The 55,096-nt window shown below is 68.9% G+C and carries 55 protein-coding genes (2 of these 55 only partly in view); 31 read left to right on the forward strand and 24 right to left on the reverse strand.

The window, feature by feature from the left end:
- Nucleotides 1–1,295: the start of a heavy metal translocating P-type ATPase gene (locus ACV22V_RS19975; protein ID WP_448015241.1), read on the reverse strand. 1,519 nt of this gene lie to the left of the window's left edge; 1,295 of the gene's 2,814 nt are visible here — the first part of the coding sequence; the start codon lies at nt 1,293–1,295; its stop codon lies off the left edge, out of view.
- A 379-nt stretch (nt 1,296–1,674) separates the two neighbouring features.
- On the opposite strand from ACV22V_RS19975, the gene ACV22V_RS19980 reads away from it, so the two are divergent.
- Entirely contained in the window at nt 1,675–3,114 is a 1,440-nt protein-coding gene (locus tag ACV22V_RS19980; RefSeq protein ID WP_448015242.1) for a DUF1254 domain-containing protein, read from the forward strand.
- A 152-nt stretch (nt 3,115–3,266) separates the two neighbouring features.
- Nucleotides 3,267–7,076, forward strand: a complete 3,810-nt coding sequence (locus ACV22V_RS19985; protein WP_448015244.1) for a DUF748 domain-containing protein — start codon at nt 3,267–3,269, stop codon at nt 7,074–7,076.
- 69 nt (nt 7,077–7,145) lie between these two features.
- Here the strand turns inward: ACV22V_RS19985 and ACV22V_RS19990 are convergent, their stop codons facing one another.
- The gene (locus ACV22V_RS19990; RefSeq protein WP_059448952.1) at nt 7,146–7,367 is read right to left on the reverse strand and encodes a hypothetical protein; all 222 of its coding nucleotides are present in this window, start codon (nt 7,365–7,367) and stop codon (nt 7,146–7,148) included.
- Between the two features lie 291 nt (nt 7,368–7,658).
- Here ACV22V_RS19990 and ACV22V_RS19995 point away from each other — a divergent pair, with 291 nt between their 5' ends.
- Entirely contained in the window at nt 7,659–9,335 is a 1,677-nt protein-coding gene (locus ACV22V_RS19995) for an alkaline phosphatase family protein (RefSeq protein WP_059689294.1), read from the forward strand.
- A gap of 62 nt (nt 9,336–9,397) precedes the next feature.
- Here ACV22V_RS19995 and ACV22V_RS20000 read toward each other — a convergent pair whose 3' ends face one another.
- Entirely contained in the window at nt 9,398–10,294 is an 897-nt protein-coding gene (locus tag ACV22V_RS20000) for a LysR substrate-binding domain-containing protein (protein ID WP_059528731.1), read from the reverse strand.
- Between the two features lie 162 nt (nt 10,295–10,456).
- On the opposite strand from ACV22V_RS20000, the gene ACV22V_RS20005 reads away from it, so the two are divergent.
- The 8 genes from ACV22V_RS20005 to ACV22V_RS20040 all read left to right on the forward strand — a co-directional run bounded on the left by ACV22V_RS20005 (nt 10,457) and on the right by ACV22V_RS20040 (nt 16,849).
- Nucleotides 10,457–11,308, forward strand: coding sequence for an ABC transporter permease (locus ACV22V_RS20005; RefSeq protein ID WP_059698068.1), 852 nt, complete (start codon nt 10,457–10,459; stop codon nt 11,306–11,308).
- A 7-nt stretch (nt 11,309–11,315) separates the two neighbouring features.
- Nucleotides 11,316–12,347, forward strand: coding sequence for an ABC transporter ATP-binding protein (locus tag ACV22V_RS20010; protein ID WP_059698066.1), 1,032 nt, complete (start codon nt 11,316–11,318; stop codon nt 12,345–12,347).
- Between the two features lie 35 nt (nt 12,348–12,382).
- Entirely contained in the window at nt 12,383–13,471 is a 1,089-nt protein-coding gene (locus ACV22V_RS20015) for an extracellular solute-binding protein (RefSeq protein ID WP_448015247.1), read from the forward strand.
- A gap of 25 nt (nt 13,472–13,496) precedes the next feature.
- Nucleotides 13,497–14,312 (forward strand): ABC transporter permease, encoded by an 816-nt coding sequence (locus ACV22V_RS20020; protein WP_448015249.1) that lies wholly within the window; start codon nt 13,497–13,499, stop codon nt 14,310–14,312.
- Nucleotides 14,313–14,382: 70 nt separating this feature from the next.
- Nucleotides 14,383–14,838, forward strand: coding sequence for a TIGR00725 family protein (locus tag ACV22V_RS20025; RefSeq protein WP_448015322.1), 456 nt, complete (start codon nt 14,383–14,385; stop codon nt 14,836–14,838).
- 77 nt (nt 14,839–14,915) lie between these two features.
- Nucleotides 14,916–15,110: a YqaE/Pmp3 family membrane protein gene (locus ACV22V_RS20030; RefSeq protein ID WP_059528716.1), complete on the forward strand. Its 195-nt coding sequence runs from the start codon at nt 14,916–14,918 to the stop codon at nt 15,108–15,110.
- A gap of 120 nt (nt 15,111–15,230) precedes the next feature.
- Nucleotides 15,231–16,547 (forward strand): type II toxin-antitoxin system HipA family toxin, encoded by a 1,317-nt coding sequence (locus ACV22V_RS20035; RefSeq protein ID WP_448015251.1) that lies wholly within the window; start codon nt 15,231–15,233, stop codon nt 16,545–16,547.
- 14 nt (nt 16,548–16,561) lie between these two features.
- Nucleotides 16,562–16,849, forward strand: a complete 288-nt coding sequence (locus ACV22V_RS20040; protein ID WP_044848495.1) for a helix-turn-helix domain-containing protein — start codon at nt 16,562–16,564, stop codon at nt 16,847–16,849.
- 40 nt (nt 16,850–16,889) lie between these two features.
- On the opposite strand, the gene ACV22V_RS20045 is transcribed toward ACV22V_RS20040, so the two are convergent.
- Genes ACV22V_RS20045 through ACV22V_RS20055 form a run of 3 tightly spaced genes read right to left on the reverse strand, consistent with a single transcriptional unit; the run spans nt 16,890 to nt 19,506 of the window.
- On the reverse strand, nt 16,890–17,075 hold the full coding sequence (locus ACV22V_RS20045) for a hypothetical protein (RefSeq protein ID WP_448015253.1): 186 nt from the start codon (nt 17,073–17,075) through the stop codon (nt 16,890–16,892).
- On the reverse strand, nt 17,047–18,054 hold the full coding sequence (cydB, locus tag ACV22V_RS20050) for a cytochrome d ubiquinol oxidase subunit II (protein ID WP_059528706.1): 1,008 nt from the start codon (nt 18,052–18,054) through the stop codon (nt 17,047–17,049). The genes ACV22V_RS20045 and cydB overlap by 29 nt, the downstream gene beginning before the upstream one ends.
- A 30-nt stretch (nt 18,055–18,084) precedes the next feature.
- On the reverse strand, nt 18,085–19,506 hold the full coding sequence (locus tag ACV22V_RS20055; protein WP_059689301.1) for a cytochrome ubiquinol oxidase subunit I: 1,422 nt from the start codon (nt 19,504–19,506) through the stop codon (nt 18,085–18,087).
- 413 nt (nt 19,507–19,919) lie between these two features.
- On the opposite strand from ACV22V_RS20055, the gene ltaE reads away from it, so the two are divergent.
- A complete protein-coding gene (gene ltaE, locus ACV22V_RS20060; RefSeq protein ID WP_059528702.1) occupies nt 19,920–20,933 on the forward strand; it encodes a low-specificity L-threonine aldolase in 1,014 nt (337 codons plus the stop codon).
- A 107-nt stretch (nt 20,934–21,040) separates the two neighbouring features.
- Here the strand turns inward: ltaE and ACV22V_RS20065 are convergent, their stop codons facing one another.
- Both ACV22V_RS20065 and ACV22V_RS20070 read right to left on the reverse strand, forming a co-directional pair.
- On the reverse strand, nt 21,041–21,253 hold the full coding sequence (locus ACV22V_RS20065) for a DUF1059 domain-containing protein (RefSeq protein WP_059528699.1): 213 nt from the start codon (nt 21,251–21,253) through the stop codon (nt 21,041–21,043).
- Between the two features lie 158 nt (nt 21,254–21,411).
- The gene (locus ACV22V_RS20070; RefSeq protein ID WP_448015255.1) at nt 21,412–22,317 is read right to left on the reverse strand and encodes an HTH-type transcriptional regulator ArgP; all 906 of its coding nucleotides are present in this window, start codon (nt 22,315–22,317) and stop codon (nt 21,412–21,414) included.
- Between the two features lie 222 nt (nt 22,318–22,539).
- On the opposite strand from ACV22V_RS20070, the gene ACV22V_RS20075 reads away from it, so the two are divergent.
- Together ACV22V_RS20075 and ACV22V_RS20080 are read left to right on the forward strand one after the other, a co-directional pair.
- Nucleotides 22,540–23,610: an MBL fold metallo-hydrolase gene (locus ACV22V_RS20075; protein ID WP_059528695.1), complete on the forward strand. Its 1,071-nt coding sequence runs from the start codon at nt 22,540–22,542 to the stop codon at nt 23,608–23,610.
- Nucleotides 23,611–23,740: 130 nt separating this feature from the next.
- Nucleotides 23,741–24,400: a glutathione S-transferase family protein gene (locus ACV22V_RS20080; protein WP_223965370.1), complete on the forward strand. Its 660-nt coding sequence runs from the start codon at nt 23,741–23,743 to the stop codon at nt 24,398–24,400.
- A 136-nt stretch (nt 24,401–24,536) separates the two neighbouring features.
- Here the strand turns inward: ACV22V_RS20080 and ACV22V_RS20085 are convergent, their stop codons facing one another.
- The 4 genes from ACV22V_RS20085 to ACV22V_RS20100 form a co-directional block, all read right to left on the reverse strand.
- Complete coding sequence (locus ACV22V_RS20085; protein WP_448015256.1) at nt 24,537–25,232, reverse strand: phosphatase PAP2 family protein; 696 nt, start codon at nt 25,230–25,232, stop codon at nt 24,537–24,539.
- Between the two features lie 94 nt (nt 25,233–25,326).
- Nucleotides 25,327–25,740: a hypothetical protein gene (locus tag ACV22V_RS20090; protein ID WP_448015257.1), complete on the reverse strand. Its 414-nt coding sequence runs from the start codon at nt 25,738–25,740 to the stop codon at nt 25,327–25,329.
- 22 nt (nt 25,741–25,762) lie between these two features.
- The gene (locus ACV22V_RS20095) at nt 25,763–26,401 is read right to left on the reverse strand and encodes a 2-hydroxychromene-2-carboxylate isomerase (RefSeq protein ID WP_448015259.1); all 639 of its coding nucleotides are present in this window, start codon (nt 26,399–26,401) and stop codon (nt 25,763–25,765) included.
- A gap of 133 nt (nt 26,402–26,534) precedes the next feature.
- A complete protein-coding gene (locus tag ACV22V_RS20100) occupies nt 26,535–27,314 on the reverse strand; it encodes an IclR family transcriptional regulator domain-containing protein (protein ID WP_448015324.1) in 780 nt (259 codons plus the stop codon).
- A 213-nt stretch (nt 27,315–27,527) separates the two neighbouring features.
- Here ACV22V_RS20100 and ACV22V_RS20105 point away from each other — a divergent pair, with 213 nt between their 5' ends.
- The 4 genes from ACV22V_RS20105 (at nt 27,528) to ACV22V_RS20120 (ending at nt 32,317) form a co-directional block, all read left to right on the forward strand.
- A complete protein-coding gene (locus ACV22V_RS20105) occupies nt 27,528–28,514 on the forward strand; it encodes a hydroxymethylglutaryl-CoA lyase (RefSeq protein ID WP_448015260.1) in 987 nt (328 codons plus the stop codon).
- Complete coding sequence (locus tag ACV22V_RS20110) at nt 28,511–29,806, forward strand: CaiB/BaiF CoA transferase family protein (RefSeq protein WP_448015261.1); 1,296 nt, start codon at nt 28,511–28,513, stop codon at nt 29,804–29,806. Before ACV22V_RS20105 ends, ACV22V_RS20110 begins: the two co-directional genes overlap by 4 nt.
- A gap of 77 nt (nt 29,807–29,883) precedes the next feature.
- Nucleotides 29,884–31,191, forward strand: coding sequence for an MFS transporter (locus ACV22V_RS20115; protein ID WP_448015262.1), 1,308 nt, complete (start codon nt 29,884–29,886; stop codon nt 31,189–31,191).
- A 1-nt stretch (nt 31,192) separates the two neighbouring features.
- Entirely contained in the window at nt 31,193–32,317 is a 1,125-nt protein-coding gene (locus ACV22V_RS20120) for an amidohydrolase family protein (protein WP_059698044.1), read from the forward strand.
- A gap of 12 nt (nt 32,318–32,329) precedes the next feature.
- On the opposite strand, the gene ACV22V_RS20125 is transcribed toward ACV22V_RS20120, so the two are convergent.
- From ACV22V_RS20125 to ACV22V_RS20135, 3 genes are all read right to left on the reverse strand, one after another.
- Nucleotides 32,330–32,806, reverse strand: coding sequence for an SRPBCC family protein (locus ACV22V_RS20125; RefSeq protein WP_059689312.1), 477 nt, complete (start codon nt 32,804–32,806; stop codon nt 32,330–32,332).
- Nucleotides 32,807–32,926: 120 nt separating this feature from the next.
- Nucleotides 32,927–33,412: an SRPBCC family protein gene (locus ACV22V_RS20130; protein ID WP_448015263.1), complete on the reverse strand. Its 486-nt coding sequence runs from the start codon at nt 33,410–33,412 to the stop codon at nt 32,927–32,929.
- Nucleotides 33,375–33,752, reverse strand: coding sequence for an ArsR/SmtB family transcription factor (locus tag ACV22V_RS20135; RefSeq protein WP_448015326.1), 378 nt, complete (start codon nt 33,750–33,752; stop codon nt 33,375–33,377). The genes ACV22V_RS20130 and ACV22V_RS20135 overlap by 38 nt, the downstream gene beginning before the upstream one ends.
- 196 nt (nt 33,753–33,948) lie before the next feature.
- On the opposite strand from ACV22V_RS20135, the gene ACV22V_RS20140 reads away from it, so the two are divergent.
- Both ACV22V_RS20140 and ACV22V_RS20145 read left to right on the forward strand, forming a co-directional pair.
- The gene (locus tag ACV22V_RS20140) at nt 33,949–34,479 is read left to right on the forward strand and encodes an N-acetyltransferase family protein (protein WP_448015264.1); all 531 of its coding nucleotides are present in this window, start codon (nt 33,949–33,951) and stop codon (nt 34,477–34,479) included.
- Nucleotides 34,480–34,650: 171 nt separating this feature from the next.
- Nucleotides 34,651–35,229, forward strand: a complete 579-nt coding sequence (locus tag ACV22V_RS20145; RefSeq protein WP_059698037.1) for a hypothetical protein — start codon at nt 34,651–34,653, stop codon at nt 35,227–35,229.
- Nucleotides 35,230–35,363: 134 nt separating this feature from the next.
- Here the strand turns inward: ACV22V_RS20145 and fabV are convergent, their stop codons facing one another.
- Nucleotides 35,364–36,566 carry an enoyl-ACP reductase FabV gene (fabV, locus tag ACV22V_RS20150; RefSeq protein ID WP_059689316.1) on the reverse strand — a complete coding sequence of 401 codons (1,203 nt, stop codon included), beginning with the start codon at nt 36,564–36,566 and terminating at the stop codon, nt 35,364–35,366.
- Nucleotides 36,567–36,771: 205 nt separating this feature from the next.
- Here fabV and ACV22V_RS20155 point away from each other — a divergent pair, with 205 nt between their 5' ends.
- From ACV22V_RS20155 to ACV22V_RS20170, 4 genes are all read left to right on the forward strand, one after another.
- Complete coding sequence (locus tag ACV22V_RS20155; RefSeq protein WP_047902276.1) at nt 36,772–37,305, forward strand: GbsR/MarR family transcriptional regulator; 534 nt, start codon at nt 36,772–36,774, stop codon at nt 37,303–37,305.
- Between the two features lie 143 nt (nt 37,306–37,448).
- Nucleotides 37,449–38,708, forward strand: a complete 1,260-nt coding sequence (locus ACV22V_RS20160) for an SDR family oxidoreductase (RefSeq protein WP_448015266.1) — start codon at nt 37,449–37,451, stop codon at nt 38,706–38,708.
- Nucleotides 38,705–39,175, forward strand: coding sequence for a DUF2269 family protein (locus tag ACV22V_RS20165; RefSeq protein WP_059528664.1), 471 nt, complete (start codon nt 38,705–38,707; stop codon nt 39,173–39,175). Before ACV22V_RS20160 ends, ACV22V_RS20165 begins: the two co-directional genes overlap by 4 nt.
- Before the next feature lie 123 nt (nt 39,176–39,298).
- Nucleotides 39,299–39,922, forward strand: a complete 624-nt coding sequence (locus ACV22V_RS20170) for a glutathione S-transferase family protein (RefSeq protein ID WP_448015267.1) — start codon at nt 39,299–39,301, stop codon at nt 39,920–39,922.
- A 66-nt stretch (nt 39,923–39,988) separates the two neighbouring features.
- Here ACV22V_RS20170 and ACV22V_RS20175 read toward each other — a convergent pair whose 3' ends face one another.
- A complete protein-coding gene (locus tag ACV22V_RS20175; RefSeq protein ID WP_448015269.1) occupies nt 39,989–41,392 on the reverse strand; it encodes a serine hydrolase domain-containing protein in 1,404 nt (467 codons plus the stop codon).
- Between the two features lie 193 nt (nt 41,393–41,585).
- A complete protein-coding gene (locus ACV22V_RS20180) occupies nt 41,586–42,752 on the reverse strand; it encodes a hypothetical protein (protein WP_448015270.1) in 1,167 nt (388 codons plus the stop codon).
- A 288-nt stretch (nt 42,753–43,040) separates the two neighbouring features.
- Here ACV22V_RS20180 and ACV22V_RS20185 point away from each other — a divergent pair, with 288 nt between their 5' ends.
- The 5 genes from ACV22V_RS20185 to ACV22V_RS20205 all read left to right on the forward strand — a co-directional run bounded on the left by ACV22V_RS20185 (nt 43,041) and on the right by ACV22V_RS20205 (nt 47,071).
- The gene (locus ACV22V_RS20185) at nt 43,041–43,460 is read left to right on the forward strand and encodes an HIT family protein (protein ID WP_448015272.1); all 420 of its coding nucleotides are present in this window, start codon (nt 43,041–43,043) and stop codon (nt 43,458–43,460) included.
- Between the two features lie 262 nt (nt 43,461–43,722).
- Nucleotides 43,723–43,887 (forward strand): hypothetical protein, encoded by a 165-nt coding sequence (locus ACV22V_RS20190; protein ID WP_175908542.1) that lies wholly within the window; start codon nt 43,723–43,725, stop codon nt 43,885–43,887.
- A gap of 167 nt (nt 43,888–44,054) precedes the next feature.
- Entirely contained in the window at nt 44,055–44,714 is a 660-nt protein-coding gene (locus ACV22V_RS20195) for a methyltransferase family protein (RefSeq protein ID WP_448015274.1), read from the forward strand.
- A 375-nt stretch (nt 44,715–45,089) separates the two neighbouring features.
- A complete protein-coding gene (locus ACV22V_RS20200; RefSeq protein WP_059528642.1) occupies nt 45,090–45,533 on the forward strand; it encodes a hypothetical protein in 444 nt (147 codons plus the stop codon).
- Between the two features lie 701 nt (nt 45,534–46,234).
- Nucleotides 46,235–47,071: a bifunctional allantoicase/(S)-ureidoglycine aminohydrolase gene (locus ACV22V_RS20205; protein ID WP_059689322.1), complete on the forward strand. Its 837-nt coding sequence runs from the start codon at nt 46,235–46,237 to the stop codon at nt 47,069–47,071.
- Between the two features lie 107 nt (nt 47,072–47,178).
- On the opposite strand, the gene ACV22V_RS20210 is transcribed toward ACV22V_RS20205, so the two are convergent.
- The gene (locus ACV22V_RS20210) at nt 47,179–47,976 is read right to left on the reverse strand and encodes an aminoglycoside phosphotransferase family protein (protein WP_448015275.1); all 798 of its coding nucleotides are present in this window, start codon (nt 47,974–47,976) and stop codon (nt 47,179–47,181) included.
- 209 nt (nt 47,977–48,185) lie between these two features.
- Between ACV22V_RS20210 and ACV22V_RS20215 the strand changes: the two genes are divergently transcribed.
- Both ACV22V_RS20215 and ACV22V_RS20220 read left to right on the forward strand, forming a co-directional pair.
- Nucleotides 48,186–50,324, forward strand: a complete 2,139-nt coding sequence (locus ACV22V_RS20215; RefSeq protein ID WP_448015277.1) for a penicillin-binding protein 1A — start codon at nt 48,186–48,188, stop codon at nt 50,322–50,324.
- A gap of 8 nt (nt 50,325–50,332) precedes the next feature.
- Nucleotides 50,333–50,944 (forward strand): trimeric intracellular cation channel family protein, encoded by a 612-nt coding sequence (locus ACV22V_RS20220; RefSeq protein ID WP_448015278.1) that lies wholly within the window; start codon nt 50,333–50,335, stop codon nt 50,942–50,944.
- 36 nt (nt 50,945–50,980) lie between these two features.
- Here the strand turns inward: ACV22V_RS20220 and ACV22V_RS20225 are convergent, their stop codons facing one another.
- The 5 genes in view from ACV22V_RS20225 to ACV22V_RS20245 are tightly spaced (at most 49 nt apart) and all read right to left on the reverse strand, a layout consistent with a single transcriptional unit that may run on beyond the window.
- Nucleotides 50,981–51,859: a heme ABC transporter ATP-binding protein gene (locus ACV22V_RS20225; protein WP_448015280.1), complete on the reverse strand. Its 879-nt coding sequence runs from the start codon at nt 51,857–51,859 to the stop codon at nt 50,981–50,983.
- On the reverse strand, nt 51,829–52,917 hold the full coding sequence (locus ACV22V_RS20230; protein WP_448015281.1) for a FecCD family ABC transporter permease: 1,089 nt from the start codon (nt 52,915–52,917) through the stop codon (nt 51,829–51,831). Before ACV22V_RS20230 ends, ACV22V_RS20225 begins: the two co-directional genes overlap by 31 nt.
- A gap of 15 nt (nt 52,918–52,932) precedes the next feature.
- Nucleotides 52,933–53,841, reverse strand: a complete 909-nt coding sequence (locus tag ACV22V_RS20235) for a heme/hemin ABC transporter substrate-binding protein (protein ID WP_059689327.1) — start codon at nt 53,839–53,841, stop codon at nt 52,933–52,935.
- A complete protein-coding gene (locus ACV22V_RS20240) occupies nt 53,838–54,929 on the reverse strand; it encodes a hemin-degrading factor (RefSeq protein ID WP_448015284.1) in 1,092 nt (363 codons plus the stop codon). The genes ACV22V_RS20235 and ACV22V_RS20240 overlap by 4 nt, the downstream gene beginning before the upstream one ends.
- 49 nt (nt 54,930–54,978) lie before the next feature.
- Nucleotides 54,979–55,096, reverse strand: the final stretch of a protein-coding gene (locus ACV22V_RS20245; RefSeq protein ID WP_448015286.1) for a TonB-dependent hemoglobin/transferrin/lactoferrin family receptor. The gene runs 2,153 nt beyond the window's last position; the window shows 118 of its 2,271 coding nt (coding positions 2,154–2,271); its start codon lies beyond the right edge, outside the window; the stop codon is at nt 54,979–54,981.

The raw sequence follows: 55,096 nt of genomic DNA on the forward strand, positions 1-55,096 counted from the left end.
CGTTCGACGCCGTGCTCGACGACGCGCGCGCGGTCGGGGCGCAGCGCATTCAGCGCGCGGATCGCCTCGGTCGTCTGGCGTTTCGCGCGCGCTTCGAGCCATTTGCCGAAGCGCACCAGCGTGATGATGACGGCCGATGCCTCGAAATACAGATGGCCGGGGTGCGCGGGGTCGCGCAGCAGCATCCACAGGCTCAGCCCGTACGCGGCCGATGTGCCGAGCGCGACGAGCAGGTCCATGTTGCCGGTGCGTGCCTTCACCGCATGCCAGGCGGCGCGGTAGAAGCGTGCGCCGAAGCCGAACTGGACGACCGACGCGAGCGCGAGCTGCAGCCAGCCGGGCAGCATCGCGTCGATGCCGAACGGCGCGACGAGCATCGGCACGATGAGCGGCACGCTCAGCACGGCCGAGCCGATCACGAGATTGCGTTCGCGGATCGCTTCGCGGCGCTTGCGGGCGTCGGGGGCTTGCGCGGGTTCGGCGGCGCGGGCTTCGGCGTCGGCCGAGGCGTCCGCGTCCGGCGCAACGGCGAGCGACGCCCGATAACCGGCCGTCGTGACCGCCGCGATCAGCGTGGCGGCGTCGAGCGTGCCGGCGCCATGCACCGACGCGCGTTCGGTCGCGAGATTGACCGACGCGCGCGTGACGCCAGGCACGGCGGCCAGCGCCTTTTCGACGCGGCCGACGCAGGATGCGCACGTCATGCCGCCGATGTCGAATTCGAGATCGCGGGAAGCGCCCGGAGGCGGCGGCGCGGCGACCGGTGTCGCGCCGTAGCCGGCTTGCCGCACGGCTTCGGCCAGTTGCGACGCGGAAACGTCCGGGGCCGCGTCGACGGTCGCGCGCTCGGTGGCGAGGTTGACGGACGCGCGCGCGACGCCGGGCACCTTCGCCAGCGCCTTTTCGACGCGCGACACGCACGACGCGCAGGTCATGCCGTCGATGTCGAGTTCGATGCCGGCGGCGGGCGCGGGCAGTGCGCTCGCCGGCGCTGCGGGCCGGGCGGTCGCGTGCATCGCGTGCTCGACGTGCGCGGACGCAACGGCTGCGACCGCCGCTTCGCGCACGGCGGCGCGATAGCCGGCGGCGTCGACCGCGGCAACGAGCTGCGCGGGCTCGACCGTGTCCTGCACGGTCACCGTCGCCGCATGCGCGTCGAGATCGACCGCTGCCTCGACGACGCCCGGCACGGCGGCCAGCGCACGCTGCACGCGGCCCGTGCAGCCGCCGCAATGCATGCCGTCGATGGACAGTTCGATCGTTTGCATGTCGGCGGAGGCGAGTGGTTCAGTCATGTCGGATTCCCCAAAAGCGCGGTTCGTGCCGCGAATGACGCCAGTATCAACATTCCCATGATGGGAAGGTCAAGGGGGGCGATGCAATACGGCATCGTGCCGACGGCCGGCCCATTCTCGCCCGACATGCCGCCCCGCGCAGGCGGCGGCCGGTTCCGGACAAGGGCCGGATCAATGGAACTCCGGGCCGACGACAGCCCGGCTACCGCTGCGCCCGATATTCGGCATATTGGGGGATGCCCTTAGGCGCTATGATACCGGCCTGACATCAGCGCCCGCCGAGCGAAGCGGCGATCGGGCATGCTGGGGTGCCTTGCTTTCGCCGATCGTGAGTCGAACAAGGCGTTGACTGACAAGAACGATATTCGGCCAGTACTCAATGATTGAAAACCTACGAGAATCAATTTCTCTGCGGCGCGCGGCAGGCGCGTCGCTGGCTCTGGCGGCGCTGCTGGAAGGATGCGCGTCGCAGCCGGACGCGATCCAGCGAAAAACCGGCTGGATGCGTGCCGAAGTGGCCGACTCCTATGTATACGCGTATCCGCTCGTGCTGATGGACGTCGCGAAGGAAGCCGCGACGGGCGGCGACAGCGCGCAGCCGGGCCAGGCGCCGCTCAACACGCTGCGCCACGCGCAGGCGCTGCCGCCCGTCGGCGCGCTCAACCCGCCGCTGCCGGGCGTCGACACGCTCGACTCGACCGGCTGGCTCGACGTCGGTGCCGAGCCGGTGATTGTGACGCTGCCGGATACCCGCGGCCGCTACTGGGATGCCCGCGCGCTCGACATGTGGACGAACGTGCTGTGGTCGTCGTCGAGCGTGGCGGCGCGTGGCGCTCGCGGCGCCGCGCGATCGCAAACGATTGCCTTCGCCGCGAAGGACTGGCAGGGCACGCTGCCGAAGGGCGCATTGCGTATCGACGTGCCGTCGGCCAACGCGTGGCTCGAGGTGCGGCTGCAGACGAGCGGCGGGCGCGACCTCACGAACGTGAAGAAACTGCAGCGGGCGATCCGCGTGGTGCCGCTGTCCGTCTATACGGGCAGCACGCGCGGCGCGTCGGTCGCGGTCCATGCGGGCAGCGCGCCGTTGGAAGCGGCGAGCGGCGGCACGCCGGCCGAGCAGGTGGCCGCGCTCGATCCGAAGGCGTTCTTCACGCGCTTCGCGCGGGCGCTGCAGGACAATCCGGCACCGGCCGACGACGCGCACGCGAACGAATTGCTCGGCGACATCGGCGTGACGGCCGGCTACCCGGTGCTGTGGACGGGCGATCGCCTCAACGCCGCGACGGCCGGCGTCGCCGAGGCGCGCGCGCGGCTCGCGACACCGCCGTCGAACCTGCTGAACGCGAACGGCTGGAGCTGGATCGGCGACACGGCCGGCAAGTACGGCCAGGACTATGCGCTGCGCGCATACGCGGCCTACACGCAGTTCGGCACCGCGACGCGCGACGACGAGACGCTCGCGCTCGTGCGCGTCGATAGCGACGGCCACACGCTGAACGGCGCGAACCGCTACGTGCTGCACTTCGCGCCGGGTGCGCTGCCGCCGGTGCGCGGGTTCTGGACGCTCACGCCGTACACGACGAACGGCGCGCTGCCCGACGTCGGCTCGGCGCGCCGCTCGCTGGGCGACCGCGACCGCTTGCGCCGCAATCACGACGGCTCGATCGACGTGGTCGTGTCGGCGTCGCCGGGCGGCACGCACGCGGCCAACTGGCTGCCGGCGCCGCGCGCCGACTTCGCGCTCGCGCTGCGACTCTACGCACCGAAGCCGCAGGCGAGCGACGGCTCGTGGATGCCGCCCGTCGTCGTCCGAAAGTGAACCGACGGGCGCCGCCGCTGTCCGATTCGCGGGCGCGGCGGCCTCGCCCGAGCGTCGTTCCGTCACCACCTGAGCCTATACTTTCGGGATAGCGTGCGCGGCCGTGCCGGTTTTCCGGCGCGGCCCGGCATCCATTCCCGAGGCATCCAAGCATGTCAAGCGCAGACAAAGAAACCGTACCCTCGACCTTCCAAGCCCTCGGCAGCGTTGCACGCTCGCGCCGGACCCGACGTATCGGCCTCGGCGTGCTGATCTTTCTCGTTTTATTCGGACTGCTCGGATTCTTCGCGGCGCCGCCGCTGATCCGCCACATCGCCGAACAGCAACTGAGCCAGCAACTCGGCCGGCCGTCCACCGTCCAGCGCATCGCGCTGAACCCGTACACGCTGAACCTCGAAGCCGACGGCGTGCACGTCGGCGAGCGCGGCGGCCAGGGCGACTTCATCGACATCGGCAAGCTCGTCGTGCGGCCGTCGTGGTCGTCGCTGTTCCGCGGCGCGCCGATCGTCAACGAAGTGCGCGTCGACTCGCCGCGCTTCCACATCGTCCGCTACGACGCGCAACGCTTCAACTTCACCGACCTGATCGAGAAGTTCTCGACGCCGTCCAAACCCGAAAGCAAGCCGACCCATTTCTCGGTGTCGAACATTCAGGTCAACGACGGGCGGATCGACTTCGACGACCGCCTGCTGAACGAAAAGCACGTGGTCGACAACTGGACGCTCGGCATTCCGTTCATCGCGACGCTGCCGTCGAAGACCGACATCTTCGTGCAGCCGAAGCTGCGCGCGCGAATCGACGGCAGCCCGATCGCGATCGACGGCAAAACGAAACCGTTCGCGCTGTCGCGCGAGTCGGAAGTCGCGCTGAAGTTCGACCGGCTCGACGTGCCGAAGCTGATTTCCTACGCGCCGGCGAAGCTGCCGGTGATCGTCGCGAGCGGCCTGCTCAGCAGCGACCTCACGCTGAACTTCGTGATGAGCGGCGCCACGCCGTCGCTGCGCGTGTCGGGCACCGTGGATCTCAACGACGCGAAGGTGACCGACCGCGCGTCCGCGCCGCTGTTCGCCGCGCGCGGCGTGCACGTCGCGGCCGCCGGCCTCGAGCCGCTGCGCAACGTGCTGCATTTCGACGAGATCCGGCTCGACCAGCCGGTCGTCGACCTGGCGCGCGACAAGCAGGGCGTGCTGAACGTCGAGAAGCTCGCCGGCACGCCGGCCGCCGCGCCAAAGGCAGACACGGGCAAGCCTGCCGCGTCGGGCGCCGCCGCATCGACCGCCGCCGCCGCCAACGCCAACGCCGCGAGCGGCGCGAAGGCCGAAGCCGCCGCGAAGGAAGCGCCGCCGCTCGACCTGACGATCCGTCATTTCGCGATCGACGGCGGCACGATCAACGTCGACGACCGCGTGCCCGCGACGCCGACCGCGCTGTCGCTGACGAAGCTCGCCGCGACGCTCGACGGCTTCACGCTGCAGGGCAAGACGCCCGCGAAATACACGCTGTCGACGTCGCTGTCGCGCGGCGGTGACGTGAAGGCCGAAGGCGCGTTCAGCCTGGCCGCGAAGCAGGCCGACACGAAGCTGACGGTCGACGCGCTCGCGTTGCCGGCGCTGCAGCCGTATCTCGGCGAGGCGACCCGCGCGCGCGTGCTCGACGGCACGCTCGGCGCGAGCGTCAACGCGAAGGCCGACTGGGGCAAGACGCCGCTCGACGCGCAGGTCGCCGACAGCACGGTGAGCCTGAAGTCGCTGAAGCTCGCGACGCCGGACGCGAAGGCGCCCGCGATCGTGCTGCCCGACGCGAGCGCGAAGATCGCGAAGGTCGACGTCGCCGCGCGCACCGCGGAAATCGCGAGCGTCGATGCGACCGGGCTCGCGCTCGACGTGAAGCGCCTGAAGGACGGCAAGATCGACCTGGCTGCGCTGGCCGAACCCGCGCAGGCGGCGGTGCCCAGGCGCACGGTCGCGCGCAAGGCCGAGGCGGCCGCGCCGTCGTGGCATTACCGGATCGACGCGCTGAACGTGAAGGAGTCGTCCGCGAACTTCACGGACCTGTCGACGCCGCGTCCGGTGAAGCTCGCGATCAAGCCGCTCGACCTGTCGGTGCAGAAGATCAGCGACGACATGACGAAGCCGCTGCCGGTGCAACTGAAGGCGACGCTGAACCGCAAGGGCTCGGTGAACGTGTCGGGCGACGTGACCGCGCAGCCGCTGAAGCTCGGCCTGAAGATCAACGGCAACCGCCTCGACGCAGCCGCGTTCGAGCCGTACTTCGGCAGCGCGCTGAACGCGACCATCGCGAGCGCACTCCTCAACGCGCAGGGCAACCTGACGTTCGCGCAGGTGAAGGACACGCCGCGCGCGACCTATCGCGGCGATGTCGCGCTGGTCGACGTGCGGATGCTCGACAAGGCGACGTCCGACCCGTTCGCGGGCTGGCGCTCGCTCGCGCTGTCGAACCTGAAGGTGAACTACGACGAGAAGGGCACCGACGTCGACGCCGCGCGCGTGACGTTCTCGAACTTCTACGGCCGCGTGCTGCTCGATGCGCAGGGGCGGCTGAACCTGAAGGACGTCGTCGCGAAGGAGACGGGCCCCGCGCAATCGCTCACGCGTGACGCGAGCAAGGGCGAACCCGTGCCGCTGTCGCCGGGCGTGACGCCGCCGGCCGCCGCGCAGGCCGCATCGGCCGCGGCCGTGCAGCAGGCGTCCGCGCCGGCCGCCGCATCGGCGACGGTCGTCGTGAAGGCCGCGCCGCCGCCGCAGAATCCGGTGCGCATGCATTTCGGCCAGCTCCTGCTGCAGAACGGCCGCGTGACCTACACCGACAACTTCATCAAGCCGAACTACACGGCGAACCTGGTCGCGATCAAGGGGACGGTCGGCGCGTTCGGCACGGACTCGACGACGTCCGCGCCGGTCGACGTCGCCGCGAACCTCGCGGGCAACGGGCCGATCTCGATCAAGGGCTCGGTGAACCCGCTGATCGACAAGCCGGCGCTGGACCTCACGGCGACCGCGCACGACATCGAGCTGACCAACCTGACGCCGTATTCGGCGAAGTACGCCGGCTATCCGATCACGAAGGGCAAGCTCAACGTCGACCTGCACTACCAGCTCGCGAACGATCAGCTGCAGGCGAACAACCACATCTTCATCGACCAGCTCACGTTCGGCGATCACGTCGAGAACGACACGGCGACGAAGCTGCCCGTGAAGCTCGCGATCTCGCTCCTGAAGAACACGCGCGGCGAGATCGACGTGAACCTGCCGGTGTCGGGCTCGCTGTCGAATCCGGAGTTCAGCGTCGGCGGGCTGATCTGGCGTGCGGTGCTGAACCTGATCGCGAAGGCCGTCACGTCGCCGTTCACGCTGCTCGCGAACGCGTTCGGCGGCAGCGGCGGCGAGGATCTCGGCTACGTCGAGTTCGCGCCGGGCACGTATGCGCTGACCGACGCGCAGCAGAAGAAGCTCGACACCGTCGTGAAGATGCTGACCGAAAAGCCGTCGATCCGGCTGGACCTGATCGGCCGCGTCGATCCGGCGAAGGACACGCCGGGGCTGCGCGACGCGTACGTCGAGCGCCTGGTGCGTCAGCAAAAGCTGAAGGACGTGGTCGGCCAGGGCGAGAGCATCGATCCGATGTCGGTGAAGGTCGAACCGGCCGAGTACAGCAAGTACCTGACGCGTGCGTACAAGGCCGCCGACTTCAAGAAGCCGCGCAACCTGATCGGCTTGCAGAAGACGCTGCCCGATGCGGACATGAAGCAGGCGCTCGCCGATCACGCGCCGGCCGACGACAATGCGCTGCGCGCGCTCGCGCAGCGGCGCGCGGAGGCCGTGCGCCAATACCTCGACGGCAAGATCGATTCGAGCCGCATGTTCGTCGTGGCGCCGAAGCTCGATGCGAAGGGCATCGAGGACAAGGGCGCGACGACGCGCGTCGACTTCGGCCTGCAGTAAGCCGCGTCACGCCATCATCCGCCGCCGCCGCGCCCGACCGGCAATCGGGCGCGGCGGCGCGCCTTCCTGTCAGCGCTCGGCGATCGCCGGTTCGCGCTTGTCCAGTTCCTTCCTCGCGGCCAGCGGCAGGCGGGCGTCGTCCCACTGCGTCAGCCACTCGACTTCCTTCGCGGTGAACACCTGTCCGTAGTTGCGCAGCGCGTACTGCAGCGCGTCGACGACGTGATGGCGAATGATTTCGGGGGTACGTGCATCGTCCAGCACGAACCGGAGAGCTTCCAGGGTCGACATAGTCGTGCTCCGGGTCAGGGAAAACCCTTTATCACACGCCAATAGTCATGCGCCAAGCAGGAAAAAAAATCGCGCGGCGGGCGATGGCGCGCGCCATGCACCGGCCCGGTGCGCACGTCGCGGCGTGCGCCTGGGGCACCCTGCATTGCGACGGCGTCGTGTCATTTGCGATTGGTTACGTTTGACAGAAAACAGAAAGCCCCGCTTCATCGGACCGCCGCACGATCCCGCCATATTTTGCGCGCCTGTTGGCAGGTCACGCAGTTCAACGTCAATCGATGAGGTGGGGTGATGATGTCTTTCCTTGGTAAGCAGCGGAAGGTGGCGGCGATGGTGGCGGGCGCGCTGGCGCTCGCAAGCGCGGGTGTCCACGCCGCGCAGCAGGACGGCAACGGTCAGGGCGACGCCGCCGGCCACGGCCGGCGCGTCGTGAAGCACGTGCTGCTGATCAGCGTCGACGGCCTGCACGAGCAGGACCTCGCGCGCTGCATCGGCGCGAACACGTGTCCGAACATCGCGGTGCTCGCGCAAACCGGCGTCACGTACACGAACGCCTATACGCCGGGCCTGTCGGATTCGTTCCCGGGCCTCGCGGCGCTCGTGACGGGCGGCTCGCCGAAGACGGCCGGCCTGTTCTACGACGTGTCGTACGACCGCAATCTGTATGCGCCGAGCGACACGACCTGCTCGGGCAAGCAGGGCTGGAACGTCGTGTTCGACGAGACGACCGGCATCGACGCCATCAACGGCGGCGCGCTCGTGCACCTCGACGGCGGCGGCGCGTTCAATCCGCAGGCGATCCCGCATGCGAAGGTCAATGGCCAGTGCGTGCCGGTCTATCCGCACAACTACGTGAAGACCAACACGGTGTTCGAGGCCGTCAAGGCCGGCGTGCCGAACGCATACACCGCATGGGCCGACAAGCACGCGTGGGGCTACGACTGGCTGAACGGCCCGTCGGGCACCGGCGTCGACGATCTGATGCGCACCGAGATCAATTCGATCGACCCGGCGACGAACACCGCCTACACCGACGTCTATTCGCACACCGCGCGCTTCGACAACCTGCACGTGCAGGCGCTGGTCAACCAGATCGACGGCCGCGACTCGACCGGCACGAAGAACGCGCCGGTGCCGACGCTGTTCGGCGCCAACTTCCAGACGCTCAGCGTCGCGCAGAAGGCGCCGGTCGCGAAGGGCGGCGGCTATCTCGACGCGAACTTCACGCCGAACGGCCAGGTCGCGAACGCGATCACGTACGTCGACAATTCGATCGGCCGCATCGTCAACGAGTTGAAGCAGCGCAACCTGTACACGTCGACGGCGGTGATCGTCACGGCGAAGCACGGCCAGTCGCCGACCGATCACACGAAGCTCGTGAAGAACGGCGACACGCTGACGAAACTGCTCGAAGCGAACAACTATCTCGACCCGAACGGCAACTTCGGCCAGAACAACACGACGACGGGCAACCTGAACGACGGTTCGGGCCTGGTCGGCACGGGCTTCGTGCAGACCGACGACGTCGGCCTGATCTGGCTGCGCGACCGCAGCCAGCGCACGGCCGTGGTGCAGACGCTGAAGGCGAACCTCGGCTGCAACGCGCCGGGAATCTGCGCCGACGGCTCGCAGGCATACATCCTGTACGGCGCGGCGCTGGCCGACCGGTTCGGCGATCCGGCGAACGGCCGCACGCCGGACATCGTCGTCCAGCCGAATCCGGGCGTGATCTACACGTCGAGCACGAAGAAGGACGAGGAGCACGGCGGCAACGCGCCGGACGACAGCCACCTCGGCCTGCTCGTGTCGTATCCGGGCCTCCACCGCGCGCGCACCGTGAGCGATCTCGTCGGCACGAAGCAGGTCGCGCCGACCATCCTCGGGCTGCTCGGCGCCGAACCGAAGCTGCTGCACGCGGTCGTGGCCGAGAACACGCACGTGCTGCCGGGGCTCGGTATCGACCACTGACGCAACGTGACGGGCGGCACGGCGACGTGCCGTCCACGCGTGCCCGGCCCTGTCGGGCACGCTCATCGATCCGCGCATTCGTCGAGCATCCATTCCCTGAAGCGCCGCAACGCGGCGCTCGTCTCGAGGCGCTCCGGCGCGTAGCACAGGTAGTGCCCCTGCGCGTCGACGTCGACGGGCGCGTCGAACGGTTCGACGAGCGCGCCGCTCGCGAGCGTGTCGACGATCAGGAAGCGCGGCACGAGCGCGAGCCCGAGCCCGGCTTGCGCGGCCTGGATCAGCACTGAATACTGTTCGAAGCGCGGCCCCGCGAGCGCGTTCATCCGGGCGACGCGATGGCGCTCCGCCCAGAGCGACCACGCGATTTCCGCCTGCTCGTGCACGAGCCGCGGCGCGGCGGCCGTGTCGGCGGGCGTGCGCAGCGCATGCCGCGCCGCGAATTCGCCGGAACAGACCGGCACGAACGTGCGGCCGTCCAGGTAATCGCACCGGACGCCTTCCCATGCGCCGTCGCCATAGCGGATCGCCGCGTCGAGCCCGAACGGAAACACGTCGCCGTGCGCGAGATGGCGGCGAAAACTCAGCGTGACCGCTGGCGCGACGGCCAGAAAGCGCGCGAGACGCGGCACCAGCCACTTCGTCGTGAAGGTCGGCACGCTGGCGATCGTCAGCAGGTCGCTGTCCTCGCGCGCGCTCAGCAATTCGATCGATGCGTTGCCGATCTCGCGCAGCGGGCCGATCACGCGCGCGTGATAAACCTGCCCGGCCCGCGTGAGCGCGAGATTGCGCCCCTCGCGCACGAACAGCTTCACGCCGAACAGCGCCTCGAGATTCGCGATCTGCCGGCTGACCGCGCTCGGCGTCAGGCCGAGCTCGCGCGCCGCATACGAGAAGTTCAGGTACTTCACGGAACTCGCGAACGCGTGCAGTTCCGCGACGTTGGGAAACAGGTGCTTCACGGCGAACTATTCCTTGCGCGCACAGATCGATGCGGGCGTTGTACGTTTTTTTCATGACGATGCCATGTCGGATCCGCACACTGCGTCCGTCACGACAACGCGTGCCGGCCCGGCCCGGCGGGCGTTGCGTGACCCGTTCCGTGTCCGTCAGCGAGATTCGCCATGCATTCGCCATCCGCTCCGGCCCTTGCCGAAGCTATTCCGATTCGTCGTAACAAACGGCCGCGCGCGATGGCGGGACGCCTGCTGCTGCGGGCGTTCGTCGCGGCGTTCGGGCTGTATCTCGCGCTGCCGATCGTGCTGCTGCTGATCGGCTCGGTCGGCCAGTCGTGGACGAACACGCTGCTGCCGACCGGCATCACGTCGCACTGGTTCGTCGATCTGGCCGCGAATCGCAGCTTCACCCGCGCATTCGGCACGAGCCTCGCGGTCGCGCTCGCCTGCTGCGCGATCAATGCCGTGCTGGCGCTGCCGCTCGCGTATGCGCTGCATCACCGCGCACTGGCCGGCCGCGGCTTCGCGGCGCGCATCGTGATGCTGATGCCGATCGCGGTGCCGGCGCTGACGCTCGGGTTCGGCTACATCGCGATCTTCAGCGGCGATGCGCTGCCGTGGCTCGGCACGCTGCCGCTGATGATCGCCGCGCACGCCGTGCTGACGCTGCCGTACCTGTTGCAGACGCTGCTGAGCGACCTGCGGCACCTGGGCCTCGCGCATCTCGAGGCATGTGCGGCGACGCTCGGCGCGACGCCGCTGCGCCAGTTCGTCACGATCGTGCTGCCGAACCTGCGGCACAGCCTGTTCTCCGGCCTCGTGATGGTCGCCGCGCTGTCGATCGGCGAATTCCAGATCTCGAACCTCATCGCCGGCTTCCGTTACCGCAACTATCCGATCGTGCTGCTGCAGGCGTTCTACGGCGCGTCCGGGATGGCCTGCGCGGCGACCGTCGTGCTGCTCGTCCTCGCCGTGCTCGCGACGCTCGCCTCCGTCTTCACCGTGCAACGCCTGAAGTGAAACCGTCATGAGTCTCGATTTCGAAAACGTCAGCTTCCAGTATCCGGGCGCCCGTCACGGCGTCGACGCGGTCACGCTGTCCGCGGCCCAGGGCGAACTGCTCGCCGTGATGGGCCGCAGCGGCTCCGGCAAATCGACGCTGCTGCGCCTCGCCGCCGGCCTGCTCGACGGCTACCGCGGCCGTATCGCGATCGGCGGTCGCGACATGGCCGGCGTGCCGGTGTGGCAGCGCGAGGTCGGGATGGTGTTTCAGCACTACGCGCTGTTTCCGAACCTGTCGGTCGTCGACAACGTCGCCTATGGCCTGAAGATGCGCGGCATGGCCGCGGCGCCGCGCCGCCGCCGCGCGCTCGAGATGCTCGAACGTGTCGGTCTCGCCGCGCAGGCCGGGCGCGGCACGGCGCTGCTGTCCGGGGGGCAGCAGCAGCGCGTCGCGCTGGCCCGCGCGCTCGTGATCGAACCGAAGCTGCTGCTGCTCGACGAGCCGCTCGCGGCGCTCGACGCCGGCATTCGCCACCAGTTGCGCGACGAGATCCGCGCGCTGCAGCGCGCATGCGGCGCGACGACGCTGCTCGTCACGCACGACCAGGACGAAGCGCTCAGCATGGCCGACCGCGTGGCGATCGTCGACGGCGGACGCATGCTCCAGGCCGGCACCCCGCGCGACTTGTACGAGCGTCCGGCGACCGCGCAGGTCGCGCGTTTCGTCGGCCATTCGACGCTGCTGCGCGGCCGTGTGCTCGCACATGGCGCGGTCGACGTGCGGTTCACGACGCTGTGCGCGGATACGGGCGCGCACCGGCCGGGCGACCCGGTCGAGGTGCTGATCCGTCCGGAACACCTGCAGCCCGATCCCCCCGCGTACGTCGCGAACCGCATCGATGGCCGGGTCGGCGAGGTGCGCTACTTCGGCGCGACACAGCGCTTCGATTTCGTGCCGGCCGGCGCGACCGACGCACTGCTCGGCGAAGGACGCGAACTGCCCGCGCGCTGCGTGTCGATCGAGCCGCGCCATTTGCTCGTGCTGCCCGCCGCGTGAGCGCGGGCGACCTATTCATTCAACGGAGAATCACGATGTCCGCACGCCGCCACTTTCTTCATGCGATGCGCCGCCGCCTGCTGGCGCTCTGCGCGTTCGCGACCCTCGCGCCGGCGCTGGCCCATGCCGCGCCGCTGTATCCGGGCGAGGATGCGCTGTACGAGAAGGCCGCCGACGAAGGGCTCGTCGTGTCGTTCGACACGGGCCCGGAGTGGGCGAACTGGAAGTCGCTGTTCGCCGAATTCCGCAAGCGTTACCCGAAGGTCGAGATCACGTACAACGACATCGGATCGGCGGCCACGGTCGTCGCGCTCGACAAGTCGCGACGTCGCCCGCAGGCCGACACGGCCTACTACTTCGCGGCGTCGGCGCTCGATGCGACGGCCAAGGACGTCGTCGCGCCGTTCAAGCCGGTCAATTTCGACAAGCTGCCCACGGTGTTCCGCGCGGCCGACGGCCGCTGGTTCGCGGTGCACTCGCTGAACATCGCGTTGCTCGTCAACAAGAAGCTCGTGAAGAACGTGCCGCAGCGCTGGTCCGACCTGCTGAAACCCGAATATCGCAATGCGGTCGTCTATCTCGACCCGCGCTCGACCGGGCAGGGGCAGGTCGCCGTGTTCGCCGCTGCGTATGCGAACGGCGGCAGCGTCGACAACCCGAAGCCGGGCGCGGAGTTCTTCGGCAAGCTGAAGCAGGCGGGCAACGTGCTGCGCGTCGAGGGGACGACGCCGTACGCGAAATTCGTCAAGGGCGAGATTCCGATCCTGATCGGCTACGAGAACGACGGGCTCAAGGCCAAGTACACGGACGGCATGGGCGATGCGGCCGAAGTCGTGATTCCGCAGGACGGCAGCGTATCGGCGCCGTATGCGATGAGTCTCGTGAAGAACGGACCGAATCCGGCCGCCGCGCAGTTGTGGCTCAACCTCGTGATGAGCGACGTCGGGCAGGGGCTGTTCGCGCAGGGCTACGTGCGCCCGGCCGTGCCCGGCACGCCGGTCGCGCAGGACGTCGCGGCGAAGCTGCCGAACGCGCCGCAGGTGCGTCCGCTGGACGTCGCGAAGGCCGCGACGCACAAGGCCGAAGTCGACCAGCTCTGGTCGCAGGCCACGCTCGGCAAGTAAGGGGCGCGCGATGCGGGTTTCGTCCATGCGGGATGGCGTCCTGCGCCGCTACGGCGCGGCGCCGGCGGCCGCGCTGTTCGCGGTGTGCTTCGTGCTGCCGCTCGGCGCGCTCGTCGGCGCCGCGTTCGACGGCGGCGGCCGCGCGTTCGCCGCGGTGTTCGGCGATCCGCTCGTCGCCGACGCGATCGTGCGTTCGCTGGCGCTCGCGATCGGCGCCGGCACGCTGTCCGTCGCCGTCGGCGTGCCGGTCGCGTTCGTGCTGGCCGGGCAGTCGCCGGCGCGGCGCCGCTGGTCGCTGGCGCTGCTCGGCGTGCCGCTCGCCTTCTCCGGCCTCGTGATCGCGTACGGCTTCATCCTCGTGTTCGGCCGCGCCGGTTTCGTCACGATGCTGCTGGCGTCGCTCGGCGCGGACCCGACCGTGGTCGGCGGCGCGATCTACTCGATGCCGGGGCTCGCGTTCGCTTATGCGTATTACCTGATCCCGCGCGTCGCGCTGATGCTTTACCCGGCGCTCGCGAATCTCGACCGGCGGCCGCTCGAGGCGGCGCTGACGCTCGGCGCGCGGCCGTGGCGCGCGTGGTTCGACGTCGCGTGGCGCGAGCTGTGGCCGTCGATCGCGTCCGCGTGGTGCCTCGTGGCTGCGATCGCGCTCGGCACGTACGGCACGGCGCTCGCGCTGGCCGGCACTCAGGTCAACATCCTGCCGCTGCTGATGTATCTGAAGCTGTCCGACGGACAGACCGATTTCTCGCAGGCCGCCGTGCTGTCGATCGTGCTGACGGCGCTTTGCACCTGCGTTCTTGCACTGGGGGAAGGACTTGCACGGCAACGACGTCATTGAATGGTCGAGCGACACGCGCGACGCGCTGGCGCAACTCGCGCGGCGACAGCGCGGCGCGCAACGGCACCGGATGCCGGTCGGCGTGATTGGGCCGCGCGACGCGACGCACGCGCAGCTCGCCGTCGCCGAGCGGATCGCGCACGGGATCGCGGCGACGGGCCTCGCGATCGTCGGCGGCGGCAAGCAGGGAGTGATGGAGGCCGCCGCGCGCGGCGCGCGGGCCGCGGGCGGATGCGCGATCGGGCTGCTGCCCGAGGATGACGCGCGGGACGCGAATCCGTATCTGACCGTCGCGCTGCCGACCGGGCTCGGCATCACGCGCAATGCGCTGATCGCGCGCGCGTCCGTGTGCCTGATCGCGGTCGGCGGCGGGCTCGGCACGCTGTCGGAAATCGCGCTGGGGCTGCAATGGGGCAAGCCGGTGTTCGGGATCTGCGACGCGCCGCAGGTGGCGGGCGTCGAGCGTTTCGACGAAGCAGACCCGCTCGTCGCGCGCGTTGCGCGATGGCTGTCCGCCTCGGTGTAGCGCGACTTGAAATGGGGGGCATGACGCGCCATATTGGCCGCGTACGTTGTTCGTCAACGATGTGAAAAGGAAATCCGATGCGTCTGCTGCTTGCCCTCTTGCTGCCGTGGTTCCAGTTCTTCACGATCGGCCGCCCGATCGCCGGCGTCATCTGCCTGATTCTGCAGCTCACGATCATCGGCTGGCTGCCGGCCGCGATCTGGTCGGTGTATGCGCTGAGCCAGTACAAGACCGATCGCAAGATCGAGGCGGCGCTGCGCGAGCGGGGGTAGGCGACGGGCGTTTCCCTTCGACCGCTGCTTCTGGCGTTCAAGGGCTCGCTTCCTATTTCGGTAGAAATTTATATAATTCAGCTACGATGAACGGAATGATTTATATAGATTTCTGCTTAAATGAGCGCCTCCTGCACGATCCAGCTTCACGCCGACGGTGTTTGGCACGACATCGGCGTCGTCACCCTTTTCGGCGAGCCTGACCAGGGCTGGCGCAGTCGCGCCTATACGGGTTACGACGTCGAATGGGTCGTCCGGCATCAATTCGCCCGCGATGCGCATGCGATGGCGTGCGGCTTTCCGGTCGATCTCGAGCCCCTGATGACGCCCCACTGGCCGATTTTCCTGATCGATTTGTTGCCGCAAGGCTTCGGCCGTCAGGAACTGTTGCGTCGCCTCGATCTGCCGGAAACGGCGGAGGAACGTGCCGACTGGCCGTTGCTGCTCGCGGGGGCAGGCAACTCGATCGGCAATCTGCGCGTCAAGGAAGCCGCGCAGTGGCTTGCCGAGCGCCAGGGGCCGCGACAAGGTTTTACTGACGACGACGTTGCCGCGCGCGGAGACGCATTCAGCGAATATCTCGCCGAACACGGATTCTTTGTCGCGGGCTCCTCGGGGGTGCAGGGCGAGTGGCCGAAACTCCTGCTGACCCGTGCCGACGATGGCCTGCTCTATCTCGATCACACGCTGCCGGACGCGCACGCGGCCGAGCACTATATCGTCAAGTTCGGACGCGGCGCGAACGAGCGTCTGGCACAGATCCTTCGTCACGAAGCGCCCTACATGGCATTGGCTCAGCGGCTTGGGTTGCGCGTGCATGCGCCGCTGATGCTGCGCGATCGGTCGCTATTCATCCCGCGGTTCGACCGCGCGCGCGTCGATGGCCGCGTCGTCCGGTTCGCTCAGGAAAGCATTGCGTCACTGACCGGCAAAGCCGGCTTCGGCGTCGTGCCGAGTCACGACGAGGTGTGCGGGCATCTCGTGCGCCGATGCACCGACCCTCAAACCGAGGTGGCCGAGTATCTGTGCCGCGACGTCGCGAATCTTGCGTTGGGCAACAAGGACAATCATGCACGGAACACCGCATTGCAACGCGACTTCGATGGACGCGTCGCGTTGACGCCGCTTTACGACTTCGCGCCGATGCATCTGCATCCCGACGGCATTGCACGGCGCATCCGCTGGGAAGGCAACGACGGGGGGCGGCCGGACTGGGCGCGGGTACTCGATGCGGTCGTTCGGGCGAGCGAGCCGCACGCGGGGGAGGCGCATGCCGCGCTCGATCGCGACGCATTGCGGGCACGGCTGCAGGCAATGGCACCGCGCTTGGCGGAGATCGCCGATCAGGGCGTCGATCTCGGCCTGGAGCACGATGTGCATGCTTTCCTGAAACCGGGCATCGAGCGGCTCGCCCGCGAACTGGATGCACTGCGCTAGACGGAGGCGACACGATGGACAAACGCTATAACGCGATGTCGCTTCCCGATCAGCTCGCGTTGCGTCGGCAAGCGATCGAGGACGTTCTCGCGCATCCCGAGTGGTCGCTGCGCGAATCCGTGCGTCATCTGAAGCAGACGATGCGGCTGACGAGCGCAGAGATGGCGAAGCTCGCCGGCGTGTCGACGAAGACAATCCAGGATATCGAGCAGGGCCGCAGCGACGGGACGGTACAAACGATGAACCGCATATTCGGCATGCTCGGACTGAAGCTCGGCGTCGTGCGGCGGGCGCCGCAATGACGTACGCGGCGGCATGATCGTCCGCCCGGCGGCCGGGACGTTACTTCACCGCGAACAGCGTCAGGTTCATGAAGATCTTGAACGCATAGCCGAGCGTGACGGCGCCGAGCACGCCGCCCGCCCACAGCACGACGAACCACATCCAGCCGCGCATCCGCATCCGCGGCCGCGGCGCGTCGGGCTGGCGAGCGGCGGAATCAGTGGTGGTAGTAATGCTGGTCTTCATGGCGCACCTTGCCTCGGAATACCCAGTAACCCATCGTCGTGTAGGCGATGATGATCGGGAGGATAACCGCTGCGCCGACCAGCGTGAAGGTCTGGCTCGAGCGCGGTGCCGCGGCTTCCCAGATCGTCATCGTCTGCGGAATCGCATACGGGAACATCGTGACGAGCAGGCCGACGTAGCCGAGCAGCACGAGCGCCAGCGCCAGCACGAACGGCGTCATGTCGTGCCGGTCGCGCACCGCGCGACGCATCCACACCGCGCACCCGGCGACCAGGAACGGCACCGGCAGCAGGCGCCAGAACAGCCCCGAATCGAACCAGCGCTGCGCGATGGCCGGGTCCTGCAGCGGCGTCCACAGGCTGACGACCGCGATGAAGCCGAGCAGCACGACCGTCAGCGGCCACACGACGCGATGGAGGCGCCGCTGCAGGTCGCCTTCCGTCTTCGCGACGAGCCAGCAGCAGCCGAGCAGCGCATAGGTCACGAGCAGGCCGAGGCCGGTCAGCAGGCTGAACGGCGTGAGCCAGTCGAACGCGCCGCCCGCGAACACGCCGTCCTTCACGTCGATGCCCTGCAGGAACGCGCCGAGCGCGATCCCCTGGAACAGCGTCGCGCCGGCCGAGCCGCCGATGAACGCGAGGTCCCACAGCTGCTTCGTGCGCCGCGCCTTCGCGCGGATCTCGAACGACACGCCGCGGAAGATCAGGCACACCAGCATGAAGATCAGCGGCAGGTACAGCGCCGACAGCACCGTCGAATAGACGATCGGGAACACCGCGAACAGCCCGGCGCCGCCGAGCACGAGCCACGTCTCGTTGCCGTCCCACACGGGCGCGACGGTGTTCATCATCAGGTCGCGTTCCTTCTCGTCCGGGAAGAACGGGAAGACGATGCCGATGCCGAGGTCGAAGCCGTCGAGCACGACGTACATGAAGAGCCCCAATGCGATGATCGCGGCCCAGATTACGGTGACGTCCATAGGTTTTCTCGTTTGCGAATATGAAGGGGCTCAGACGGTCTCGATCAGCTCGTCGACGGCCGACATCGGGCGGCGCGCGGTATGGTCGGGGCGCGTGTCGGGCTCGCCGTGTTGCGCGTCGTGCCCGACGTCGGGCAGCGCGGGGCCGGCCTTCATCAGCTTCAGCATGTAGTACACGCCGGTGCCGAACACGAGGAAGTACACGATCACGAACGTCATCATCGACAGGCTGACCTGCTGCACCGACAGCGGCGACACGGCCTGCGCGGTGCGCATCACGCCATAGACGACCCACGGCTGGCGGCCCGCTTCGGTCGTCACCCAGCCCGCGAGCAGCGACACGAAGCCGGTCGGGCCCATCACGAGCGCGAAGCGCTGGAACCACTTCGATTCATACAGGCCGCCGCGGCGGCGCAGCAGCCATGCGAGCGCGGCGAGACCGATCATCGCGAAGCCGAGGCCGACCATGATCCGGAAGCTCCAGAACACGACCGTCGAATTCGGGCGATCCTCGGGCGGGAAGTCCTTGAGCCCGCGGATCTCGCCGTCCCAGCTGTGCGTGAGGATCAGGCTGCCGAGGTGCGGCACCTTCACCGCGTAGCGGGTCGTTTCGGCCTTCATGTCCGGAATGCCGAACAGGTTGAGCGCCGTGCCGCCCTTTTCGGTTTCCCACAGCCCTTCGATCGCGGCGATCTTCGCCGGCTGGTGCTTCAGCGTGTTGATGCCGTGCTGGTCGCCGATCACGGCTTGCAGCGGCGCGAGCACCAGCAGCAGCCACAGCGCCATCGAGAACATCTTCTTCACGCCCTTGTCGCGGCGGCCCTTCAGCAGGTGCCATGCACCCGTCGCGGCCACGACCAGCGCGGCGACGATGAACGCGGCGATCGCCATGTGGAACAGGCGGTACGGGAACGACGGGTTGAAGATGATCGCGAACCAGTCGGTCGGCACGACGCGGCCGTCGACGATCTCGAAACCCTGCGGCGTCTGCATCCAGCTGTTCGACGCGAGGATCCAGAACGTCGAGATCAGCGTGCCGATCGCGACCATCAGCGTCGCGCCGAAGTGCGCGCGCGGGCTGACGCGATTCCAGCCGAACAGCATGATGCCGAGGAAGCCGGCTTCGAGGAAGAACGCGGTCATCACCTCGTACATCAGCAGCGGCCCGGTGACGGCGCCCGCGAAGCTCGAAAAGCCCGACCAGTTCGTGCCGAACTGATAGCTCATCACCACGCCGGAGACGACGCCCATCCCGAACGCGACCGCGAAGATCTTCGACCAGAACAGGCAGAGGGTTTTGTAATACTGCTTGCCGGTCTTCAGCCAGCGATATTCGAGCACGGCGATGAAGCTGGCGAGGCCGATGCTCAGCGCCGGGAAGACGATGTGAAAGGAGACGGTGAACGCGAATTGCAGGCGGGCCAGATCGAGGGCCGAAAAAGCGGTGTCCATACCAGTTGACCGAAGCTGACGATACCCGCCGGCGGGGTGCCGGCGGACCCCGGCCGACGGGGCATCGGGGTTGGCTGGAGTATGTGCCGCGATGTTGCGCCGCGAAATGCGCCAACTCGTCGCAGATGTCCAGCCCCGAACGGGCGGTTTCGGGATAAATCGTTGATTCGTATCAAGATCGCGACGCGCGCCGCGGGTGCCGGCAACGTGGCGGTCTGCCGCATGTGCGGCAATATGGCGCGTCGCATCACGGGAACGACGCGCCGGCGCGGAGTGTGTGCGCCGTGCCGGTCGTGCCCGGATCGGGCGGTGCGATGCATCGGCAAGCGCTGCGCGAATTGCGTACACTCTGAGTCTCGTTTCGGCAGGGCCGGGCGCATCGGTTCCGGTCCGCATTCACTCAGGGCACGAAGATGATCGATTTGCGCAGCGATACCGTGACACGTCCGAGCCAGGCGATGCTGGCCGCGATGACTGCCGCCGAAGTCGGCGACGACGTTTGGGGCGACGACCCGACCGTGCTGCGCCTGCAGGCGGTGACGGCCGAGCGGGCCGGCAAGGAAGCCGGTCTGTTCTTCCCGAGCGGCACGCAGAGCAATCTGGCCGCGCTGATGGCCCATTGCGAACGCGGCGACGAATACATCGTCGGGCAGCTCGCGCACACGTACAAGTACGAAGGCGGCGGTGCGGCCGTGCTCGGCAGCATCCAGCCGCAGCCGATCGAGAACGCGCCCGACGGCACGCTGCCGCTCGCGAAGATCGCCGCCGCGATCAAGCCGCTCGACAATCACTTCGCCCGCACGCGCCTGCTCGCGCTCGAAAACACGATCGGCGGCCAGGTGTTGCCGGACGGCTATGTCCAGGAAGCCGTCGCGCTCGCGCGCGCCCGCGGGCTGGCCACGCACCTCGACGGCGCGCGCGTGTGCAATGCGGCCGTTGCGTCCGGCCGTCCGATCGCGGAACTGTGTGCGCCGTTCGATACCGTGTCGATCTGCTTCTCGAAAGGGCTCGGCGCGCCGGTCGGTTCGGTGCTGGTCGGCAATCGCGCGCTGGTCGAGCGCGCGCAGCGCTGGCGCAAGGTGCTGGGCGGCGGGATGCGCCAGTCGGGCATTCTCGCGGCGGCTTGTCTCTATGCGCTCGACCACAACGTCGAACGGCTGGCCGACGATCACGCGAATGCCGCGCATCTCGCCGCGGGCCTCGCGCGCATCGAGCCAGTGAAGGTGCTGTCGCATGCGACGAACATGGTGTTCGCGCAATTCCCCGAAGCCGATTGCGCGCCGCTCGAGGCGTGGCTCAAGGAACGCGGAATCCTCACGCAGATGCTGTACGCGTCGCGCTTCGTTACGCATTGCGACGTGTCGCGCGCGGACATCGATACCTTCATCGACGCGGTCGGCGCGTATTTCGCGCAGCGGCGCGCGTAAGGCGGAATGCGCCGGCCAGTGGAGGCGCCGGCGCGGCGCGAAGCGGGAGTGGGGCGGCGACGTGGCGGTAGTGCCGCCCGTCTGTCGATATCCGGCGTGCGGGCGGATTACGCTTGCCGGGGCATGTCGGCGGGCGGCGTGCCGTCGCGGAACAGCGCTTTCAGCTGCGTGCGGAGTTCGGCGCTGTCGGTGTGCTGGTGCACCGAGACCGCGTGCTGCACGGCGGCCTCCAGTAGTTCGTTGTCGGAGTCGGCGGAAATCGCGATCGAGCAGTGCATCGCGCTGGGAAACTCGCGGCAGTCGATATAGCGGCGGGACATGATGTTCTCCTCACGGGACAGGGAACGGCCGGGTGTGCTTGATCGGCCGCGCGGCGCGTTCGCGAGGCCGATGAAAAAAGTATAGGCGGCGCGGCGCGGTTGCTCGCCGTCACGCATACCGCACCGCGTGCCGCGCCGGCGACGTCGGTCGCCCGCGGTCACGGCAGCGGCGCGAGCAGCCGGCGCGCCGCTTCGACCACCCGCGCGGACAGCGACGCCATCGTCGGCGACTGCACGGTCCATGCGTGCCAGTACAGCGCGATATCGGTCGGATGCATGGGCGCGAGATCGACGAGCCCCTGCGCGTCGAGCGGCGCGCCCCCGATCAGCGGCTCCGGCACCATCGCGTAGCCGAGCCCGTGCCGCACCGCCGCGAAATGCGCGTGCGTGCCCGGCACGTAATGGCACGGATACGCGCCTTGGGGCAACCCGAATTTCTCCTTCAGGAACGTGGACTGCAGCGTGTCGCGCCGCGAATACGCGACGACGGGCGCATGGCGCGCGCTCGTGCGGTTCAGCCCGCGCGGAAACCAGCGCACCGCGAACGCGGCGGCCGCGAGCAGGCGGTAGCGCATCGTGCCGAGCGGCGTCGCGACGCAGCCGCGCATCGGTTTCGACTCGGTCGTCACGCAACCGACGGCCATCCCGCTTTCGAGCAACGCGAACGTGTGATCCTGGTCTTCGACGATCAGCTCGAACAGGATGCGCTCGCCCGCGAGCACCGACGTCAGGGCGGGCAGGAACCAGGTGCCGAGGCTGTCGGAGTTCAGCGCGATCGTGACGGAGATCGGCGATTCGCGTTCGGCCGCGAGCGTGCTCTGCAGGTCGGCCTGCAGCAGCGCGACGCGGCGCAGGTGCTGCAGCACGCGCTGTCCGGCCACCGTCGGCCGGCAGGGCCGCGCGCGCAGCACGAGCGGCGTGCCGAGGCTCGCCTCCAGCGCGCGCACGCGCTGCGTGACGGCGGACGCGGTCACGTGCAGGCGCACGGCGGCCTGCTCGAAGCTGCCGGTGTCGGCGACGGCCAGCAGCGCGGCGGCCTGCTTCGGATCGATCGTCATCGACATGTCGGCGCAATTCCTGTGAACGTAAGACGAGAACAGGCGGTAGTGTAAGGCAGCGCGCGCGACGCTCCGGGCGCGGCATGACGTCTCGCCGCCGGTGGCGCGCGTGTTTTGAACTACGCTGTATGAACGTGCGCCCCGCGCGCCGGCGATACACGCGGGGCGGGTTGTCCGACCCGCACCCTCCATCCAACCGACACGCCCAGCCGACGGAGCGACTTCGCCATGATCTTCCGGCAACTCTTCGACCCGCAATCGTCGACCTACACGTACCTGCTCGCCGACCGCGCATCGGGCGAGGCGCTGCTGATCGATCCCGTGTTCGAGCAGGTGCGCCGCGATGCGGCGCTGCTCGACGAGCTCGGACTGCGGCTCGTCGCCACCATCGATACGCACGTGCACGCCGATCACGTGACGGGGGCGTGGCTGCTGAAGCAGCGCACCGGCAGCGCGATCGCGATTTCGGCCGCGAGCGGCGCGCAGGGCGCCGACCGCTACCTGAACGACGGCGATCGCTGCGCATTCGGCACGCGCTACCTGACCGTGCGCGCGACACCGGGCCATACGAGCGGCTGCATCAGCCTCGTGCTCGACGACGAATCGATGGCGTTCACCGGCGACTGCCTGCTGATTCGCGGCACCGGCCGCACCGATTTCCAGCAGGGCGACCCGCGCGCGCTGTATCGCGCGGTCCACGGTCGGCTCTTCACGCTGCCGGCCGCATGCCTGCTGTACCCCGCGCACGACTATCGCGGGTTGACGGTGACGAGCGTCGGCGAGGAGCGGCGCTTCAATCCGCGCCTCGGCGGCGATCTCAGCGAGGACGATTTCGCGGGCTACATGCGCAATCTCGGGCTCGCGCATCCGCGCCAGATCGACGTCGCGGTGCCGGCGAACCTGCAATGCGGCGTTGCCGCGAACGCGCCCGACGTGCAGGCGGCGCCCGACTGGGCGCCGCTCGTCTATACGTTCGCCGGGTTCTGGGAAATCGATCCGCAGTGGCTCGAGGATCACCTGTCGGCGGTACAGGTGGTCGACGTGCGCGAGCCGGACGAATTCACCGGCCCGCTCGGCCATCTGCCCGGCGCGACGCCGATTCCGCTCGGCGAACTGGCCGCGCGCACCGGCGAGCTTGCGCGCGACCGGCCGATCGTGACCGTATGCCGCGCGGGCGGCCGCTCCGCACAGGCGACCGTGATTCTGCTGAAAGCCGGTTTCGATGCCGTCGCGAACCTCGGCGGCGGGATGCTGCGCTGGCGCGGCGAAGGCCGCGTCGTGATGGACGGCCGGTCGTAGCGGCGCGGTGCGCGCGGAGCAAAAAAAATCGATCGGTCCGATGTCGAATCGGCCTGGCGCCGTTCGTCGTCAAGGTATCCGATCACGTGGCGCCGCATGACGCGGCGCCGAAACCCTGAGAGACCTCGCGATGATGCCGACGCTATACGCCCATCCCTTTTCCTCCTATTGCCAGAAGGCGCTGACCGCGCTGTACGAGAACGGCACGCCGTTCGCGTATCGCGTGCTCGCGCACGACGATCCGAAGCCGATGCAGGAACTGGCCGCGCTGTGGCCGCTGAAGCGCTTTCCGGTGCTCGTCGACGCGGGCCGCACCGTGATCGAGGCGACGATCATCGTCGAGTATCTCGATCTCTATCATCCGGGGCCCGTGCGGCTGGTGCCCGAGGACCGGCGCGAGGCGCTGGAAGTGCGGACGATGGATCGTTTCTTCGACAACTATGTGTCGACGCCGCAGCAGAAGGTCGTGTTCGATGCGCTGCGGCCGGCGCACGAGCGCGATGCGCGGGGCGTCGCCGATGCGCGCGCGATGCTCGAAACGTCGTACGCATGGCTGGATCGAACGATGGCCGATCGCGAATGGGCGGCCGGCGACCGCTTCAGCCTCGCCGACTGCGGCGCGGCGCCGTTCCTGTTCTATGCGGACTGGACGCACCGGATCGACCCGTCGTTCGCGAACGTGATCGCGTATCGCAAGCGGCTGCTGGCGCGGCCGTCGTTTGCGCGTGCGGTCGACGAGGCGCGGCCGTATCGTGCGTTCTTCCCGCTCGGCGCGCCCGATCGCGACTGACGAGCGCGGCCGCGGTTGCCGGCGCGGCGACGACCTGACCGGCGGCGCGCGCGGTGCGCGATGCCGCCGCGCAGGGCCGGCAGCGCGTGCCCGGGCGTCGTGACGACAGCAGCGGATGCATCGCGGCGCCGTCCCGTTACATCGTCGTGTGCTTGACCGACTGCGCGAGCGTCAGCAGTTCGTCGAACTGCGTGATCAGCTCGAAGCACAGCAGGAACGCGAGCGTATAGGCCGGCGCGGGAAAGCGCCGGATCGCCTCCAGCACCTGCGGCGCGAAGCGCGATCGGATCGCGTCGCGCGTCAGCAGCCACGCGATCGCGATGCCGATCGCGGCGCCGGCGATCAGGTCGGTCGGATAGTGATAGCCGAGATACGCGCGCGGCACGCAGATGAACACGATCGCGTACAGCAGCGCGAACACGCCGGCGCGACGCGCGATGATGAAGATGCCGGTCGCGATCGCCATCCACAGCATCGCGTGATCGCTCGGAAACGAACTCCATGCCTGCAGCGTGGCCGCACGCAGTTCCTCGGACGGGAAGTGCAGATGCAGATCGGGGTTGTAGATCGGCCGCACGCGGAACGGCAGGACTTTCGCGAGCAGCCGGCCGAACGCGAGCGCGACGAGCCCGCTCGCGACCGTCGCGATGACCAGTTCGCGTTGCCGTTCGCGTTCCGGTCCCGGCTGGAACCACAGCCAGCACAGCACGGGGATGAGGATGAAGCCCTTGAACGTATAGAGGCCGGCGATCACGCGGATCGCGTGGTTCATCAGCGGTCCGAACGAGATGTGGGTGAGGAAGACCTGGATCGTGGTGTCGAAATTATTCATGTTCTGCGACCCCGGCGGACACGCAGCACATGACACGCGACCGGCGGGGATCAGGAAGCGCGCTCGCACCGGAGCGCAATGGGGGGCAAGTATGTCACCGGTAATTTCGAAGAAAATGGGAAAAAATACCGGGATTCCCCTGAGAAAACGCGATTTTCCGATGGGGCCGGATTGGAAGCGACCGTGCGGCGCGGTCATGTCGAATCATCTGACGGTTGCGCGCGCATTCGCTGCGCATCGTCGAAAATAATCCGTTGAACTGGACAATTCGGCGGGCCATCGCGGATCTTGCATCGGATGACCGAATGCGCATCGCGTCTCGCGCGGATCTCCCGTGCCGCGCCGGGCCGCGCAGCACCGAACGAAAATAAAAATAAAAAGAAAAGGCGGGCAGGCCGTGTGGGCCTGCCCGCTTCGCATTTGCCAACAGCGCTTGCGCCGGGCGCTGCTCGCGGACTTCGTCGCGATGACGCGAAGCCGTGCCGCTGCGCGTCGAAGGGCGCGACACGCAAGCGTCGTCGTGCGTGCCGTCAGCCGCGCCGGATGCCTTCCGGCAGCGCGCTGATGCGGCGCACTTCGGGCGAGTCGAGCCACGCGCGGGACGTCGCGCAGTCGACGAACATGTCGGTCGCATCGTCGCCCCAAAACAGGTCGCCGTCGAGCTCGAAGGTCGGCACGCCGAACACGCCGTGCGCGATCGCCTGATCGGTGTTCGCGCGCAACGCGTCCTTCACCGGTTGGGCCTCGACGGCCGTCACGCCTTCCGGAAAGCCGACCGCCTCGCACAACGCGGCGAAGCCGTCCGGCGTCGACACGTCCTGGCCGTCGCGCCAGATGTGCCGGAAGATTCGCCGGATCGCATCGGGCGTGTTGCCCATCGCGATCGCGAGACGCAGCGGCCGGATCGGGTTGAACGGATGCGCGGGCGGCATCCGGAACGGGATGCCGAGCTTGTCGGCGCGGTATTGCGCGTGGCGATAGGTGAAGATGCGCTTCGCGGCGATCTCGGCCGGCGCTTTCTGGCCCCAGTGCGTGAGCAGCGCGCCGAGCACGATGGGTTTCGGCTCGTATGCGACGGCAGGCGGCAATGGGTCGAACCGTTCCTGCTGCAGATACGCGAACGGCGAAACGAAATCGAAATACCAGATGGCGGTGCGCGCGGTGTTCATCGAGGGGTTCCCTTGCGTGTCCGGACGGTGGGTGCATGTGCGGCGCCGACGGGCGGCGTGCCGCATGCGTCGACGGCCAGTGTCGCATGCGGCCGCCTTTTGCGCTGCCTCATCGCCGCATGCGCGCGGCCGGCTATGGCTGGGCAGGGCTGTCCGGTATCGCGAATCGGGCGAGACTGTCGCGCACGGCTTGCGCATCGTAGCGCGCGCCCGCGCCACCGAGCGAGACGGTCGCCTTCTGCGCGAGCGGCAACAACATCGCGAGCGCCGCGGCCATCGCCGGCGCGGCGGCCAGCCGCGATATCGGGCCGGACACCGTCAGCGCGCCGACGCAGTCGCCGGCCGCGCCGAACACCGGCACGGAGGCCGACGCGGTTTCCGGGTCGCGCTCGCCGTACGACGCAGCCCACAACTGTTCGCGCACGTCGTTCCAGCGCGCATCGTGCGGCTCGGTGAACGCGAGCAGCACCTTCCCCGACGCCCCCTGGTGAACCGGAAACTCCTCGCCGACCCGGATCGACACGCGCACCGTGCGCGTGGGTTCGACGCGGTAGAGCACCGAGCGCATGTCGCCATGGCGCACGTAGAACGATGCCGTCTCGCCGAGTTCGCGGCTCAGCGTCTCGAGCAACGGTTCGACGACCGGGCCGACCCGGAACGAGCGCTGATACAGTGCGGCAAGCCGCAACGGTTCGTGTCCGACCGCGTACTGGCCGTCGTCGAGCTTGCGCACGAAGCCGCCGTGCTCCAGCGCGGCGAGCAGGCGCAGGATCGTGCTCTTGTACAGCCCGGTGCGGCGCGACAGTTCCGCGAGCGACAGCCGGTCGTCGGTTTGCCCGAAAGCGTGGAGGATCGCGAACGCGCGATCCAGGACGGCGACGCCGCTGGAGGCTTCGGCCGACGCGTCGGGCATTTCGTCGGTGTGATCTGCGGAAGTCGAGGTCGGGGGCACGGCGCGTGGTTCCTTTGGGTGGCGGTCGATCGACTATATCGTTCTGTCTGACAGAACTCAAGTTCCAAAAAATCGCGATTTCACGGGTATACCCCGCTTACAGCCGATGCGACGCGCCTCTAAAGTTCCGTCAAACAGAACGATGTTCTTTCAGATAGAACTGTGAGGTGTCGAATGAGCGTTGCCGGGTATTCGAAGGTGCTGGTCAGCGAGGTCGGGCCGCGAGACGGCCTGCAGAGCATCAAGGCCGTGATGCAGACGGCCGACAAGTTGCGCTGGATCACCGCGCTCGCCGTGGCCGGTCTGCGCGAGATCGAGGTCGGGTCGTTCGTGCCCGCGCGGCTGTTGCCGCAGATGGCCGACGTGCAGGCGGTTGTCGCGCATGCGCTGACGATTCCGGGGCTGCACGTCGCCGCGCTCGCGCCGAACCTGCGCGGCGCCGAAAGCGCGTTCGAGGCGGGGATCCACAAGTTGACGCTGCCGGTATCGGTGACCGAAGCGCACTCGCTGGCGAACATCCGCAAGACGCCGGCGCAGATGATCGACGAGGTGCGCGCGGTCGTCGCGCTGCGCGATGCGCGGTTTCCGTCGGTGCAGATCGAGGCCGGCGTGTCGGTCGCGTTCGGTTGCACGATCGCCGGCGCGGTCTCCGACGACGAGACGATCGCGATGGCGGCCGCGATGGCCGAATGCGGGGTCGACGAGATCGGTCTGTCCGATACGAGCGGCTACGCGAATCCGGCGCAGGTGCGCCGGCTGTTCGTGCGCTTGCAGCGCGAAGTCGGCGACAAGGCCGGCGGCGCGCACTTCCACAACACGCGCGGGCAGGGGCTCGCCAATGTCGTCGCGGCGCTCGACGCCGGCGTGACGACGATCGACGCGAGCCAGGGCGGTCTTGGCGGCTGCCCGTATGCGCCGGGCGCGACCGGCAACATCGTCACCGAGGATCTCGTGTTCCTGCTGGAGTCGATGGGCGTCGACACGGGCGTCGACGCCGACGCGCTGCTCGCCGCGCGCGCGATCCTGCACGCGGCGCTGCCCGCGGAGCCGCTGTATGGCCACGTGCCGGACGCGGGGCTGCCGAAGGGGTTCCGGTACGCGGACGGCCGTGCGCCCGCGGCGGCCCAGCCGGAAGGCTGCGTGACGGGAGTCGCGCAATGAACGATCGCCAACCGGCTTCGCCGCTGCCGTACGAAGGCGTGCGTGTGATCGAGATGACGCACATGGTGATGGGCCCGACCTGCGGCATGCTGCTCGCGGATCTCGGCGCGGAAGTCATCAAGATCGAGCCGATCGCGGGCGACAGCACGCGTGCGCTGCGCGGTTCCGGCGCGGGCTTCTTCGGGATGTTCAACCGCAACAAGAAGAGTCTCGCGGTCGACGTGAAGGACCCGCGCGGTCTGGAGATCGTGCGGCGGCTCGTCGCGACGGCGGACGTCTTCAGCGAGAACTTCAAGAGCGGCACGATGGATCGGCTCGGTCTCGGTTATCCGGCGCTGTCGTCGCTGAATCCGCGCGTGGTGTACGTGTCGCACAAGGGCTTCCTGCCGGGGCCGTACGAACATCGCACCGCGCTCGACGAAGTGGTGCAGATGATGGGCGGTCTCGCCTACATGACGGGCCCCGAAGGCCGGCCGTTGCGCGCGGGCTCGAGCGTGAACGACATCATGGGCGGGATGTTCGGCGCGATCGGCGCGATGGCCGCGCTCGCGCAGCGCGAACGCACCGGCCGCGGCCAGCAGGTGCAGAGCGCGCTGTTCGAGAACAACGTGTTTCTCGTCGCGCAGCACATGATGCAGTTCGCGGTGACGGGGCAGGCCGCGTCGCCGATGCCGAGTCGCATTTCCGCGTGGGCCGTCTACGACGTGTTTGCCGTCAAGGATAACGAACAAGTTTTTCTTGCGGTGGTGTCCGACACGCAGTGGGCGCTGTTCTGCGACGCGTTCGGTTTCGCCGCACTGAAGGACGACGCGCGCCTCGCGACCAACAACCTGCGCGTGCAGGCGCGCGCGTGGCTGTTGCCCGAACTGCGTGCGCGGCTCGCCGTGCATTCGGCTGAGGAGATCGGTGCGATCTTCGAGTCGATCGGCCTGCCGTATGCGCCGATCACGAAGCCGCAGGACCTGTTCGACGATCCTCACCTGCTCGCGACGGGCGGGCTCGAAGCCGTGACGCTGCCGGCCGACGCGAGCAGCGCCGGCCGGCCGGTCGACACGCATACCGCGCTGCTGCCGCTCACGCTCGCGGGCGAGCGCTTGCGGCTGCGTTCGGCGCCGCCCGCGCTCGGTCAGGACACGTGCGCGCTGCTCGGCGAGCTTGGCTATACGCCGGACGAGGCGCGGGCGCTGATCGAAGCCGGCGTCGTCGCCGGGCGGCACGCGCAGGGCGCGGACGACCAATCGACGGGCTTGCCGGCCGACACGCCTTCGCCGAACGAAGTGGCGAGCGCGTAGCGCCGCCGCGACCCAACGAACGACGCATCCCGCCCGCGATCGCGCGGGCGCGGAGTGCCGCATCCACGGAGACAACCATGACATCCGCTTCCCCGGCGCTGGACGCCGATCACGAAACCGACGCGTCGATCGAGCAACGGGCCGTGCGCAAGGCCGCATGGCGCTTCATTCCGCTGCTCGCGCTCGCGTACTTCTTCAACTACCTGGACCGCACGAGCGTCGGGTTCGCCGCGCTGACGATGAACCGCGATCTCGGCCTGACCGCGACGCAGTTCGGCTGGGGCGCGGGGATCATGTTCGCGGGCTATTGCGCGTTCGAAGTGCCGAGCAATCTCGCGCTGTACCGCTTCGGTGCGCGGCGCTGGCTCGCGCGCATCATGATCACGTGGGGCCTGATGGCGGCGGCGACCGCGCTCGCGACGGGGCCGACGAGTTTCTATGCGATCCGGCTGCTGCTCGGCATCGGCGAGGCCGGGTTCTTTCCGGGCGTGATCTTCTTCCTCGCGGTGTGGTTTCCGGCGAGTTACCGCACGCGCGTGCTTGCCTGGTTCACCGTGTCGACGCCGCTGTCGTCGCTGATCGGCGGCCCGCTGTCGACCTGGCTGCTGCAGCTCGACGGTGCGCTGGGCCTCGCGGGCTGGAAGTGGATGTTCATCGTCGAAGGGCTGCCGGCGTGCGCGCTCGGCTTTCTCGTCCTGAAGCTGCTGTCGGATTCCCCGGCCACGGCCGCGTGGCTGTCGGACGACGAGCGTGCCGCGCTGCAGCGCGCGTTCGAGCGCGACGGCGCCGCCGCCGGCCGCAAGAAGCGCTTCGGCGTCGCGCTGCGTGACGTGCGCGTCTACGTGCTCGCACTGATCTCGTTCGGCTTCACGATGGGCTCGTACGGCATCGGCATCTGGCTGCCGCAAATGCTGAAGGCGCACGGGATGTCCACGATGCAGACCGGCTGGCTGTCCGCGGTGCCGTACTTCTTCGCGACGATCGCGTTGCTGTGGTGGGCGAAGCGGGTGGACCGGCGCGGCGGCCCGGTCGCGAACCTGGCGATCGGATTGTTCATCGGCGCGGTGGCGCTCGGCGTGTCGACCCATTTCCTGACGCTCGGGCCCGCGCTCGTCGGCATCACGCTCGCGCTGATCGGCACGATTGCCGGACGCACGATCTTCTATACGCTGCCTTCGCGCTTCCTGTCCGGCCAGGCCGCGGCCGGCGGGCTGGCGCTGATCAATTCGATCGGCGCGCTCGGCGGATTCGCGGGCCCGTATCTCGTCGGCTACCTGAAGGACAGCTTCGGCACCTTCACGGCCGGGATGCTCGGCCTTGCGATCGTCCTGGCGATCACGACGCTGCTCACGCTGTCGCTGTATGCATTCGACCGGAGCGAATGACATGACGATTTCGATCAAACGACGCCGGCTGCTCGGTGCGGCCGCCGCATCGCTCGCGCTGCCCGGGTGCGTCAATACGCGCGCGCCGGCCCAACACGGACCTTCCCGCATGACGACCCAAGGCAACTATCTCGCGGTGCGCAACGACTGGCTCGCATCCGCGCTCGAACCCGCGCTCGATCCGGATCTGCCGATCATCGATGCGCACCATCACTTCTACGAGCGGCCGGGCTGGATCTACATGCTCGACGACTATCTGCAGGATGCGCGATCCGGCCACAACGTCCAGGCATCCGTCTACATGCAGGCGCTGACGCGCTATCGCGACGCGGGGCCGGCCGAACTGAAGCCGGTCGGCGAGACGGCCTATGTCGCCGGCGTGACGGAGCCGCTGCAACGGAGCGGTCCGGCCGTCGCGAAAGGCATCGTCGGGCATGCGGACCTGCGGCTCGGCGAGCGCGTGCGCGACGTGCTCGAAGCGCATGTCGACGCCGGTCGCGGACGCTTTCGCGGCGTGCGACACCTGACGACCTGGGATGCCGATCCGTCGCTCGCCAACCCGTTGTCGGCGGTGCCGCGCGGGCTGTTGCTCGATCCCGCGTACCGCGCCGGCGTCGCGCAGCTTGCGCCGCTCGGACTGTCGTACGACGCGTGGCTGTTCTTTCCTCAATTGCCCGAGCTGTTCGATCTGGCGAAGGCGAACCCCGACACGCGGATCGTCGTCAATCACTGCGGCGGCGTCGTGCGGATCGCGAGCTATGCGGACCAGCGGCCGGAAGTGTTCAAGCGATGGTCTGCGTCGATGCGCGAACTGGCGCGGCTGCCGAACGTATTCGTGAAGGTTGGCGGCCTCGGCATGCGGATCAATGGCTTCGAGTTCGAGAAGGGCGCGCGGCCGCCGTCGTCCGAACAGCTCGCCGACGCATGGAAGCCGTGGATGCTCACGTGCATCGAGGCGTTCGGCGCCGAGCGCTGCATGTTCGAGAGCAATTTCCCGGTCGACAAGGGCTCGTATTCGTACGTGAACGGCTGGAACGCGTTCAAGCGGCTGACCGCGCACGCGAGCCCGAGCGAGCGCGATGCGCTGTTCCGCGGGACCGTCACGCACGCGTACCGGCTCGGCTGACGTGAACAGGCCCTAGCCCTTCTCGACCAACGCGGCCAGCCGGGCGAGCGCCATTTGCCAGCCGGCCTCGTTGTCGGCGGCCGGCACGCCGGGCGGCACACCGTCGTGCACCGCATCGACGCGTGTGCCGCCTGCTTCGTCGGACAGCGTGATCGTGACCGTCATCGCGCCGCGCAGCATCGGATCGTCGGTTTCGAACACGTCGATTTCGACGATCTGCTGGTCCGGCACGAGCGTCACGAAGCGGCCGTGATAGGTGTCGGTGTGCGCGGTGGTCTTGCCGGTGCCGTCCGACGGTTCGTCGTAGCTCAGCGACACGCGCAGCGCGCCGCCTTCGCGCGTGTCGTATGCGTGCACGCGGCACGTCATGCCGTCGGGCACCTTCCATTGTTCGACGGCGTGCGGATCGAGCAGCGCGCGGTAGACGCGCCCGCGCGGCGCGTTCAGGTGCCGGCTGACCCGGGTCGAATGCGTGTGCATGTGCAGCATGTGGCCTCCCGCGGAACGCGCACGACGGTGCACGCCGGATGCCGGCGTGTCGTCGTGCTTCCTTCAGGAATCCTAGGCGCGCGCGCGGCCGCATGCAATGGCCCGCGCATGCGGCCGCATTCAGCGCAACGCGGCCGCGAATTCGTCGAGCTGCGTGATGCAGATGTTCCAGCCCTCGAAAAAGCCGAGGGCCTCGTGGCGCTCGCGCGTCGCGGCATCAGGATGCATCACGCGCGCCTCGTAGCGGCAGCCGGCGGGGTCGTCGGCCATCGTGATGACGGCCGTGAAGCCCAGCCACGGCACCTGCGGCCGCCAGCCGCCCGTGAGCATCGACGTGAATGCGATTCGCGCTTCCGGCACGATTTCGAGGAAGCAGCCGGGGTTGTCGCTCGTGCCGCCCTCGGGGCCGCGCATGAACGTGTGGAAGGCGCCGCCCGGGCGCAGGTCGAACGCGCGCACTTCGGTGGTCCACGGTTTCGGGCACCACCATTCCTTCAGCAATTCCGGGTCGGTCCATGCGCGCCAGAGTGCCTGGCGCGGCGCGCGCAGCGTGCGCGTGATGACGAGGTCATGGGCTTCGGCGGGGTCGACGTGGCTGGTTGACATGCGCTTGCTCCTCCTGGTGACGGCGTTCGACGAATTCCACGAGGCGATCGGAGCGCGCTTCCCACTGCGCGCGCTGCGCGGCAAGCCACTGTTCGGCTTCCGCCAGCCGGCTGCCGACCAGCTCGCAGGTGCGCGAGCGGCCGGTTTTCCGGGTCGTGACGAGGCCGCTGCGCTCGAGCACCGCGAGATGCTTCATGAACGACGGCAGCGCCATGCCGAACGGCGCGGCCAGTTCCGAAACGGTTCGCCCGCCATTGCCGAGCGCGCCGACGATCGCGCAGCGTGTCGGATCGGCGAGGGCGTGGAATACGTCGCTGATACCGGGTTGAAAGTTAGCCATGTGGCTAAGCATAGGCGATGCAGCGGGATGTTTCATCGCGTAGCATGATGGGGCGGGAACACGCGCCGATCGGGCTGGGCGCCGTGTTGCCCGACACCGGCCGCCGTTGCGCATGCATCCACCGCACGCCGGCATTCCATTCGATCCGGGCGCACGCCGACCGAACGCGTGCCCCACCTGACATACCGGAGAGGGTATGACCGAACCCGTGACCGTGCGCCGCCTCGATGCGGGCGAAGCGCATGCGTGCATCGACGCGCTGGCCGATGTGCTGATCGATTGTGTCGAGGGGGGCGCGTCCGTCAGCTTCATGTTGCCGATCGAGCGCTCGACCGCCGTGGCGTTCTGGACGCGCGTCTCCGACGGCGTCGCGAGCGGCGAGCGCATCCTGCTGGTGGCCGAGGACGCCGCCGGCCGGATCGTCGGCACCGTCCAGGTCGTGACCGCGCAGCCGGAGAACCAGCCGCATCGCGCGGACATCGCGAAGATGCTCGTGTCCCGTCATGCACGCCGGCAGGGGATCGCGGCGCGGCTGATGACGGCTGCCGACGAAGCCGCGCGCGATGCCGGCAAGACCGTGCTCGTGCTCGACACGGTGACGGGCGGCGATGCCGAGCGTCTGTACGAGCGGGCCGGCTGGCAGCGCGTCGGCGTCGTGCCGAACTTCGCGCTGATGCCCGACGGCGCATTGTGCGCGACGACGTATTTTCACAAGCAGCTCGCGTAACCGGGCTGGATGCGATCGCAAGCCGGTTCTCGATCGGCGCGCCTTGCGGCGGAGCGGGGCTGCGGGCAGGAAGCCGGGCGGACACGAAAAGCCGGCCGGCGACGGCGCCGCTCCGATATATTCGTGCTGGAACACGCCACGACCATGCCAACGGAAGGAATCACTGCCTCGATGAAACGCTCCCATGTCGCCTTCGCCCTCACGGGCCTGCTGGTCGCGGTGCCGATTGCCGCCTACGCGCTCGTCAAGCCGCTGCGCGTCGTCGCGCCCGCGCTGCTTCCCGGCGTGTCGTGCCCCAGCGCGGACATCTGCACGGACGATGCCGCGACGTTCGGCGCCGCGCAGCAGCTCTATCGCGACGGTTATGCGCGCGCGGCGGCGGCCGTGGGCCCGTTTCGCGAGGCCCCGCGCGTCGTGTTCTGCTCGACGCGCGAGTGTGCCGACAAGTTCGGTCTCGGCGAACGCGCGGCACTGACGCTGGGGGATTTCGGCGTGGTCATCGCGCCGCGCGGCTGGCAGACCTACTTTCTCGCGCACGAACTGATTCATCACCGTCAGGCCGAAGTGCTCGGCAACCTCGCGGTCGCGACCAAGCCGCGCTGGCTGATCGAGGGGATGGCGTACGCGCTCAGCGACGATCCGCGTCATCCGCTGACGGAGCCGTTCGAGTCGTGGCGCGCGCGTTTCGGCGCGTGGCATGCGGCGCTGGGCGGACAGCCGATGTGGGATGCCGCAAGGGCGGTGGAATAGCGCGGGACGCGCTCGCACGGCGGCGAGCGCGAACCGCGTTGTCGGCGGATGGGGCCAGACGGGGCGACGCCGCTCGTGCTTCGCCCGTGGAGAGTCAGCCCGCCGCCACGCGTCGTGCGCGGCGGGCCCGGTCGTCAGACCGTGGTGTCGATGATGCCCGGGATCTGCACGTCCGGGTTCACGTCCGCGTCGTAGTCGACGCCGGCGATCTCGAAGCCGAACAGGCGCAGGAACTCGGTCTTGTAGCCGGCGAAGTCGGTCATCTCGTACAGATTCTCGTTCGTCACCTTGTCCCACATGGCGACGACCTTGGCCTGCACTTGCGGATCGAGCTCCTTGTAGTCCGCGCGCAGGCGGCCTTCGTCGTCGATGTGCGGCGTCGCGCCGTACATGCTGTCCTTCAGGAGCCCGTACACCTGCTCGATGCAGCCTTCGTGCGTGCCCTTTTCCTTCATCACCTTGAACAGCAGCGACAGGTAGAGCGGCATCATCGGGATCGCCGAGCTCGCCTGCGTGACGACGGCCTTCAGCACCGACACGCGGGCATCGCCGCCGTGCGCGGCGAGCTTGTCGCGGATCGACAGCACCTTCTTGTCGAGATCCTTCTTCGCTTCGCCGATCGAGCCGTTCCAGTAGATGTCGTGCGTGATCTGCTCGCCGAGATACGTGAACGCGGTCGTCTTCGCGCCGTCGGCCAGCACGCCGGCTTCAGCGAGCGCGTCGATCCACATCTGCCAGTCCTCGCCGCCCATCACGGCGACGGTGCCGTCGATCTCTTCCTGCGTCGCCGGCTCGAGCGAGACTTCGCGGATCACTTCCTTGTCGGTGTCGAGGCCGCGGAACGTGACCGACTTGCCGACCGGCTTCAGCGTCGAGCTGATCGTTTCGCCCGTCTTCGGATGCGTGCGGCGCGGTGCCGCGAGGCTGTAGACGACCAGGTCGACCTTGCCGAGATCCTGCTTGATGGTGTCGATCGTGATCTGCTTGACCTTGTCGGAGAATGCGTCGCCGTTGATGCTGCGCGCATAGAGCCCCTTTTCCGCGGCGAATTTCTCGAACGCCGCGCTGTTGTACCAGCCGGCGGTGCCCGGCTTCGTTTCGCTGCCGGCGCGCTCGAAGAACACGCCCAGCGTGTCCGCGCCCGAGCCGAACGCGGCCGAGATCCGGGCGGCGAGGCCGTAGCCCGTCGACGCGCCGATCACGAGCACCTTCTTCGGGCCGTTGGCGATCGGGCCGTGCGAAGTCACGTAGTCGATCTGTTCCTTGACGTTGGCTTCGCAGCCGACCGGATGTGTCGTCACGCAGATGAAGCCACGCACGCGCGGTTTGATGATCATGAAAACCTCTAGTCAGAAAGGCGCGGACGGCCTGAAATCGGAAAAATCCCGCGCATTGTAATGGAAGCGGGCGGTCAGGGCGGGAAAGGCGGGCGGCGGCGGCATTCGCGGCGGCCCGGGGTCGGATCATCGAGGGCGGCGATTGACGTCGCCGCCAGTTATTTCTCTCTTGACAGAAATAACTGAAAAAACTAAATTTCCGGACATGGAACTCACACCGATTGCCGAACGATTCATTCTCCACTGGGGCGAAATGGGCTCGCGGTGGGGCGTCAACCGCACCGTCTCGCAGATTCATGCGCTGCTGTACCTGGCCGGAAGGCCGGTCGCGGCCGACGAGATCGCCGAGACGCTCAACGTCGCGCGCTCCAACGTCAGCACGAGCCTGAAGGAGCTGCAGGCGTGGCGGCTCGCGAAGGTCGTGCACGTGCTGGGCGATCGCCGCGACCACTTCGAGACGTCGACCGACATCTGGGAACTGTTCAAGCTGATCGTCGAAGGGCGGCGGCAGCGCGAGATCGAACCGACGCTCACGGTGCTGCGCGATTGCCTGACGAGCCCCGAGATCGCCAACGAGAGCCGCGAAACCGAACAGCGCATTCGCGACACGCTGCAGTTCGTCGAGACGCTCACGACCTGGTCGGACGAGATGCTGCGGCTCAAGCCCGACACGCTGATGAAGGCGCTCGGGATCGGCGCGAAGATCAGCCAGACGGTCAGGCGCAAGTCGTCGAAGTAGGCGGCACCGGACATGCGGGCACGCAGCCCGCTTTTTTTGGAATCTGTATTTCTGTCATTACAGAAATAACTGTATATAGAGGATGAAACAATGAACGAGATCGTGCTGTCGATCCGCCAGCATTGCGCATCGCGGAGCGCGACATGAACATCCTCGTCTGCGGCGCGAACGGCTTCATCGGGCGGGCGCTGGGCGCGCGGCTCGAGGCCGGCGGCCATCGCGTGCTGCGCGGCGTGCGGCATGCCGTCGGCCCGCACGACGTCGCGATCGACTTCGCGAAGGATGTCGATGCCGACGCGTGGCTCGCCCGGCTGGATGGCGTCGACGTGGTGATCAATGCGGTCGGGATCCTCGCCGACCGGCGTGACGAGACGTTCGACACCGTGCATCGCGCGGCGCCCTGCGCGCTCTTCACCGCATGCTGCCGTGCCCGCGTGCGACGCGTGATTCAGATCTCGGCGCTGGGCGTCGAGCGCGGCGACACGCCGTATTTCGCCAGCAAGTACGCGGCCGACACCTTCCTGCAGACGCTGCCGCTCGATTACCGGATCGTGCGTCCGGCGCTCGTCTACGGCACCGCCGGCACGTCCGCCCGGTTCTTCCGGATGCTCGCGAGCCTGCCCGTGCACGTGTTACCTGCGGGCGGCCATCAGCGGCTGCGCCCCGTGCACGTCGACGATCTCGCCGAACTCGTCGCGCGGCTCGTCGATGCGCCGGCGGCCGGCGGCCCGGTCATCGACGCGGTCGGTGGCGACGAAGTCGAGTATCGCGAGATGCTGGGCGTGTATCGCGCCGCGCTGGGCTTCCCGCCGGCGGCGCGCGTGACGCTGCCGGGCCCGCTGGTCGGCGCGGCGGCCGCGCTGCTCGGCACGATGCCGGGCGCGATGCTGACCCGCGACACATGGACGATGCTGCGCGGCGGCAACACCGGCGATCCCGCCGCGCTCGCGGCCGTGCTCGGCCGGCCGCCGCGCGGCCTGCGGGATTTCATCGGCGCGAACGCGAGCGCGGCCGCGCTGCGCGGCGATGCGCTCGCGATGTGGCGGCGGCCGCTGCTGCTCGGCGCGCTCGCGATCGTCTGGATCTGGACGGCCATCGTCAGCGCGTTCATCCATCCCCGGCACGACAGCCTCGCGATGCTCGCCCGCGTCCACCTGAGCGGACTGCCCGCGCTGATCGCGCTCTACGGCGCATGCGCGCTGGACTTCGCGTTCGGCGTGGCGACCCTCGCCGCGCCGTCCCGCCGTCTGTGGGCCGCGCAAGGCGCGCTGATCGTCGCGTATTCGGCCGTCATCGCGGTCACGATGCCCGGGCTGCTCGCCGAGCCGTTCGGCCCGGTGCTGAAGAATGTGCCGATTCTCGCGATCCTGTTGATCCTTTTTTCAGAAGAAGAACACGCATGAACATCTATCTCGTGATCAAGACGCTGCATATCCTGTCCTCGGTGCTGATGGTCGGCACGGGTTTCGGCACCGCGTTCTACCTGTTCTTCGCGAACCGCACGCGCTCGGTGCCGGCGATCGCCGCCGTGTCGCGCCTCGTGGTGCGCGCGGACTGGTGGTTCACGACGCCGGCCGTGCTGTTCCAGCCCGCGTCCGGGCTGTGGCTCGCGCACACGGCCGGCTGGCCGTTGACGACGCCGTGGCTCATGGCGTCGATCGTGCTGTATGCGGTCGCGGGCGCGTGCTGGCTGCCGGTCGTGTGGCTGCAGATCGAGCTGGCCGCGATGGCGAAGCTCGCGCATGCGAATGGCGATGCCGAGCTGCCGGCACGCTACTGGCGTTATGCGAAGCGCTGGGAGTTGCTTGGCTATCCGGCGTTCTTCGCGATGTTGAGCGTGTATTTCCTGATGGTGGTCAAGCCGATGTAAGCGAAGCAGCGGGGGCGCGAGCAGCCATTTCGCCTGACGCGCTGTCGATTCCCGTGAGCTCGTGTATAACTTCGACGGGAGCGCGTTCCGAACGCTTCGCATTCGACCTCACAAGGAGCCTGCATGCTGCACATCCTCGGCAAGATCCCGTCCATCAACGTCCGCAAGGTGCTGTGGCTGTGCACCGAACTCAACCTGCCGTTCGAACAGGAAGACTGGGGCGCGGGCTTTCGCACGACCAACGATCCGACCTACCTCGCACTGAATCCGAACGGCCTCGTGCCGGTGATCAAGGACGACGACTTCGTGCTGTGGGAGTCGAACACGATCATCCGCTACCTCGCGAACCGCTATGGCGGCGATGCGCTCTATCCGGCCGAGCCGCGGGCGCGTGCGCGGGTCGACCAGTGGATCGACTGGCAGGGCACGGACCTGAACCGTTCGTGGGTCGGCGCGTTCCTCGGCCTCGTGCGCAAGTCGCCCGATCACCAGGACCCGGCGGCGATCGCGCAGTCGATCGCGGGCTGGACGAAGCACATGCAGATCCTGAACGCGCAGCTCGAAGCGACCGGCGCGTTCGTGGCCGGCGACCACTTCACGCTCGCCGACATTCCGATCGGCCTGTCGGTGAACCGCTGGTTCGGCACGCCGTTCGAGCAGCCGGATTTCCCGGCGGTGAAGCGTTACATCGAGCGTCTGGCGACGCGCGAGGGCTTCAAGCAGTATGCGGGCAGCGCGAACCCGTAACGCATTGCATGTCGCGCGCGATGCGGCGGCTTGACCGCAGCCGCATCGCTGCCTTCCCGCGGCACGTCACGTGCCGGACGCCGGTACGGCCTCGAGCACGCGCGCGAGAAACGCCTCGTGATTCCACGCGGATTCCGGCCTCGACAAGCCGAGCCGCACGACCACCAGCTCGCGGCTCGGCACCACGCTCACGAACTGGCCTTCATGGCCGACCGCATGAAACGCATCGGCGGGCAGCGGGCGCGCGTGCGGATCGCGATCGTTGAACGGCTCCGGCACCTTGACCCACAGATGCGCGCCGAATTCTCCGCGCGTCGACAGCGGCGTCGCGCGCGTCAGGTAGCGCACCCAGCCTTCCGGCAGCCGCCGCTGCCCGTCCCATACCCCGTCCTGCAGCAGAAGCTGCCCGAAGCGCGCCCAGTCGCGCGCGCTCGCATACATGAACGACGCGCTGCCGAGCGTGCCGGCCGCATCGGGCTCGAACACCGCGCTGCGCATCCCGAGCGGTGCGAACAGCGCGCGGCGCGGAAACGCGAGGTAGTCGCTCTCGGTGCCGCCCATCGCCTCGCGCATCACGCGCGCGACGATCGCGCTCGTGCCGCTCGAGTAGTACCACTGCGTGCCGGGCTGCGCGGCGAGCGGCTTGGCCGACGCGAAGCGCGCGGTGTCCGGCTGCGTGAACAGCATCACGGCGACGTCGGACAGCGGGTCGTCGTAGTCCTCGTTGAATTGCAGGCCGCTCGTCATCCGCAGCAGCTCGTCGAACGTGATCGCCGCGCGCGGGTCGCCGCCGTCGCGCCATTCGGGCAGCAGCGCCGACGCGTCCGGCGACAGCTTGTGCTGCGCGACGAGCACGCCGGCCAGCGCGGCCGTCACGGTCTTCGTCATCGACCAGCCGGGTAGCGGCGTATCGGCGGTGAAGCCGGGCGCATAGCGTTCGGCGACGATCTGGCCGCGCCACATCACGACGACCGCGCGGGTGCGCCGCGGCCGCGCCGGATCGGGTTCGTCGAACGCGCGGTCGAGCGCGGTCTGCAGCTTGCGAGCGTCGATGCCGGCGGGCGGTGCGGCCGGCGCCGCCGCCTGCGCGGGCGGCGGATCGGGGACGGGCGGCAGCGCGGCCGGCAGCACGCCGGGCGATGGCCCGAGCGCGAGCGTGCAGCCGAGCCCGGGGCGAAAGTCCGCCTCGCGTTGCGCGAACCCGGCGAACGTTGCGACGGCGCGATGATGCTCCGGATCGATCGACGGGCGCACCAGTTTCAGCAGCGGGTGCACGCCGGCCATGATGTCGACGTCGATCACCGACGCGGCCGGACGGCCCGACACGAACACGCCGGAACACAGCGCCTTCGCGGCATAACCCGTCGCGATCGGGGCGAGCCGCGACAGCATGTAGCCGGTGTAGCCGGCCGCGGCGACGAGCGCGACGGCGACGCCGCGCAGGATCAGCGATTTGAAGGGGATCGTCATGCGCGAGCGTCCTCGGTGGCGTGCCGGCCGGCAACGATCCGGCAGTGTCGCAGGTTCGGGCGAGCGGTGGCAATCGCGGGGGTGGCGACGCCGGGCGGCGTCGATCAGGCGGCATGGTGCCCGGCGTGTGCGAATCGCATGTGTCGATCGCGCAGGGGCGAACGGGCCGCAGTCGGCCCGTCCACGTGGTGCGTCATTGCGCGTTGTCGTTGTCCGAACGCAGTGTCCAGATCGTCGCGGTATTCGTGTTGTCGTCGACGGCCGCGAATTCCGGCTGGCCCTTGCTGCCGTGCCCGAACGCGAGGCCGAAGGCCGCTCCCGGCACGGTGTCGACCTGCATCTGCGCGACGAAGTGTCCGGTCACCGTGAATTCGACGATCTCGCTCGGTTGCAACGGGTCGGGGTTGACCGCGTCGCCGTTGGCGGTCACGAGATGGCCGTTCGGCGCGAGCGCCAGTGCGAGCGGACCGTGCAGGTGCGCTGCGTCGAAGTAGATCATCCGTCCGACGCCGGCGTTGCGATTCGTCGACGCGGCGTTCTGGATCGCGAACACCGCGTTGTCGCCGGTGGACGCGACGTACAGCACGTCGATGTTCGGGTCGTACGCGAGGCCGGTCGGGCCGACCACCAGCGCGTTGGGATCGGTCCGGTTCACGTAGCCCGACGCGATGATTCGCGAGCCCGGCAGCATCCTGACGCCGTTGTTGTCGATTGCCAGCTCGATCCGCGCGACGGTCCCGTTCAGCACGTTCGACACGAACGCGGTCACGCGCGGGCCGCGGTCGATCACGGTCATGTCCCACGGTCCGTCGAGCAGCGTACTGCTCGACAGTTGCGTGACGAGATTGCCTTGCGGACCGATGACGAGCAGCGAGCCCGGAGGCACGACGGTCTTGCCGTCCGGCGCGGGGACGTTGCCGACCAGCACGAAGCCGCTGCGCAGCACCGCGAGCGCGGTCGTCAGGCCGAGATTGCTGCCCTGGAAGAACGTCGTCGGCGTCTTGCCGGGCGACAGCTTCACGACCGTCGTGCCGGTGCCTTGCGCGTTCGACGCCGCGTTGAAGTTGGACACGACGACGTCGCCCGGTTTGAGCGTGCTCCAGCTCGGCACGCCGCGCGGCACGAAGGCGATGCCGTACGGATTGACGTCGCCGTTGGCGGGCACGGTCGACGCGGTGACCGACGAGACCGGCAGGATGACGTCGTTGCCGCCGGCCCACGCGAACGCCGACGACAACGCGACGAGCCCGGCGCCGCAAGCCGCGCGGCATAGCGTGCGCGCCATCGTGCGACGGGCGTGGGCGAGGAGCGGCGGGTGAATGGCGAGGGCGGGCGAACGACAGGAGGGGAGAGGGTCCATGGCATGACTCCGGTTGGTGATCGCGAGCAGTCATCCCGGCTGCCGGCCCTGCGCAGCTGACGGATGTCCGGTGCGGATCCGCAGTCTTGCCGTGCGAATCCGCACTCGGAATAAACGAACGGCGACGGCCGGATATTCCATCCGGCGAGCGACATGACGTGCGAGCCGGCGTGCATTGTTCACCGCGATCGCCACACGGCCTGACAAGTTGAAATCCGACCCGCCGTCGGCCGATAATCGTCCGGCATCGTTCCCAGTCAAACCACAATCGCCAAATCGGAAAACGCCATGTCCTACGACAACAACAACCCGTTCGCCCGGATCCTGCGCGGCGAACTGCCGTGCGTGAAGGTCGCCGAAGACGACGCCACGCTCGCGATCATGGATCTCATGCCGCAGGCCGACGGTCACGTGCTCGTGATCCCGAAGGAGCCGGCCGCGCAGATCTTCGAGCTGTCCGGCGACGCGGCGGCGGCCGGCATCCGCATGACGCAGCGCGTCGCGGCGGCCGTGCGCGCGGCGCTCGGGCCGGACGGCGTGTTCATCGGTCAGTTCAACGGCGCGGCGGCGGGCCAGACGGTCCCGCACGTGCATTTCCACGTGATTCCGCGCTGGGAAGGCGTCGACCTGCGGATGCACGCGCGCGACATCGTCGACGCGGCCACGCTCGAATCGCTCGCCGAGCGCATCCGCGCGCATTTCGTGTAACGCCTGTACGGCTCGTGATTCGGGCGGCGCCAGCGGGCGCGCGCGGCGACGCCGTTCGCGCCTGTTTCAGCGGTCACACCACGTAACACGTGTAACCGCTCGCGAAACTCGTCCTGGCGGCGCCGGCGCTAGACTCCGCGCATTCGCATTGCCGCATCGAGCGACAGGAAAGGCCGGTCGCCTCTTCGTGCCGGCCGTCACGGGTTGCGGACGGCACGGCTTTCGCGCGATGCGACGTGTCCTCTTCGCCGGGAATCGAGCCATGTACAAAGTTCTCATCACGTTTGCGCTGATCGGCGGCCTGTCCGGCTGCTATGTCGCGCCGCCTTACGGCTACGCGCCCGCGCCGGTCTATTACGGCTATGCGCCGGCCTATTACGCACCGCCCGTCAGCGTCGGGATCGGCGGCAACTTCCGCATTCGCTGACCGGGCGGCGGTCGCGGGCACAGCCCGCGCGCCGATCGAGCGCGTCGTTCGACGCGCCGCCGCCGCTTCTCGCAGGGAAAACTCGCGCGCCGCATGACGGCGCGCGTGCGCATCGTCCGCCCGGATTCCTATACTTCACAGGAAAGCTCACTCCGGCGAGGCAAGCCATGGCCGTTACGCGCAAGTTCGCAATCGTTGCGAGCGTCTCCACGCTCGTCTATCTCGGGCTTGCCGTGCTCGGCATCGGCGGGTTCGCCGCCTTCTTCTCGCATCCGCCACTGATCGCCATTGCCGTCGCGACGCTCGCGCTTGCCGTCGTCGCGATGTTTACCGAAGGCAACCTGAGCGCCGGCGAACGCGAGAACCGCGACAATCGCTGGGTGCTCGCGGCCTTCGGCGCGAGCGGATTCCTGCTCGCGTATTTGCCGGCGCTGACCGACCGGCTCGACGTGTGGACCTTCGGCGGCGACACGGTGCGCTGGATCGGCGTCGCGCTGTACGTCGCGGGCGGCGTGCTGCGCCTCTGGCCCGTGTTCGTGCTCGGCAAGCGCTTCAGCGGGCTCGTCGCGATCCAGCCGGGCCACACGCTGGTGACGGACGGCATCTACAGCAGGATCCGCAACCCGAGCTATCTCGGCCTGCTCGTCAATGCGGCCGGCTGGGCGTTGGCGTTCCGCTCGGGCGTCGGGCTGCTGCTCGTCGCGTTGACGATGATCCCGCTCGTCGCGCGCATCCGTTCCGAGGAAGCGCTGCTGCGCACGCAATTCGGCGCCGAATACGACGCGTATTGCGCACACACCTGGCGGCTGATCCCGGGCGTGTACTGACCCTCGTTCGACCCGAACGACCGGGCGATTCCGCCGGCTCGCGGCATGCCGCCGATGTGTTGCCACGTGTGTCCGAACCCGCGCGACGGGCACGTTCCGCGTTGCCGAAAAACGGGGCTTGACCATGGCCGGAGCCCCTGCCGGCGGGCGTTCCCGGCGGTTTCCGGCAAGCTTTTCCGGTCCGCTTTCGGTAAACAACTTGTTACCAGAATGTCGACGGCAAGCAGGCTCGACCGGTGCTATTCTTCGCCGCAAGCTCATTGAAATGAATTGGTCCGGGATTCGGCACAATGCCGGCATCGACGTCGATCGATTCAGATCGTCGTATCGAGCGGACCTTCGATAACCAGATTGCGAACAAGGAAGAATACGGGAATGTGGAAGAAAATCGCCCCCGCTCTCGTCGTCGCCGTGCTGACCGGCGCGACCGCAGTGCCGGCATTGGCCGGTGACATGAACAACGCGCTCGGCGGCGCGCTCGGCGGGGTTGCCGGCGCAGCGGTCGGCGGCGCGGTCGGCGGCAGCACCGGCTCCGTGATCGGTGGCGCGATCGGCGGCGGCGCGGGTGGCGCCGTGACGTCGAACCGTCGCGAGCGCACCGGCGCGATCATCGGCGGCGCACTCGGCGGCGGCGCGGGTACCGCGGCCGGCAACGCGATGGGCGGCCGCACGGGCGGCCTGCTGGGCGCGGCCGTCGGCGGCGGCGCCGGCGCGGCGCTCGGCGGCAACCTGTCGCGCAACTCGTACGATCGCGGCGGCGATTATGGCGATCGCGGCCATCGTCACCGCAAGCATCGCCACCACCGCGACTGGGACTGATCGCCGCGGGCGCGGCACGGTGCGCGGCCTGCGCACCGGCGCGCCCGACGCGTCGGCATCCGATCCGACAGCCGGCCCGGCGGCCTCAGCCGGGCCGCCATCGCCGGCAAGACCGGCGGCCTTCACCCCCTTCGGCAGTTCATGCCCGGCCCCGCTCGACGGGTTGGCACGCTCTCTCCCGCTTCACCTTTCCCGCTTGTAGACGACATCGCCAGTTGCATCGACATGCAACCGCGCAGGGTCGGCCAACCCCATTTCGCCATCGCCGATCGACGGGTTGCCGTCCGATCATCAGGATTTCCCCGAGGCGCCGACGCGTCCGCGGCACGCGTTCACGGGCCATCGCGCGCAACGGCGGGTAGTGGGAAATCGAATGGATGTCATCGCAACATTTAATTGGTCGATCCGGATCGACTTCGCTATCGTCAACGCTGCCCGCGTACGGAATCGAACCGTGCCGTCCCCCGTGCCCCGCCGCATGACCCCGAGTGTCCGCGGCCCGGCCGCCGGACCCGCAAGCATGGGGCGCCCCGCCCGCTGAACCGGGCGGGCCCGTCGCGAAGCCTGGCCGACCGAACGAAGGCGCCCGCGCTTTCAAGCCACCCCGGCAACGATGTCCCGCCGTCGCATGCGTGCCCCACGCGCGTGCCGCGCCTGCCGTTGCGACCCGGGGCCGGACCAACCCATTGCCTGGATGCTTTATGTCTAAGACAACGTATTACGCGCCGCATGGCGGCCACCCGCCGCAGACCGATCTGCTGACCGATCGCGCGATGTTCACCGAGGCGTATGCGGTCATTCCGAAGGGAGTGATGCGCGACATCGTCACGAGCTGGCTGCCGTTCTGGACCCACACGCGCCTGTGGGTGATCGCGCGTCCGCTGTCGGGTTTCGCCGAAACCTTCTCGCAGTACATCGTCGAAGTGAATCCGGGCGGCGGCAGCGACAAGCCCGAGCAGGACAAGAACGCCGAAGCCGTGCTGTTCGTCGTCGAAGGCGAGGCCGAACTGACGCTGCAGGGGAAGCAGCACACGCTGAAGCCGGGCGGCTACGCGTTCATCCCGCCGGGCGCCGACTGGACGCTGCACAACGTCAGCGATGCCGCCGTGCGTTTCCACTGGATCCGCAAGCACTATCAGGTCGTCGACGGCATTGCGCTGCCGGAAGCGTTCGTGACCAACGAGCAGGATGTCGAGCCGATCCCGATGCCGGGCACCAACGGCGCATGGGTGACGACGCGCTTCGTCGACATGAGCGACATGCGTCACGACATGCACGTGAACATCGTGACGTTCGAGCCGGGCGGCGTGATTCCGTTCGCGGAGACGCACGTGATGGAGCACGGCCTGTACGTGCTCGAAGGCAAGGCCGTGTATCGCCTGAACCAGGACTGGGTCGAGGTGGAAGCGGGCGACTTCATGTGGCTGCGCGCGTTCTGCCCGCAGGCATGTTATTCGGGCGGCCCCGGCCGCTTCCGTTACCTGCTGTACAAGGATGTGAACCGTCACATGAACCTGACGCTGAATCCGGCGCGCTAAGCGTCGCGCACGTCGGACACGAAAACCCGCCGGTGCATGCCGGCGGGTTTTTTTATTGATGCCGCCGTGCGATGCAGTGGACGCGGCGGCCGGGCCGTCGTCGCACGCTACGCGTCGAGCGCCGAGGCGGCCAGGCTCGCGACCTGCAGCCGCGTATCGGGCGGCAGGCCGTCCTCGATCAGCCAGACCGCCGACAAGCCGGCCCACGCAAGAATCCACTGCAGCAACCGGCGGCGGTCGAGTTGCGCAGCTTCGGCGACGAGCGCGACGCGCCGCGCGAAGCGGGCGGGATCGACGGCGATGTCGTGCGCGGGATTGCAGAACAGGTTCGCGTAATCGAACGCGCGGTCGCCGCGCAAACCCTTCGGGTCGATCGCCAGCCAGCCGCGATCGCCGAAGTGCAGCACGTTGCCGTGATGGATGTCGCCGTGCAGCACGACGTCGTCGTCGACGCGCGGCGCGGCCAGCAGCCGGCGCGCCGTCGCGGCCGAACGTCGCAGCGTGTCATCGCCGGTGTCATGCGACAGCAGCGCGTGGAACCAGTCGATCAGCGGCACGACCTCGGGCGTTGCCGGTGCGCGATGCGCATGCAGCCGCGCGACCGCGCGGCATGCGATCCGGATCGCATCGTCGTCGTGGCCCGCGGCGGACAGGCCGACGAGCGTCGGCGCCGGCAGCGCGCGTTCGAGCAGCACCGCGTCGCTGTCGTGCAGCCACACGCGCGCGGCGCCATCCCCGTTCCACCAGGTCATCAGCGCATTGCCGCGGCGCTCTTCGTCGCAGGTCGCGACCTTGAGCATCGCGGGGCGCGCGTGCCAGACGACGGGCAGCACGCCGCCGCTCGCGGTCAGGATCGGGCCGCCGTCGGGAACGAGGTCCCACAGGCGCAGGTACGTGTCGAACATGCAGACGATGGTACAGGCGAACCGGCTCGTGCGCCGCGCGGGTCACCCGGCACGGCTGCCGCGCAACCATTCCTAAATAAAATTTAGCCAGCCAAACTTAGGCTAAAGAGTGTTCCGGTATCCCGGCATCCCTTCGACAATGCGCGCCTTCCGTGACCGACGGGCGCCTGTTGCGCGCCCGCGTTCGCCGCATTGAAGAAGGAGCCTGCATGACCGACCACACCGCCAACCCTCCAACGCCACCGGCCCCGCCTCCCGCATCGCCTCCCGCATCGCCGCGCCGCCGCGCATGGCGCATCTTCGCCGGCGCGCTGTTCGGCCTGACGCTCGCGTGCGCGGGCATCGGCGCATGGACGATCGATCGCATCTGGACGCAGTTGCCATCCGTCGAGCACCTGGCCGTCTACCGGCCCGCGCTGCCGCTGCGGATTTTCTCGCGCGACGGCGAGCTGCTGGCCGAGTACGGCGTCGAGCGCCGCGAATTCGTGCCGCTCGAGCGCATTCCGCCGCTCATGCGGCACGCGCTGCTCGCGGCCGAGGACGCGAAGTTCTACCAGCACGGCGCGGTCGATATCGGCGGCCTCGCGCGCGCGACGTTCGCCAACGTCGTGACGGGGCAGCCGGGGCAGGGCGGCAGCACGATCACGATGCAGGTCGCGCGCAACTTCTACCTGACGCGCGACAAGGTGCTGAGCCGCAAGCTCGCCGAGATCCTGATGGCCATCAAGCTCGAGCGCGCGTACAGCAAGGACAAGCTGCTCGAGCTTTACATGAACCAGATCTATCTCGGCGAGCGCGCGTATGGTTTCGCGGCGGCCGCGAACGTGTATTTCGGCAAGCCGCTCGACGCGCTGAGCGCGGGCGAAGCGGCCGTGCTCGCCGGATTGCCGAAGGCGCCGTCCGCGTTCAATCCGGTCGTCAATCCGGCGCGCGCGACCGCGCGGCGCAACTACGTGCTCGGCCGCATGCATGCGCTCGGCGAACTCGACGAGGCGACCTATCGCGCGGCGGTCGACGCGCCGATCGCGCTGGCGACCACGCCGCCGCCCGGCATCATCGCGGCGCCGTACGTCGCGGAGCGCGCGCGCCGGATGATGGTCGAGCGCTTTCACGACGACGCCTATACGCTCGGCCTCGACGTGACCACGACGATCTCGATGCGCGACCAGCGCGCGGCCGAAGCCGCGCTCCAGCGCACGCTGAGCCGGCAGCCAGGCGCGAAGCGCGATGCGCGCAACGGGCTCGAAGGCGCGCTCGTGTCGCTGGATGCGGCGACGGGCGACATGCTCGCGCTCGTCGGCGGCGCGGATTTCAACCGCAACGTGTTCGACCACGCATTGCAGGCGTATCGCCAGCCGGGTTCGAGCTTCAAGCCGTTCGTCTATTCGGCGGCGCTGGAGAAGGGCTACTTTCCGGGCGTGCTGGTCGACGACACGCAGCGCACGCTGACCCATGAGGAAACCGGCGCGCGGCCGTGGCGCCCACGCAATTTCGGCAACCGCTACGAGGGCTTCATTCCGGTGCGGCGCGGGCTCGTGCGCTCGAAGAACCTGGTCGCGGTCAGCCTGATGCAGGCCACCGACGCGCGCTACGTGCAGCAGCACGCGGTGCATTTCGGCTTCGACGCGCAGCGCAATCCGGCGTCGCTGCCGCTCGCGCTCGGCGCGGGCGCGGTGACGCCGCTGGAACTCGCGAGCGCGTACAGCGTGTTCGCGAACGGCGGGACGCGGATGGAGCCGCGCCTGATCCTGTCGGTGAAGCAGCGTCACGGCGGCGCGATGTACGAGGCGACGACGCCTGAAGGCGCGCGCGTCGTGTCGGCGCGCAACGCGTTCATGATGGACAGCATGCTGCGCGACGTCGTGAAGGCCGGCACCGCGCGTGGCGCGCTCGCCTTGCGCCGCGACGACGCAGCCGGCAAGACGGGCACGTCGAACGGCTCGAAGGATGTCTGGTTCGCCGGCTACTCGTCGGGCATCGTCGCGGTCGCGTGGCTCGGCTACGACACGCCGCGCCCGATGGGGCGCGCGACCGGCGCGACGCTCGCGCTGCCGGTCTGGCTCGACTACATGAAGACGGCCGTCGACGGACGCACGCCGGTCGCCGCGACGCCGCCGCAGGACGTCGCGCTCGTCGACGGCGATTTCGTGTACGCCGAATACACGCGCGGCACGTGCACGGCCGACGTGCCGTCGTACATCCGCAGCCGCTTCGCGTGCGGCGGCGCGCCGGCGGCCGAGGCGCCGGATGCTTCGGGCGAGAAGGGCAGGCCCGACGAGCCGATGCCCGTGGCCGTCGATGCGGCCGAGCGCGAACGCGTGCTCGACCTGTTCCGTACCGAAGACTGAGGCGCGCGATGCATACGCTGTATCTGATCGCGATCGTCGCGGAGGCGATGTCGGGCGCGCTGATGGGCATGCGGCGCGGGATGGACCGCTTCGGGCTCGCGCTCGTCGGCGCGGTGACGGCGCTCGGTGGCGGCACGGTGCGCGACGTGCTGCTCGGCCACTATCCGCTCGGCTGGATCGCGCATCCCGAATATCTGGTGATCACGCTCGTCGCGGCGACCGTCGCGTCGTGGGCCGCGCGGCACGTCGCGCGGATGAAGACGCTGTTCGTCACCGTCGACGCGATCGGTCTCGCGGCGTTCACGATCATCGGCTGCGATATCGGCGCGTCGACGGGCAGCGCGCCGATCATCGTCGTGCTGGCCGGCGCGATCACCGGCGTGTGCGGCGGGATGCTGCGCGACCTGCTGTGCAACGAGATGCCGCTGATCCTGCGCGAGGAACTGTATGCGAGCGTCGCGTTCTTCACGGGCACGCTGTACGTCGGGATCCAGCATCTCGGCATCGATGCCGGGTTGGCGTCGATGGTCGCGCTGGCGGCGGGCTTCACGACGCGCATGCTCGCGGTGCGGCTCGGATGGAAAATGCGGACGTTCGGCGTCGCGGACGTCGAGCATTGAGCGAGGCCGCCGCACGGATGCGACGGCACGCGTGCGCTACGCCGGCACCATGACCGGTGGCGACCCGTCACCCGTTTCCACCATCTTCACCGCGAATCCGTAGCACTGCGCGATATGGGCGGGCGTCATCACGTCGCGCGGCGCGCCCTGCGCGACGATCGTGCCGTCCGCGAGCATCGCGATCGTATCCGCGTGCCGCGCGGCGAGGTTCGGATCGTGGACGATCGCGAGCACGCCGAGCCGCCATTCGCGCGCAACGGTGCGCACGGTGTCGAGCAGCCGGTGCTGATGCGCGAGATCGAGCGCGGCGGTCGGTTCGTCGAGCAGCAGGTAGCGCGGGCCGTTTTCCGATGCGTCGTCGTCCGGCCACAGCTGCGCGAGCACGCGCGCGAACTGCACGCGTGCGAGCTCGCCGCCGGACAGCGTCGTCACGTCGCGGCCGACGAGCGTCTCGGCGCCCGCGCGTTCGAGCGCCTGCCACGCAATGTCGCGATCGCGGTGTGCGATCACGTGCCGTGCTCCGCTGCGTCGTGCATGCGGATAGCGGCCGAGCAGCACGATTTCGTCGACGCTGAACGGAAACGCCGGTTGCGCGGCCTGCGGCAGCACGGCGCGCAGGCACGCGAGCCGCGGCGCGTCGATGCGCGCGAGCGGTTCGCCGTTCAGCGCGATGTCGCCGGTCACGCGCACGCCGCTCGGCGCGACGCTGCCGGTCAGTTCGCCCGCCAGGGTCTTCAGCAGCGTGCTCTTGCCTGCGCCGTTGCGGCCGAGCAGCGCGGTCACGCGGCCGGGTTCGATCGACAGCGACAGGTTGTGCAGAACGATGCGGTGCCGGCGGGCGACGTCGAGATGTTGGGCGGTCAGCATGATGAGCGAATGAAGGATCAGCCGCCGAGCGCGCCGCGGCTTTTCCACAGCAGCGCGAGAAAGAACGGCGCGCCGAGCAGCGCGGTGAGCACGCCGAGCGGAATCTCGGCGGGCGCGGCGGCGGTGCGCGCGGCGAGATCGGCGGCGAGCGTCAGCAGCGCGCCGAGCAATGCGGCGCCGGGCAGCACCACGCGCTGGTCGGGGCCGCAGGCGAGGCGCACGCAGTGCGGCGCGACGAGGCCGATGAAACCGATGATGCCCGCGCACGACACGAGCGCGCCGACCGCGAGCGCGACCGCGACGAGCACGCGCCGTTTGAGCTGCTGCACCGGCACGCCGAGATGCAACGCCTCGGTCTCGCCGAGCTGCAGTGCATTGAGCGCGTCACGATCGCGCGCGAGCAGCCCGCAGCCGATCGCGACGCACGGCGCGACGGCCGCCAGCGCGGGCCATTGCGCGCCGCCGAGGCTGCCGAGGCTCCAGAAGGTCAGCGAGCGCAGTTGCGCGTCGTCGGCGACGAACGTGAGCAACCCGATCGCCGCGCCGACCAGCGCGTTGATCGCAATGCCGGCGAGCAGCAGCAGCGGCAGCGCGAGCCGGCCGCGCGACGCGGCGAGCCGGTAGACGAGCGCCGCGACCGCGAGCGCACCCGCGAACGCGGCGACGGGCAGCGCGACCGCACCTGCATGCGCGGCGAACAGCGCGGGGCCGAGCACGATCGTCGTCGTCGCGCCGAGCGCCGCGCCGCTCGACACGCCGACGAGCCCCGGATCGGCGAGCGGGTTGCGGAACAGCGCCTGCATCGCGGCGCCGGCCGCGCCGAAGCCGCCGCCGACCAGCAGCGCGAGCACGACGCGCGGCGCGCGGATGTCGACCAGCACCGCGCGTGCCTGTTGCGCGGCCGGGTCGCCCCTCAGCGCGGCCCAGGCTTCCGCGAACGGAATGCGATACGCGCCCACGCACAGCGCGACGACGGACATGGCGCACACGAGGACGGCAAGCGCGGCCAGCGCGAAGGGCGCGATGCGGCGTGACGCGCCGACGCGCGCGGCGCCCGTGCGCGCTACGTGCGACCGCGCGGGGAAAGGTGAAGCGTGAGCGGGCATCGTGTCGATCCGGAATCAGGCGAGCGCATCCGACAGGCGCCGGTGCAGGGTCGTGACGGCGAGCGGCAGGCGCGGGCCGAAGCCGAGCAGGAACAGTGCATCGAGCGACACGACGCGCCGCGCGCGGCCGGCCGGCGTCGCGCCGAAGCCGGGTGCGGCAAGCAGCGCGTCGCGGCCGCCGACCGCCGCGAGCCCTTCGTCGGAGATCAGCACGATGTCGGGTGCGGCGGCAGCCAGCGCCTCGGTCGTCAGCGGCTTGTAGTGATCGAAGCCCTGCATCGCGTTGCGCGCGCCCGCGTAGCGGAGCATCGCGTCGGCGGCCGTGCGCTGGCCGGCGACGAGCGCCTGGTTGCCCGTATGGTTCAGCACGAACAGCACGCGCGGCGGCTGCGCGCCGCCGGGCACGCGCGCGGCGACCGCGTCGCGGGCGGCCTGCCAGTCGCGATCGAAGCGCCGCAGCAGCGCGGCGCCCGCGTCGCGCACGTCGAGCGCCTGTGCAACGCCGGTGATCTTCGCGCGCACCGAGTCGACGTCATGCCGCTCGTTGAACGTCGTCACCGCGACACCCGCGCTTTTCACTTGCGCGATCGCGGCAGGCGGGCCGGCTTCCGCCGACGCGAGCACGAGATCGGGGCGCAGCGACAGCAGCCCCTCGGCCGACAATGCGCGCTGATAGCCGACCTTCGGCAGGCGTTTCGCGGCGTCCGGGTACGTGCAGGTCGTGTCGGTGCCGACGAGCCGGTAACCGCGCGCGTCGGCGCCGCCGAGCGCGAACGCGGTTTCCGCGAGCGCGCCGCCGATCACGACGACGCGCTTTTGTGCGGCTTGCGGGCGCGCTCGGCCGGGCAGCGCGCCCGCGAGCGCACCGGCGACCGCGCTCGCGAGCACGACGCGGCGACGCGGCAGGAACGATCGCGCGCTCACCGTGCGTCTCCGCGCGCCGCCGACGGCAGCGTCGCGACGAGCGCGCGCCAGTCGTCGCGTTCGACCTGACCCGGCTTGCGCTCGCCGAACAGCAGCGCGACGTGGTCGCCCTGCCGGTCGAACAGCTCGAGCGACGTGACGATGCCGTCGCTCGTCGGCTTCTTCACGACCCACGCGGCGGCGATCAGGTCCTCGCGCACATGCAGGTTGAAGCCCGGGTCGAGCACGTTGATCCACGCGCCGACCTCGCGCACGTTCGCGACGGGTCCCGTGTGGATCTGGATCATGCCCGCATTGCCGACGAACACCATGATCGGCTGGCCGCTCGACGCGGCCCGTTCGAGCACGTGACGCAGCGCGTGTGCCGCTTCGACCGGATACGCAAATTGCGGATCGGCGAGGCGCAGCGCCTGCATGCGGCTCACGCCGAAGCGCTGCGTGATGCCGAAGAACTGATGCGTGTCGGTCATCGCGTCCCACGCGGCGCGAAAGCCCGCGACGTCGATCTCGGTGTCCGCGCGCTCGGGCGCTTTCGGCGCGGCGGGCGCGACGTCGAGCCCCGGCGCCTGCGACGCCGCGCGCCAGCGTTCGACGAACGCGTCGTACGCCGCGTGATCGCTGTGCGCGCGCAGGTAGACCTTGTGGATCGCATGACCTTGCGCGTCGAAGAACTGCAGGCTCTCGAGCGGACCGTGCGCGGTTTCGTCGCGCACCGCGAACGCCGACGCCCAGTGGCGGTAGAAGATGCGCAGGTCGATGTCGCCGAGCGCGAGGCCGACCGGGCCGTCATGGCTCATCTGCGCATATGCGCCGTCCTTCTCGTGGACGGCCGTGTCGTTGCGCGTGAGCGCCATCACGCGGCCGAGGCGCGGCATTTCCTCGAACATCGCCGGAAAGCGCGCGTCGAGCCGCACGACGTGTTCGCCAATGAACGCGGCGAGCGCCTCGCCTTCGCTGACGCCGAGCGCCTGCGCGACGTCGCGGTTGCGCAACTGGCGCTCGGTCTTGAGTTTGATGAACGCGTCGCGCAACGCGGCGGGCGCGCGGGCCGGCGTGGCCGGCTGACCGGGAAGGGCGGATTGCATCATGTCGGACTCCTTCAAGTAACGGTTGGGGTGGCAGCGCGGGCGGCGCGCATCAGAAATCGACCTTCATGCTGACCGCGACGGTGCGGCCGGACGACGTATATGCATCGAGCACCTGCGAATCGGCGGCGATCCCGCGCACGTCCGACCAGTTCCAGTACTTGCGGTCG

The organism is Burkholderia sp. AW33-5, from assembly GCF_053427615.1.

What these genes read in the sequence shown, in the direction of transcription:
- ACV22V_RS20085 (WP_448015256.1), bottom strand. Translation starts at nt 25,232, where the DNA reads ATGAATAATTTCGACACCACGATCCAGGTCTTCCTCACCCACATCTCG.
- ACV22V_RS20080 (WP_223965370.1), top strand. Translation starts at nt 23,741, where the DNA reads ATGATGCCGACGCTATACGCCCATCCCTTTTCCTCCTATTGCCAGAAG.
- ACV22V_RS20040 (WP_044848495.1), top strand. Translation starts at nt 16,562, where the DNA reads ATGGACAAACGCTATAACGCGATGTCGCTTCCCGATCAGCTCGCGTTG.
- ACV22V_RS20170 (WP_448015267.1), top strand. Translation starts at nt 39,299, where the DNA reads ATGCTGCACATCCTCGGCAAGATCCCGTCCATCAACGTCCGCAAGGTG.
- ACV22V_RS19990 (WP_059448952.1), bottom strand. Translation starts at nt 7,367, where the DNA reads ATGTCGACCCTGGAAGCTCTCCGGTTCGTGCTGGACGATGCACGTACC.
- ACV22V_RS20115 (WP_448015262.1), top strand. Translation starts at nt 29,884, where the DNA reads ATGACATCCGCTTCCCCGGCGCTGGACGCCGATCACGAAACCGACGCG.
- ACV22V_RS19980 (WP_448015242.1), top strand. Translation starts at nt 1,675, where the DNA reads ATGATTGAAAACCTACGAGAATCAATTTCTCTGCGGCGCGCGGCAGGC.
- ACV22V_RS20010 (WP_059698066.1), top strand. Translation starts at nt 11,316, where the DNA reads ATGAGTCTCGATTTCGAAAACGTCAGCTTCCAGTATCCGGGCGCCCGT.
- ACV22V_RS20180 (WP_448015270.1), bottom strand. Translation starts at nt 42,752, where the DNA reads ATGGACCCTCTCCCCTCCTGTCGTTCGCCCGCCCTCGCCATTCACCCG.
- cydB (WP_059528706.1), bottom strand. Translation starts at nt 18,054, where the DNA reads ATGGACGTCACCGTAATCTGGGCCGCGATCATCGCATTGGGGCTCTTC.
- ACV22V_RS20005 (WP_059698068.1), top strand. Translation starts at nt 10,457, where the DNA reads ATGCATTCGCCATCCGCTCCGGCCCTTGCCGAAGCTATTCCGATTCGT.
- ACV22V_RS20015 (WP_448015247.1), top strand. Translation starts at nt 12,383, where the DNA reads ATGTCCGCACGCCGCCACTTTCTTCATGCGATGCGCCGCCGCCTGCTG.
- ACV22V_RS20095 (WP_448015259.1), bottom strand. Translation starts at nt 26,401, where the DNA reads ATGAACACCGCGCGCACCGCCATCTGGTATTTCGATTTCGTTTCGCCG.
- ACV22V_RS20160 (WP_448015266.1), top strand. Translation starts at nt 37,449, where the DNA reads ATGAACATCCTCGTCTGCGGCGCGAACGGCTTCATCGGGCGGGCGCTG.
- ACV22V_RS20145 (WP_059698037.1), top strand. Translation starts at nt 34,651, where the DNA reads ATGAAACGCTCCCATGTCGCCTTCGCCCTCACGGGCCTGCTGGTCGCG.
- ACV22V_RS20165 (WP_059528664.1), top strand. Translation starts at nt 38,705, where the DNA reads ATGAACATCTATCTCGTGATCAAGACGCTGCATATCCTGTCCTCGGTG.
- ACV22V_RS20200 (WP_059528642.1), top strand. Translation starts at nt 45,090, where the DNA reads ATGTGGAAGAAAATCGCCCCCGCTCTCGTCGTCGCCGTGCTGACCGGC.
- ACV22V_RS20105 (WP_448015260.1), top strand. Translation starts at nt 27,528, where the DNA reads ATGAGCGTTGCCGGGTATTCGAAGGTGCTGGTCAGCGAGGTCGGGCCG.
- ACV22V_RS20020 (WP_448015249.1), top strand. Translation starts at nt 13,497, where the DNA reads ATGCGGGATGGCGTCCTGCGCCGCTACGGCGCGGCGCCGGCGGCCGCG.
- ACV22V_RS20220 (WP_448015278.1), top strand. Translation starts at nt 50,333, where the DNA reads ATGCATACGCTGTATCTGATCGCGATCGTCGCGGAGGCGATGTCGGGC.
- ACV22V_RS20215 (WP_448015277.1), top strand. Translation starts at nt 48,186, where the DNA reads ATGACCGACCACACCGCCAACCCTCCAACGCCACCGGCCCCGCCTCCC.
- ACV22V_RS20185 (WP_448015272.1), top strand. Translation starts at nt 43,041, where the DNA reads ATGTCCTACGACAACAACAACCCGTTCGCCCGGATCCTGCGCGGCGAA.
- ACV22V_RS20120 (WP_059698044.1), top strand. Translation starts at nt 31,193, where the DNA reads ATGACGATTTCGATCAAACGACGCCGGCTGCTCGGTGCGGCCGCCGCA.
- ACV22V_RS20045 (WP_448015253.1), bottom strand. Translation starts at nt 17,075, where the DNA reads ATGAAGACCAGCATTACTACCACCACTGATTCCGCCGCTCGCCAGCCC.
- ACV22V_RS20075 (WP_059528695.1), top strand. Translation starts at nt 22,540, where the DNA reads ATGATCTTCCGGCAACTCTTCGACCCGCAATCGTCGACCTACACGTAC.
- ACV22V_RS20205 (WP_059689322.1), top strand. Translation starts at nt 46,235, where the DNA reads ATGTCTAAGACAACGTATTACGCGCCGCATGGCGGCCACCCGCCGCAG.
- ACV22V_RS20035 (WP_448015251.1), top strand. Translation starts at nt 15,231, where the DNA reads ATGAGCGCCTCCTGCACGATCCAGCTTCACGCCGACGGTGTTTGGCAC.
- ltaE (WP_059528702.1), top strand. Translation starts at nt 19,920, where the DNA reads ATGATCGATTTGCGCAGCGATACCGTGACACGTCCGAGCCAGGCGATG.
- ACV22V_RS19985 (WP_448015244.1), top strand. Translation starts at nt 3,267, where the DNA reads ATGTCAAGCGCAGACAAAGAAACCGTACCCTCGACCTTCCAAGCCCTC.
- ACV22V_RS20175 (WP_448015269.1), bottom strand. Translation starts at nt 41,392, where the DNA reads ATGACGATCCCCTTCAAATCGCTGATCCTGCGCGGCGTCGCCGTCGCG.
- ACV22V_RS20055 (WP_059689301.1), bottom strand. Translation starts at nt 19,506, where the DNA reads ATGGACACCGCTTTTTCGGCCCTCGATCTGGCCCGCCTGCAATTCGCG.
- ACV22V_RS20195 (WP_448015274.1), top strand. Translation starts at nt 44,055, where the DNA reads ATGGCCGTTACGCGCAAGTTCGCAATCGTTGCGAGCGTCTCCACGCTC.
- ACV22V_RS20065 (WP_059528699.1), bottom strand. Translation starts at nt 21,253, where the DNA reads ATGTCCCGCCGCTATATCGACTGCCGCGAGTTTCCCAGCGCGATGCAC.
- ACV22V_RS20155 (WP_047902276.1), top strand. Translation starts at nt 36,772, where the DNA reads ATGGAACTCACACCGATTGCCGAACGATTCATTCTCCACTGGGGCGAA.
- ACV22V_RS20070 (WP_448015255.1), bottom strand. Translation starts at nt 22,317, where the DNA reads ATGTCGATGACGATCGATCCGAAGCAGGCCGCCGCGCTGCTGGCCGTC.
- ACV22V_RS19995 (WP_059689294.1), top strand. Translation starts at nt 7,659, where the DNA reads ATGATGTCTTTCCTTGGTAAGCAGCGGAAGGTGGCGGCGATGGTGGCG.
- ACV22V_RS20130 (WP_448015263.1), bottom strand. Translation starts at nt 33,412, where the DNA reads ATGTCAACCAGCCACGTCGACCCCGCCGAAGCCCATGACCTCGTCATC.
- ACV22V_RS20100 (WP_448015324.1), bottom strand. Translation starts at nt 27,314, where the DNA reads ATGCCCGACGCGTCGGCCGAAGCCTCCAGCGGCGTCGCCGTCCTGGAT.
- fabV (WP_059689316.1), bottom strand. Translation starts at nt 36,566, where the DNA reads ATGATCATCAAACCGCGCGTGCGTGGCTTCATCTGCGTGACGACACAT.
- ACV22V_RS20140 (WP_448015264.1), top strand. Translation starts at nt 33,949, where the DNA reads ATGACCGAACCCGTGACCGTGCGCCGCCTCGATGCGGGCGAAGCGCAT.
- ACV22V_RS20110 (WP_448015261.1), top strand. Translation starts at nt 28,511, where the DNA reads ATGAACGATCGCCAACCGGCTTCGCCGCTGCCGTACGAAGGCGTGCGT.
- ACV22V_RS20190 (WP_175908542.1), top strand. Translation starts at nt 43,723, where the DNA reads ATGTACAAAGTTCTCATCACGTTTGCGCTGATCGGCGGCCTGTCCGGC.
- ACV22V_RS20030 (WP_059528716.1), top strand. Translation starts at nt 14,916, where the DNA reads ATGCGTCTGCTGCTTGCCCTCTTGCTGCCGTGGTTCCAGTTCTTCACG.
- ACV22V_RS20025 (WP_448015322.1), top strand. Translation starts at nt 14,383, where the DNA reads ATGCCGGTCGGCGTGATTGGGCCGCGCGACGCGACGCACGCGCAGCTC.
- ACV22V_RS20240 (WP_448015284.1), bottom strand. Translation starts at nt 54,929, where the DNA reads ATGATGCAATCCGCCCTTCCCGGTCAGCCGGCCACGCCGGCCCGCGCG.
- ACV22V_RS20210 (WP_448015275.1), bottom strand. Translation starts at nt 47,976, where the DNA reads ATGTTCGACACGTACCTGCGCCTGTGGGACCTCGTTCCCGACGGCGGC.
- ACV22V_RS20125 (WP_059689312.1), bottom strand. Translation starts at nt 32,806, where the DNA reads ATGCTGCACATGCACACGCATTCGACCCGGGTCAGCCGGCACCTGAAC.
- ACV22V_RS20135 (WP_448015326.1), bottom strand. Translation starts at nt 33,752, where the DNA reads ATGGCTAACTTTCAACCCGGTATCAGCGACGTATTCCACGCCCTCGCC.
- ACV22V_RS20230 (WP_448015281.1), bottom strand. Translation starts at nt 52,917, where the DNA reads ATGCCCGCTCACGCTTCACCTTTCCCCGCGCGGTCGCACGTAGCGCGC.